This is a genomic window from Candidatus Schekmanbacteria bacterium, from assembly GCA_016219965.1.
Lineage (GTDB): Bacteria > Schekmanbacteria > GWA2-38-11 > GWA2-38-11 > J061 > JACRJM01.
Map to the genome: position 1 here is coordinate 230,687 of JACRJM010000002.1, position 57,671 is coordinate 288,357.

At 37.6% G+C, this 57,671-nt stretch carries 63 protein-coding genes and 1 tRNA gene (2 of these 64 running past the window's edge); 18 read left to right on the top strand and 46 right to left on the bottom strand.

The features are described 5' to 3' along the window. The 3 genes in view from HZA77_01905 to ruvX are tightly spaced (at most 2 nt apart) and all read right to left on the bottom strand, a layout consistent with a single transcriptional unit that may run on beyond the window. Positions 1–474, bottom strand: partial view of a U32 family peptidase gene (locus tag HZA77_01905; protein ID MBI5374157.1) — the 5' end (the start) only. 771 nt of this gene lie to the left of the window's left edge; 474 of the gene's 1,245 nt are visible here — the first part of the coding sequence; its start codon is at positions 472–474; its stop codon lies off the left edge, out of view. Continuing rightward, positions 461–1,480, bottom strand: a complete 1,020-nt coding sequence (mltG, locus tag HZA77_01910) for an endolytic transglycosylase MltG (protein MBI5374158.1) — start codon at positions 1,478–1,480, stop codon at positions 461–463. The genes HZA77_01905 and mltG overlap by 14 nt, the downstream gene beginning before the upstream one ends. A 2-nt stretch (positions 1,481–1,482) precedes the next feature. After that, a complete protein-coding gene (gene ruvX, locus HZA77_01915) occupies positions 1,483–1,908 on the bottom strand; it encodes a Holliday junction resolvase RuvX (GenBank protein MBI5374159.1) in 426 nt (141 codons plus the stop codon). Positions 1,909–2,002: 94 nt separating this feature from the next. Here ruvX and HZA77_01920 point away from each other — a divergent pair, with 94 nt between their 5' ends. After that, positions 2,003–2,491: a metallophosphoesterase gene (locus tag HZA77_01920; GenBank protein ID MBI5374160.1), complete on the top strand. Its 489-nt coding sequence runs from the start codon at positions 2,003–2,005 to the stop codon at positions 2,489–2,491. Positions 2,492–2,502: 11 nt separating this feature from the next. On the opposite strand, the gene HZA77_01925 is transcribed toward HZA77_01920, so the two are convergent. Then, a complete protein-coding gene (locus HZA77_01925) occupies positions 2,503–3,120 on the bottom strand; it encodes a phosphoribosylanthranilate isomerase (GenBank protein ID MBI5374161.1) in 618 nt (205 codons plus the stop codon). A gap of 26 nt (positions 3,121–3,146) precedes the next feature. On the opposite strand from HZA77_01925, the gene thpR reads away from it, so the two are divergent. The 7 genes from thpR to HZA77_01960 all read left to right on the top strand — a co-directional run bounded on the left by thpR (position 3,147) and on the right by HZA77_01960 (position 7,039). Continuing rightward, positions 3,147–3,731: an RNA 2',3'-cyclic phosphodiesterase gene (gene thpR / locus HZA77_01930; protein ID MBI5374162.1), complete on the top strand. Its 585-nt coding sequence runs from the start codon at positions 3,147–3,149 to the stop codon at positions 3,729–3,731. A gap of 95 nt (positions 3,732–3,826) precedes the next feature. Beyond that, positions 3,827–4,075 (top strand): AbrB/MazE/SpoVT family DNA-binding domain-containing protein, encoded by a 249-nt coding sequence (locus HZA77_01935; GenBank protein ID MBI5374163.1) that lies wholly within the window; start codon positions 3,827–3,829, stop codon positions 4,073–4,075. Further along, complete coding sequence (locus HZA77_01940) at positions 4,069–4,392, top strand: type II toxin-antitoxin system PemK/MazF family toxin (GenBank protein MBI5374164.1); 324 nt, start codon at positions 4,069–4,071, stop codon at positions 4,390–4,392. The genes HZA77_01935 and HZA77_01940 overlap by 7 nt, the downstream gene beginning before the upstream one ends. Positions 4,393–4,435: 43 nt before the next feature. Further along, on the top strand, positions 4,436–4,657 hold the full coding sequence (locus HZA77_01945; protein ID MBI5374165.1) for a hypothetical protein: 222 nt from the start codon (positions 4,436–4,438) through the stop codon (positions 4,655–4,657). A 244-nt stretch (positions 4,658–4,901) separates the two neighbouring features. Further along, complete coding sequence (locus tag HZA77_01950) at positions 4,902–5,642, top strand: HNH endonuclease (GenBank protein MBI5374166.1); 741 nt, start codon at positions 4,902–4,904, stop codon at positions 5,640–5,642. Positions 5,643–5,664: 22 nt separating this feature from the next. Then, on the top strand, positions 5,665–6,015 hold the full coding sequence (locus HZA77_01955; protein MBI5374167.1) for a zinc ribbon domain-containing protein: 351 nt from the start codon (positions 5,665–5,667) through the stop codon (positions 6,013–6,015). 121 nt (positions 6,016–6,136) lie between these two features. Next, complete coding sequence (locus HZA77_01960) at positions 6,137–7,039, top strand: hypothetical protein (GenBank protein MBI5374168.1); 903 nt, start codon at positions 6,137–6,139, stop codon at positions 7,037–7,039. Positions 7,040–7,265: 226 nt separating this feature from the next. On the opposite strand, the gene HZA77_01965 is transcribed toward HZA77_01960, so the two are convergent. The 6 genes from HZA77_01965 to HZA77_01990 form a co-directional block, all read right to left on the bottom strand. Next, the gene (locus HZA77_01965) at positions 7,266–7,604 is read right to left on the bottom strand and encodes a type II toxin-antitoxin system PemK/MazF family toxin (protein ID MBI5374169.1); all 339 of its coding nucleotides are present in this window, start codon (positions 7,602–7,604) and stop codon (positions 7,266–7,268) included. After that, positions 7,589–7,831, bottom strand: a complete 243-nt coding sequence (locus HZA77_01970; GenBank protein MBI5374170.1) for a ribbon-helix-helix protein, CopG family — start codon at positions 7,829–7,831, stop codon at positions 7,589–7,591. The genes HZA77_01965 and HZA77_01970 overlap by 16 nt, the downstream gene beginning before the upstream one ends. Before the next feature lie 62 nt (positions 7,832–7,893). Beyond that, the gene (locus HZA77_01975; GenBank protein ID MBI5374171.1) at positions 7,894–9,054 is read right to left on the bottom strand and encodes an ABC transporter permease; all 1,161 of its coding nucleotides are present in this window, start codon (positions 9,052–9,054) and stop codon (positions 7,894–7,896) included. 6 nt (positions 9,055–9,060) lie between these two features. Further along, the gene (locus HZA77_01980) at positions 9,061–10,194 is read right to left on the bottom strand and encodes an ABC transporter permease (protein MBI5374172.1); all 1,134 of its coding nucleotides are present in this window, start codon (positions 10,192–10,194) and stop codon (positions 9,061–9,063) included. Positions 10,195–10,202: 8 nt separating this feature from the next. Beyond that, positions 10,203–11,120, bottom strand: a complete 918-nt coding sequence (locus HZA77_01985) for an ABC transporter ATP-binding protein (GenBank protein MBI5374173.1) — start codon at positions 11,118–11,120, stop codon at positions 10,203–10,205. A 10-nt stretch (positions 11,121–11,130) separates the two neighbouring features. Further along, positions 11,131–12,150, bottom strand: coding sequence for an efflux RND transporter periplasmic adaptor subunit (locus HZA77_01990; GenBank protein MBI5374174.1), 1,020 nt, complete (start codon positions 12,148–12,150; stop codon positions 11,131–11,133). Positions 12,151–12,166: 16 nt separating this feature from the next. On the opposite strand from HZA77_01990, the gene hisC reads away from it, so the two are divergent. Together hisC and HZA77_02000 are read left to right on the top strand one after the other, a co-directional pair. Further along, a complete protein-coding gene (gene hisC, locus HZA77_01995; protein MBI5374175.1) occupies positions 12,167–13,237 on the top strand; it encodes a histidinol-phosphate transaminase in 1,071 nt (356 codons plus the stop codon). Beyond that, positions 13,234–13,938 (top strand): hypothetical protein, encoded by a 705-nt coding sequence (locus HZA77_02000; protein MBI5374176.1) that lies wholly within the window; start codon positions 13,234–13,236, stop codon positions 13,936–13,938. Before hisC ends, HZA77_02000 begins: the two co-directional genes overlap by 4 nt. Before the next feature lie 15 nt (positions 13,939–13,953). Here HZA77_02000 and HZA77_02005 read toward each other — a convergent pair whose 3' ends face one another. From HZA77_02005 to HZA77_02080, 16 genes are all read right to left on the bottom strand, one after another. Then, positions 13,954–14,409: a pyridoxamine 5'-phosphate oxidase family protein gene (locus tag HZA77_02005; protein ID MBI5374177.1), complete on the bottom strand. Its 456-nt coding sequence runs from the start codon at positions 14,407–14,409 to the stop codon at positions 13,954–13,956. A 15-nt stretch (positions 14,410–14,424) separates the two neighbouring features. Beyond that, positions 14,425–15,324, bottom strand: a complete 900-nt coding sequence (locus HZA77_02010) for an MBL fold metallo-hydrolase (protein ID MBI5374178.1) — start codon at positions 15,322–15,324, stop codon at positions 14,425–14,427. 188 nt (positions 15,325–15,512) lie between these two features. Further along, a complete protein-coding gene (locus HZA77_02015) occupies positions 15,513–15,947 on the bottom strand; it encodes a prepilin-type N-terminal cleavage/methylation domain-containing protein (protein ID MBI5374179.1) in 435 nt (144 codons plus the stop codon). A 241-nt stretch (positions 15,948–16,188) separates the two neighbouring features. Further along, complete coding sequence (locus HZA77_02020; protein ID MBI5374180.1) at positions 16,189–18,009, bottom strand: KUP/HAK/KT family potassium transporter; 1,821 nt, start codon at positions 18,007–18,009, stop codon at positions 16,189–16,191. A gap of 166 nt (positions 18,010–18,175) precedes the next feature. Beyond that, a tRNA-Arg gene (locus HZA77_02025) sits at positions 18,176–18,249 on the bottom strand. A 12-nt stretch (positions 18,250–18,261) separates the two neighbouring features. After that, positions 18,262–19,311: a site-specific integrase gene (locus tag HZA77_02030; protein ID MBI5374181.1), complete on the bottom strand. Its 1,050-nt coding sequence runs from the start codon at positions 19,309–19,311 to the stop codon at positions 18,262–18,264. A gap of 21 nt (positions 19,312–19,332) precedes the next feature. After that, on the bottom strand, positions 19,333–20,256 hold the full coding sequence (locus HZA77_02035) for a hypothetical protein (GenBank protein MBI5374182.1): 924 nt from the start codon (positions 20,254–20,256) through the stop codon (positions 19,333–19,335). Between the two features lie 96 nt (positions 20,257–20,352). Beyond that, positions 20,353–21,099 (bottom strand): hypothetical protein, encoded by a 747-nt coding sequence (locus tag HZA77_02040; GenBank protein MBI5374183.1) that lies wholly within the window; start codon positions 21,097–21,099, stop codon positions 20,353–20,355. Positions 21,100–21,108: 9 nt separating this feature from the next. Continuing rightward, positions 21,109–24,447, bottom strand: coding sequence for an excisionase family DNA-binding protein (locus HZA77_02045; protein MBI5374184.1), 3,339 nt, complete (start codon positions 24,445–24,447; stop codon positions 21,109–21,111). A 12-nt stretch (positions 24,448–24,459) separates the two neighbouring features. Further along, positions 24,460–24,861: a hypothetical protein gene (locus tag HZA77_02050; protein MBI5374185.1), complete on the bottom strand. Its 402-nt coding sequence runs from the start codon at positions 24,859–24,861 to the stop codon at positions 24,460–24,462. Positions 24,862–25,254: 393 nt separating this feature from the next. Next, on the bottom strand, positions 25,255–26,850 hold the full coding sequence (locus tag HZA77_02055) for a hypothetical protein (GenBank protein MBI5374186.1): 1,596 nt from the start codon (positions 26,848–26,850) through the stop codon (positions 25,255–25,257). 76 nt (positions 26,851–26,926) lie between these two features. Then, the gene (locus tag HZA77_02060; protein ID MBI5374187.1) at positions 26,927–27,115 is read right to left on the bottom strand and encodes a hypothetical protein; all 189 of its coding nucleotides are present in this window, start codon (positions 27,113–27,115) and stop codon (positions 26,927–26,929) included. Between the two features lie 430 nt (positions 27,116–27,545). Then, a complete protein-coding gene (locus HZA77_02065; protein ID MBI5374188.1) occupies positions 27,546–28,043 on the bottom strand; it encodes a crossover junction endodeoxyribonuclease RuvC in 498 nt (165 codons plus the stop codon). A gap of 49 nt (positions 28,044–28,092) precedes the next feature. After that, positions 28,093–28,587, bottom strand: a complete 495-nt coding sequence (locus HZA77_02070) for a crossover junction endodeoxyribonuclease RuvC (GenBank protein ID MBI5374189.1) — start codon at positions 28,585–28,587, stop codon at positions 28,093–28,095. Next, on the bottom strand, positions 28,568–29,275 hold the full coding sequence (locus tag HZA77_02075; protein MBI5374190.1) for a helix-turn-helix domain-containing protein: 708 nt from the start codon (positions 29,273–29,275) through the stop codon (positions 28,568–28,570). Before HZA77_02075 ends, HZA77_02070 begins: the two co-directional genes overlap by 20 nt. Next, positions 29,272–29,550: a helix-turn-helix transcriptional regulator gene (locus HZA77_02080; GenBank protein ID MBI5374191.1), complete on the bottom strand. Its 279-nt coding sequence runs from the start codon at positions 29,548–29,550 to the stop codon at positions 29,272–29,274. Before HZA77_02080 ends, HZA77_02075 begins: the two co-directional genes overlap by 4 nt. A gap of 284 nt (positions 29,551–29,834) precedes the next feature. Between HZA77_02080 and HZA77_02085 the strand changes: the two genes are divergently transcribed. After that, on the top strand, positions 29,835–31,025 hold the full coding sequence (locus HZA77_02085) for an MBL fold metallo-hydrolase (protein MBI5374192.1): 1,191 nt from the start codon (positions 29,835–29,837) through the stop codon (positions 31,023–31,025). A 355-nt stretch (positions 31,026–31,380) separates the two neighbouring features. On the opposite strand, the gene HZA77_02090 is transcribed toward HZA77_02085, so the two are convergent. From HZA77_02090 to HZA77_02100, 3 genes are all read right to left on the bottom strand, one after another. Further along, the gene (locus HZA77_02090) at positions 31,381–31,890 is read right to left on the bottom strand and encodes a DUF3368 domain-containing protein (GenBank protein MBI5374193.1); all 510 of its coding nucleotides are present in this window, start codon (positions 31,888–31,890) and stop codon (positions 31,381–31,383) included. Continuing rightward, positions 31,887–32,177 carry a UPF0175 family protein gene (locus tag HZA77_02095; GenBank protein MBI5374194.1) on the bottom strand — a complete coding sequence of 97 codons (291 nt, stop codon included), beginning with the start codon at positions 32,175–32,177 and terminating at the stop codon, positions 31,887–31,889. Before HZA77_02095 ends, HZA77_02090 begins: the two co-directional genes overlap by 4 nt. Positions 32,178–32,386: 209 nt before the next feature. Next, positions 32,387–32,635 (bottom strand): type II toxin-antitoxin system HicB family antitoxin, encoded by a 249-nt coding sequence (locus HZA77_02100; GenBank protein MBI5374195.1) that lies wholly within the window; start codon positions 32,633–32,635, stop codon positions 32,387–32,389. A 280-nt stretch (positions 32,636–32,915) separates the two neighbouring features. On the opposite strand from HZA77_02100, the gene HZA77_02105 reads away from it, so the two are divergent. After that, positions 32,916–33,074, top strand: a complete 159-nt coding sequence (locus HZA77_02105; GenBank protein MBI5374196.1) for a hypothetical protein — start codon at positions 32,916–32,918, stop codon at positions 33,072–33,074. A 21-nt stretch (positions 33,075–33,095) separates the two neighbouring features. Further along, complete coding sequence (locus HZA77_02110) at positions 33,096–34,673, top strand: recombinase family protein (GenBank protein MBI5374197.1); 1,578 nt, start codon at positions 33,096–33,098, stop codon at positions 34,671–34,673. Positions 34,674–34,795: 122 nt separating this feature from the next. On the opposite strand, the gene HZA77_02115 is transcribed toward HZA77_02110, so the two are convergent. The 5 genes from HZA77_02115 to HZA77_02135 form a co-directional block, all read right to left on the bottom strand. Then, the gene (locus HZA77_02115; GenBank protein MBI5374198.1) at positions 34,796–37,801 is read right to left on the bottom strand and encodes a P-loop ATPase; all 3,006 of its coding nucleotides are present in this window, start codon (positions 37,799–37,801) and stop codon (positions 34,796–34,798) included. Then, positions 37,802–37,999, bottom strand: coding sequence for a hypothetical protein (locus HZA77_02120; protein MBI5374199.1), 198 nt, complete (start codon positions 37,997–37,999; stop codon positions 37,802–37,804). It lies immediately after the preceding gene. Positions 38,000–38,014: 15 nt separating this feature from the next. Continuing rightward, entirely contained in the window at positions 38,015–38,566 is a 552-nt protein-coding gene (locus tag HZA77_02125; protein ID MBI5374200.1) for a hypothetical protein, read from the bottom strand. Between the two features lie 300 nt (positions 38,567–38,866). Further along, the gene (locus tag HZA77_02130; protein MBI5374201.1) at positions 38,867–41,302 is read right to left on the bottom strand and encodes an AAA family ATPase; all 2,436 of its coding nucleotides are present in this window, start codon (positions 41,300–41,302) and stop codon (positions 38,867–38,869) included. Continuing rightward, a complete protein-coding gene (locus HZA77_02135) occupies positions 41,274–41,672 on the bottom strand; it encodes a hypothetical protein (protein ID MBI5374202.1) in 399 nt (132 codons plus the stop codon). Before HZA77_02135 ends, HZA77_02130 begins: the two co-directional genes overlap by 29 nt. A 211-nt stretch (positions 41,673–41,883) precedes the next feature. Here HZA77_02135 and HZA77_02140 point away from each other — a divergent pair, with 211 nt between their 5' ends. After that, positions 41,884–42,600 (top strand): hypothetical protein, encoded by a 717-nt coding sequence (locus tag HZA77_02140; GenBank protein MBI5374203.1) that lies wholly within the window; start codon positions 41,884–41,886, stop codon positions 42,598–42,600. A gap of 98 nt (positions 42,601–42,698) precedes the next feature. Here the strand turns inward: HZA77_02140 and HZA77_02145 are convergent, their stop codons facing one another. The 4 genes from HZA77_02145 to HZA77_02160 are packed head-to-tail and all read right to left on the bottom strand — an operon-like array spanning position 42,699 to position 47,070. Then, positions 42,699–43,541: a radical SAM protein gene (locus HZA77_02145; protein ID MBI5374204.1), complete on the bottom strand. Its 843-nt coding sequence runs from the start codon at positions 43,539–43,541 to the stop codon at positions 42,699–42,701. A gap of 30 nt (positions 43,542–43,571) precedes the next feature. Continuing rightward, positions 43,572–44,672 (bottom strand): three-Cys-motif partner protein TcmP, encoded by a 1,101-nt coding sequence (gene tcmP / locus HZA77_02150; GenBank protein MBI5374205.1) that lies wholly within the window; start codon positions 44,670–44,672, stop codon positions 43,572–43,574. A gap of 22 nt (positions 44,673–44,694) precedes the next feature. Continuing rightward, positions 44,695–45,546 (bottom strand): SEC-C domain-containing protein, encoded by an 852-nt coding sequence (locus HZA77_02155; GenBank protein ID MBI5374206.1) that lies wholly within the window; start codon positions 45,544–45,546, stop codon positions 44,695–44,697. A gap of 18 nt (positions 45,547–45,564) precedes the next feature. Continuing rightward, positions 45,565–47,070, bottom strand: a complete 1,506-nt coding sequence (locus HZA77_02160) for a hypothetical protein (protein ID MBI5374207.1) — start codon at positions 47,068–47,070, stop codon at positions 45,565–45,567. 193 nt (positions 47,071–47,263) lie between these two features. On the opposite strand from HZA77_02160, the gene HZA77_02165 reads away from it, so the two are divergent. Both HZA77_02165 and HZA77_02170 read left to right on the top strand, forming a co-directional pair. Next, positions 47,264–47,440: a helix-turn-helix domain-containing protein gene (locus HZA77_02165; GenBank protein MBI5374208.1), complete on the top strand. Its 177-nt coding sequence runs from the start codon at positions 47,264–47,266 to the stop codon at positions 47,438–47,440. 36 nt (positions 47,441–47,476) lie between these two features. Continuing rightward, a complete protein-coding gene (locus tag HZA77_02170; GenBank protein MBI5374209.1) occupies positions 47,477–48,157 on the top strand; it encodes a hypothetical protein in 681 nt (226 codons plus the stop codon). Positions 48,158–48,187: 30 nt separating this feature from the next. Here the strand turns inward: HZA77_02170 and HZA77_02175 are convergent, their stop codons facing one another. Both HZA77_02175 and HZA77_02180 read right to left on the bottom strand, forming a co-directional pair. Then, entirely contained in the window at positions 48,188–48,766 is a 579-nt protein-coding gene (locus HZA77_02175) for a hypothetical protein (protein ID MBI5374210.1), read from the bottom strand. Continuing rightward, complete coding sequence (locus tag HZA77_02180; GenBank protein ID MBI5374211.1) at positions 48,763–49,884, bottom strand: type III PLP-dependent enzyme; 1,122 nt, start codon at positions 49,882–49,884, stop codon at positions 48,763–48,765. The genes HZA77_02175 and HZA77_02180 overlap by 4 nt, the downstream gene beginning before the upstream one ends. Positions 49,885–50,059: 175 nt before the next feature. On the opposite strand from HZA77_02180, the gene HZA77_02185 reads away from it, so the two are divergent. Then, the gene (locus HZA77_02185) at positions 50,060–50,959 is read left to right on the top strand and encodes a tyrosine-type recombinase/integrase (GenBank protein ID MBI5374212.1); all 900 of its coding nucleotides are present in this window, start codon (positions 50,060–50,062) and stop codon (positions 50,957–50,959) included. A gap of 150 nt (positions 50,960–51,109) precedes the next feature. Here HZA77_02185 and HZA77_02190 read toward each other — a convergent pair whose 3' ends face one another. The 5 genes from HZA77_02190 to HZA77_02210 form a co-directional block, all read right to left on the bottom strand. Next, on the bottom strand, positions 51,110–52,519 hold the full coding sequence (locus HZA77_02190) for a hypothetical protein (protein MBI5374213.1): 1,410 nt from the start codon (positions 52,517–52,519) through the stop codon (positions 51,110–51,112). A gap of 39 nt (positions 52,520–52,558) precedes the next feature. Beyond that, positions 52,559–54,034: a hypothetical protein gene (locus HZA77_02195; GenBank protein ID MBI5374214.1), complete on the bottom strand. Its 1,476-nt coding sequence runs from the start codon at positions 54,032–54,034 to the stop codon at positions 52,559–52,561. 187 nt (positions 54,035–54,221) lie between these two features. Next, positions 54,222–54,998: a PD-(D/E)XK nuclease family protein gene (locus tag HZA77_02200; protein MBI5374215.1), complete on the bottom strand. Its 777-nt coding sequence runs from the start codon at positions 54,996–54,998 to the stop codon at positions 54,222–54,224. Next, positions 54,992–55,363 carry a hypothetical protein gene (locus HZA77_02205; protein MBI5374216.1) on the bottom strand — a complete coding sequence of 124 codons (372 nt, stop codon included), beginning with the start codon at positions 55,361–55,363 and terminating at the stop codon, positions 54,992–54,994. The genes HZA77_02200 and HZA77_02205 overlap by 7 nt, the downstream gene beginning before the upstream one ends. Before the next feature lie 17 nt (positions 55,364–55,380). Then, positions 55,381–55,791, bottom strand: coding sequence for a JAB domain-containing protein (locus HZA77_02210; protein ID MBI5374217.1), 411 nt, complete (start codon positions 55,789–55,791; stop codon positions 55,381–55,383). 144 nt (positions 55,792–55,935) lie between these two features. Here HZA77_02210 and HZA77_02215 point away from each other — a divergent pair, with 144 nt between their 5' ends. Further along, positions 55,936–57,267: a type IV secretion system DNA-binding domain-containing protein gene (locus HZA77_02215; GenBank protein MBI5374218.1), complete on the top strand. Its 1,332-nt coding sequence runs from the start codon at positions 55,936–55,938 to the stop codon at positions 57,265–57,267. Positions 57,268–57,530: 263 nt separating this feature from the next. On the opposite strand, the gene HZA77_02220 is transcribed toward HZA77_02215, so the two are convergent. Then, positions 57,531–57,671, bottom strand: partial view of a hypothetical protein gene (locus HZA77_02220; protein MBI5374219.1) — the 3' end only. 1,767 nt of this gene lie beyond the right edge of the window; only the last 141 of its 1,908 coding nucleotides appear in the window; its start codon lies off the right edge, out of view; the stop codon is at positions 57,531–57,533.

Below are 57,671 nucleotides of genomic sequence, written 5' to 3' on the forward strand. Positions count from 1 at the left end.
CTCTACAGAGGCTCTTATCTCTTTAATCTGCAAAAGTGATAATTCGCGTGCAAGACCTGTCCTGCTTAACCCTCTTCCTTTCCAGAATCTCACTGATGAGGCATTGGTAGTGTTGGCCTGCGTGCTCAGGTGGATCGGGATTTTTATCCCTGCCACGGAAATGGCATCTATTATTCCCGGATCTGAGACAATGAGTGCATCCGGTCCTATTGCATTTATTTCCGGAAGGATTTCGTTTAAATGTTTTATGTCATCATCAAAGGCAAAGATATTTATGGCAAGATACAATTTCTTCTTTTTGCTTTGCACGTATTTTACCGCTTGCTTCAAATCTTCTATGCTGAATTCTGATATGCTCCTTAAGCTTGCGCCTGAAAGCCCGGCATAAACTGCATCAGCTCCGAAACGTATGGCTGTCTCAAGTTTCTCGATATTTCCGGCAGGGGCTAAAAGTTCAGGTTTAGTTAGTTGCATTCTCGCTTGCCTTTTTCATCATCCTGTAATTGTTCACCGCAACAAGATGCTCTGCGTATGTGTTTGAGAATTTGTGAGCGCCGTTGCCGGAAACTACAAAAAAGAGATAACCGACCTTTGCAGGGCTCAATGCAGCCTTGATGCAATCCTCTCCGGGGTTGCCTATCGGCCCCGGAGGAAGCCCGGTGTATTTGTATGTATTATAAGGTGAGTTATAATTCAGGTCTGCTCTTGTAATGGAAGGTGAAGATTTTTTTAGCGCATACATCACGGTAGGGTCGCATTGTAAAAGCATCCCTTTATGGAGACGGTTATGAAAAACTGCGGATACCATTTCCCTTTCCTGTTTTAAATGAGCCTCCTCTTCAATCATTGAGGCAAGGGTCAGTGTTTGATGAAGTGTGAAATTATTTTCCTTAATCATAGTTTGGAGCGCGGGAGTTATGACTTTCTTGAGCCTGCCTGTCATTGTTGTTAAAATAAATCTTTCGCCGCTCCGTTTGGTAAAGGCATAAGTGTCGGGGAATAGATAACCTTCAAGTGACGGTGCATCAAAGCCAAGCGATTTAATGAATTTTCTGTCCCTTGTGAGAGTCAGGAACACTTTCCTGTTTATGAGCCCCTTGCTTTCAAGGCGGTCAGCAACATCATCGTTTGTGATCCCTTCAGGGAAAGTTATGTAATACCTGCGGGCTTCTCCTTTTACGAGAAGTTCCATTATCTCGTAGGGTGAAAGGTTGTAGCGTATCTCATATTCCCCTGCTTTCAGTATGGTTGCCTTTTTTTCAATAGTTACCATTACCTTGAAAAGGAATGCATTTGATATTACTCCTTGGGTTTTTAATATTGCTGCGATCTTCCGGCACGAAGTTCCCTCAGGAACCTCTATTATCGCAGTTTTGGGGTTTGATGAAATGGGGGTTTTTGTGAAGATGTCGTATATCCGGTATGACCATAAAACAGCGGCAATAATAAGTATGAGAAAAACAAGGAAAACCTTTTTCATTCCTATTCCCTGTCTGCAGGCCCCAGCGAATCAAGATATCCCTGAAGTATGAGTATGGCTGAGACCTTGTCCTTAAGCATTTTTCTTTTTTCTCTTCTTATGTTTGCATCAATGAGGCTTCTCTCTGCCTCCTGCGTTGAGAATCTTTCATCCCACTGGACAAAGGGGATGTCAGTATTTTTTTTGATTGAGTCTACAAATGCGAGGGTCTTTTCAGCCTGCGGGCCTGCATTTCCGTGGAAGTCGGAGGGCAAACCGAATACAACCCTTTTTACCTCGAATTTTTCCATTACCGCGAGAAGTTCTTTTTCTTCTCTCCTGTCCATGTTCCTTTGAATCGTATCGAGTCCGCGCGCAATAAGCATCCCCTCGTCGCTTACGGCAACGCCGATGCGTCTGTCCCCTATGTCAAGTCCGAGTATTCTCATAAATATCCTATTGTAAATAATTTTATTATTTTGATATTCTACATAGTTATAAATATTAATAATATCAAATTTTTAACAAATAAATATTGTTATTATGAAATTAGGAGTTATTTCAGATTCTCACGACAACCTCGATGCCATAGCGCTGGCACTAAAAGTGTTTGAAAAGGAGGATGTCGAAGCCATCCTTCATGCCGGAGATATCACGTCTCCTTTTACAGCAAGGGCTTTGGGAAATGGAGGCAAAAAGGTTTACGCAGTTTTCGGAAACTGCGATGGAGAAAAGCTCGGGTTGAAACAGGCTTTTTCAGAGATTGGCGGTGAGATCTGCGAAGACCTTATAGATTACGAATTTGATGGCAGAAGCGTTTTCATGACCCATAAGGACAGCATCGCCATCCCTGTTTCTGCTTCAGGGCACTTTGATATTGTAATCTACGGGCACACGCACAGGCATGTCGTAAAAAAAACAAAAGGTAAGCTCCTCTTAAATCCCGGCGAGCTTAGCGGATGGGTAACACATCAGAAGACACTTGCTATTTTGGATTTGGATAAACTGGACGCAAAGATAGTGAAGCTCTGATTGCCGCTTTTTTATCCCCCGGCTTTTCTCGCTTCTTCAATGAACTGTTTTACAAGTTCCCTGTTTTTTATTCCCGGTGCTGTTTCAAGGGAGCTTGATGCATCTACAGCATAAGGCTTAACCTTCAGGATCGCCTCTTTTATATTTCCCGGATTGAGCCCGCCGGATAATATTATCTTGCCGTATTGTTTTGCCTCTTCAACCAAAGCCCAGTTGAAGGTAACTCCTGTTCCTCCCTGAACACCCTTAACATAGGAATCAAGGAGGAATGCAGAAACTTTAAAGTCTTTTATGGACTTAATGCTGTTTGCATCTTTTACTCTTATTGCCTTTATGACCTTCTGGGTTGCGAACGACTGGACATATTCAGGAGTTTCATCGCCGTGGAACTGAAGGACATTGAGATGGCATGTGTTATGAATATTCAATATGGTGCTTCGCTCTTCATCAACAAATACGCCGACCGAGCTTATAAATGGCGGTATACGGCTGATTATTTGCGCCGCCGCTTCAGGCTCAATGAACCTTTTACTTTTCCTGTAAAAAATAAAGCCCAGCGCATCTGCTCCGTTCTCAACGCAAAAAAGCGCATCTTCGATAGTTGTTATTCCGCAAATCTTGATTTTCATAGTGCATTAATTATAGAATTCTTATTATGAAAGAGCAATCACTTCGTCTTTTTATTGCCATAGACATCGGCGAAGACATCCGCAAGCAAATGTCTTCTTTAACTGCTGAACTTAAGAACATCGTTCCTGGAGTGAAGCCAGTAAACCCTGATATCATGCATCTTACAATAAAATTCCTTGGAGGCACGGATGAAAAGCTTGTCCCGCAGATCATTGATGAAATGAAAGCCTCTGTCTCCGGTATAAGTCCTTTCACTCTAAGGATTGCGGGTGCCGGTGCTTTTCCCAATCCGGAAAGAGCTCGTGTAGTATGGGTTGGCATTCACACTGACGGCAACAATGCGCTTACTCTTATAAAAGAAGAGCTCGACAAAAGGCTTTCCAGATTAGGTTTTGAGATTGAGGAACGGGACTTTAAACCCCATCTCACTCTTGCAAGAATTAAATTTCCCCAGAAGGGAGATAAAATCCAAAACTTCGTAAACAAATACACATCTCAGGAATTTGGCACTGTGAATGTCGCCAACATCAACCTCATGCAAAGCACACTCCTCCCCTCCGGCGCAAAATATGAATGTATTGGGGAGGCGAGGCTAAAAAACAAATCATAGCATATTGGAGAAAGGCATTTTGTGTGAACGACCATTGGTTGCTCTTGACATGCTTATTGTAATTACAATATAATTACATTGGAGGTGATGGAAAAGTGAAAGTAAATATCGTGCCAATCGGGAATTCCAAAGGGGTCAGAATTCCTAAAATATTTTTAGAGCAGTGCCGGATAAAGAATGAAGTTCTTCTGGAAATGGATGGAGAGAATATTGTCATTAAGCCTTTAAAGAAGATAGCAAGAAAGGGATGGGATGAGCATTTTAAGAAGATGAGAGATAACAAAGAAGATAAGATGCTTATTGATGATAATATGGATCTTAGCATGGAAGGATGGGAATGGTAGTTAAGCAATATGATGTTTTTCTGATTTCTCTTGATCCTGCAACAGGACATGAAATAAAAAAAGTCCGCCCCTGCATTATTATTTCCCCCGATGAAATGAACCGCAATATTTCTACGGTTATAATTGCCCCCATGACAACTCAATCACATTTATATCCTACGCGTGTTCCGGTTAATTTTAAACGGAAAAAAGGCTGGGTCGTATTGGATCAAATACGAACTGTTGATAAAAAAAGACTGATTACAAAACTAGGCGCTGTTGACGTCAATACCATTAAGTCTATAAAATTAGTTATAAAAGAGATGCTCGTAGATTAAGTCCGGAAAATAAAAATCAAAAGATATTTATGAGGATAAAACTATGAAAAAACATTTCATGATATGCGTAAATAATCGCGGTTATGAAGCGTCGCTGGAAATCAGAAAACTATATGAAGTATTGACAGATAGGGTAGCCGAGACTCATCACCAAAGAAGAGTTATTGATGAATCAGGAGAAGAGTATCTATACCCGGAAGGATACTTTGCACCTATACGGTTGCCTCATATCACAAAAGAAAAATTAGAATTGGCGACAGCATAACATTTCACTTCTGTAAACGTCTTTTACTGTTCCGCTGATTTATTCTGTTTCTTTTTTTGCCATCTTATTTTCTTATTTTGTTATCCCTTTGAAAAAGGGGATCCAGAAATAATGAGTAAAAGTGGCTTTTGAATCATGTACGAAATGACAATCTTGACATCGCCTTTAATAACCCCATATACTTTTATTAAGTATCTAATAAGTATAAAAAAGAATATTGGACCAATAATAGGAGGAGTGACTCATTACTAAGAATATTCACGGATTAGGGCGAGATATTCCAGAATACATTCGTCGGCGAGTTCGCCAGGAATGTGGATTTGGGTGCGTCATTTGTGGTCTAGCTATCGCGCAGTACGAACATATTGATCCGCCATTTTCCGATGCCACTGTTCACGATCCAGAGAACATAGCACTCCTGTGCGGTACGTGTCATGATCATGTAACTAGAGGTATCTGGTCAAAAGAAAAGATTCTGGAAGCGCGCAAAACCCCAAAGACGTTTGTTCAGGGCTATGCCAGGGATGCTTTTGATTTCAAAGCACCTTTCGATCTGTTCGTTGGAGATAATTGTTTTGCAGATGTCCATTGTGTTATACGAAAAAGCACTGGGGATGAATGGTTTTCGATTGAAGCGCCGGAGGATGCAGAGGCACCTCCTCTTTTAAGTGCTAAATTTTTTGCCCTAAATGGTCAACCAGAGCTTGAGATTTATCAGAACGAGTGGAGGTGCTCAACTGGTATTTGGGACCTGCAAGTATCTGGTCAGACAATTGAGGTCCGCACTGAATCTCGTAAGGTTATGCTTAGGCTGAAAGCCAGACCTCCACATGGATTAGAAATACAGTATCTTAAAATGGTATTTCAGAATACGGGCATTTCGATAGACAATGATGGAACTGTGCTTCTGTCGGTGGATGGCACTCAGATTCAAATGAAGGGTTCAAAAGTGGCTAGCGCGGATGCAGTGTTCAATTTACCGTGAATGCCTCAAGCGAGAGGACGAGATGCCAGTCTACGAATATATGTGTTTCGATTGCGGTGCGATTACTGAAGTTTTGCGGTCAATCATATTGCGGGATGATGTAACAAGTTGCGGTAGATGCGGGGCCTCAACAGAACGGATCATAAGTAGGTTCAATACGGTTGGGCCTGTTGCTCCACAAACCTTTAATCCAGATTGCCCAGGCAAATCACGAAGCACTGCCGTACGCCTGGCAGGAGGAAGTGTAAAATTTAAGAATTGTAGCTTTCGGAACTTTCAAACGGGCATAAGTGTTGCCAAAGGATCAAAACTAAGCATGGACGGCAGCAAATTTGAAAATATTGACAAGCCCATTGAAGTTACCAATGAATAGAACAATAATGGGTTTGATATTTACTTTCGTGACAACATTGACATCAGCCTCATGTAATCTCGCTGAGTAAAGAAGCACAAATAAATTATAGGGCTCTGTAGCAATATAGGGGTGAAACAGTATGAAATCGTTCCGTAGCGTTGTCGGTAGTGAAGTGCGCTTTTCAGTTTCGCCTCATTTCCCGTGCCCTTGCGGTAGCAGGAAATCCACTTCTCAATGTTGTTTGACAGCAACAGGTTTAAATAAGATTCCAGCTTCGACTTTACCTCCGGCTCCGAAGACAGGAGAATCTCTCAAATCGTGTTACGCTAATTGTTTGGCTGATTGTGATCGTGAGCTGTCGCGCGAACATTATTTTTCCAACTCGCTACTTCACTACTTGAATCGAGATAATGATCTCAGAGTAGGCGGCTTACCATGGACAAAAGGCAAGGAACAGGTTTTGCCCCCAAATGCTTTCGCCTCAAAAGTACTTTGTAAACGTCACAACTCAGCACTGTCGAACTTAGATGCAATTGCCGTCCATCTATTTCAAGTCTTTGACGAAAAAGGTGCAGCTGGTAGTGGTCAGCAGTTGATCCATTTATTCAGCGGACATGATCTCGAACGTTGGTTGCTCAAGATTCTTTGTGGAATAGCATATTCAAATAATCTATCGTTTGAGTTTGACACTGATCTTTCAATCCCGGACTATTGGTTACGTATTTTGTTTGGCGAGGCAGAGTTTCCTAATGAACAAGGACTCTATGTGTGTAAGTCTCGTGGTTATTTATTTAAAGGACCACGTGGATTGCAACTACGGGCAATAATAGGAAGGGGCCGGTTAACCGGAATGGGATTGTGGATTTGTGGTTACGAGCTGATTCTTTCGATGTCGGGTTTTCCATCTCGCGTATTCGATGCGCGAGAGGTTGCGTATCGTCCATTAGAGCTCTACACTACTGGTTGTGACTTCGAGAAAAGTATTTTACTGAGTTGGAACGGCACTGCAGATCGAGGGACAATCTTTGTTACTATTGACTGAGCTTGCGTTGCAGTGAGTGGGCGATGCCATACGACAGCCTTTATTCCATTAGAATACAACTAAGGATAATCATGTTACATTTCGTAGAAATGTGAGTAAAATTATGAGTAAACTTCTTGACTGGGCGATTTTTATTATGGGAGTTGCCTAAGATCTGTTTTCCCTCGATATCAAGCCATAGCAGACGCTTAAAATGTGGCGGGGAAAATATTGCATGTACGTTTCATCATGCTCCTAAAATCTCGTTTAGTCCGTCGACAACCTGTGCAATGATTTCAGGCGAGATATGACCAATCCTTTTTCCTATTCTTTCTACGGAGAGAGTCCTGATTTGACTTATTTTTATCCATGATTCTTTTGGTAACAAATCAGTTTTAAGGTGTAAGGTAAGTGGGAATCCTGCACGCTGTTGCTGGCTGGTAATGGCAACTGCGATTACTGTCCCTGACCGTTCGTTGAAAATATCCTGACTTAGAATTAATACAGGACGGTAGCCTGCCTGCTCATGACCTCGCACAGGGTTGAGGTCGGCCCAACGTATTTCACCTCTTAATATTCGGGCCATTCAGATAGATCCTCTGACAAGCCTTCTTCTGCCAGGGCCTTTTCAAAGCGTGGATCAAGCTTGGCACATTCCTGCGCAAGACGGCTTTTTTCGAGCCTTCCTATTTTTTCTTCAACAGCTTCCTGGATTGCCTGACTGCGGTTGTGAAATATATGTTTCCTCACAAGTCTGTCCACTTTATCTAAAATAGTTTCATCAAGTGTTATTGCTATTTTTGCCTTGCTCATAGATTTACCTCTTGGTATTACCATATATCATACTTTTATATTCTGTCAATTTTTTTAATTATCTACCTCATCTTTCGTTTGAACATCATTAGTGACGTGAGGAAGATTGTCATTCCCAATAGTGCAAGGCAGATAATCTGGAAAGAGAGGTCTGCTGCGCCTGCCCCTTTTAACATTATGCCGCGCAGTATCTCCATGAAATAGCGGGCAGGGATTATATAAGTTGCAAGCTGAATGATTTTTGGCATGTTGCTTATGGGAAATATCATCCCTGAGAGTATGACTGACGGCATCATTATAACAAAGGCTGTCATCATCGCCTGATGCTGTGTGCGCGAAAAAACTGATATGAGAATCCCAAGCCCCAGAGTGTTGAAAAGAAAAAGAAGCATAAGGAGAAACATGAGAAAGACGCTCCCCACTAATGGCACACCAAACCAGAAAAGGGCAATTAATATTACAGTTGATGCCATGATGAGCCCTATTATTGTGAAAGGGATGAGCTTTCCTATTATCAGCTCAAATGCGGAAAGGGGTGTTGCTATCAACTGTTCAAGTGTCTGAAGCTCTTTTTCGCGCACTATGGCGACGGAAGTGGATATCATTGTTATTACAAGGAGCACCATGACTATAATGCCCGGCACCATGAAGTTTTTGCTTTCAAGCTCCGGGTTGTAAAGAACCTGCTCCTTCAAATCTATTATGTTTCCACCCGTCTTGTTAAACGAGTAATAAAGCCTGTTCCCTGAATTATAAAATTCTGTCCCGTAACGGCTCTTTAAAATCTCTGCCGAATAGCTGTTACCTATGCGCCCTGCATAGCCTTCCGCTACCCTTGCATAATTTGAATCAACGCCGTCGACGAGTAACTGGATCTTTGTGCTATCGCCGCGGGCTATATGACGTGAAAAGCCTTTTGATATGACGAGCCCGACTTTTGTTGTTCCTGTTTCAAGGGCAAAGTCAAGTTCACGCCTTCCTCCGCTTTCACCGCGCGGAGTAAAATACCCTGATGAGTAGAACTTCCTCAGAAAATCCCTGGACTGCGCTGACTTGTCGTAATCAATATAGGCGGCAGGGACATTTTTTATATCCAGAGTCGCCGCATAGCCAAAGACCATAAGCTGTATTATGGGAGTCATAAGCATGATGCGTAAAAGGCGCGGGTCCCTGCGTATCTGTATTAACTCCTTTAATGCAACGCTCAATATCCTGTTTAACATTTGAATTTACTCAATGACCTTTTTAAATTTTATAAGGCTCACTATGAAGCAGAGAACCGCCAGAACAAAAAGCGGAATGACATTGCCAAGAAGGTTTGTGATATCCGTACCTTTTAAGATTATCCCTCTTATTACAGGGAGGAAATATCTTGCCGGCACTAACATTGTTATATATTGCATCCACCGAGGCATTAACTCGATGGGGAAGATGTAACCTGAAAGCAGGAATGAAGGAAGCATCGTGCCAAGAAGACTTAACAGCCACGCCACCTGCTGGGAGCGGGTTATAGACGAAATAAGTATTCCCAATGAGAGCGCAAGTAAAAGAAAGAGAAAGCATACAATGGCAAACTCAACTGCATTTCCTCTAAAGGGCATATCAAAGACAATGAAAGCTACGGCAACGACAGTTAAAAGATTTGCAATTGCAATGCCGCAGTAAGGGATGATTTTCCCTATCAGTATCTCGTACCTTTTTAATGGCGATGCAAGCAGGCTTTCAATGGTGCCCACTTCATGCTCTTTTACGATTGTAAGCGAAGTGAGCATTGTGGTTACTACGAGTATGATGATGGCAAGAAGGCCGGGCACGAAAAAATGGCGGCTGTCGAGATTTTCGTTATAGTAGAAGCGCGAGGCTATCTCAACAGGGCGCGTGTCCTTCGGGGCTTGCATTGCCGCACTGATAAAATATTTCCTCAGAGCTTTTTGCGAATATGCCTCTATTATTGAATTTGCATAACCTCTTACCTGATTTGCACTGTTGTTATCAGCGCCGTCAACGATTAACCCCACTTCAGGAGATTCACCGCGGATAAGCTTTTCCCTGAAGCCTTCTTTTATTACAAGCACCATGCTGAGCTTTCCCCTGCGGAGCATTTCTTCCGATTCGATTATGCTTTTTACATCTTTGTGCTTTACGAAGAATCCGGAGTTCTCAAAGGCTGTGACAAGCCGCCTTGAGTCGTATGTCCTGTCAAAGTCGCATACTCCGAAGCTGATGTTATCTATGTCGAACTTGAGTGCAAATCCAAAAAGGATAAGCACAAAGGCAGGGTAGGCAAGCGCTATGTAGAGCACCCTGACATCGCGCAGGATGTGTATCAGCTCTTTTTGTGCGACTGCTAATATGTTTTTCATCTTCCCATTTATTTAGAAAGATAAACGAAGATGTCTTCGATTGAAGGGGCTATCTCATCTATCCCTTCAAGCTCTATCCCTGAAGATTTAAGCTCTGCCCCTATAGCAGGCAATACTTTCTCAGGTGAGCCTGTCACTATGTGTATACTGTCGCCATAAATGTTGGAATCTTCGATGTCTGCGATATGCTTTAAAACTTCGAATGCACGGCTTAGTGATTTTGTTTTTACTGCGAATATTTTATAGGGAAGGGTTCCTGCTTTTAGTTTATCTGGGGAATCGCAGGCAAGAAGCTTTCCGTTGTTTATAAATCCTATACGCGTGCATCGTTCTGCTTCTTCCATATAATGGGTTGTTACAAAAAGGGTTGTCCCTATGCTGTTAAGTTTGTAAAGATAATCCCACATGGTGCGTCTTGATACAGGGTCAACTCCTGCCGTAGGCTCATCAAGGAAAAGAAGCTTCGGTCTATGAACGATTGAACAGCATAGAGCAAGGCGCTGTTTCCATCCCCCCGAGAGTTTTTCAGCCTTTGTGCTGCGGTATTGCTCAAAGCCGAATTTTTCCATTACAAAGCTGACATTGTCCTTTGCCTCATTGCGCGATGTAGAATAGATGTTGGCGTAGAAGCGCATGTTCTCATAAACGGTGAGGTCATTATAGAGCCCGAACTTCTGCGACATGTAGCCGATTTTTTCTTTTATTTTTTCCCTCTCCCGGGAAAGCGAAAAGCCCATCACATCGCCATCGCCTGATGTGGGGTTAATGATTCCGCAGAGCATTTTTATTGCTGTGCTTTTACCTGCGCCATTGGGACCAAGAAGTCCGAATATCTCACCTTCATTTATTGAAAGGTTGAGGGTGTCGACAGCTACGATGTTTTTCTCGTAGATCTTGGTAAGAGAAGATGTATTGATTATTGGCATTGCCCTTTTGTTACTTCGTCTCTACGTATGCGTCGGCGATCATTCCGGGTTTGAATGATCCGTCTTTATTATCGAGCCTTACTTTTACTTCGTATACAAGCTTCACCCTGTCCGCCTGTGTCTGGACATTTTTTGGGGTGAACTCTGCATCTTTCGAGATGTAGATTATCTTTCCGGAAAAACGTTTCCCCGGGAAAGAGTCAATCTCGACTGACGCTTCTTGACCGAGCTTTATCCTGCCATAGTCAGTTTCAGGTATGTAGATTGTAAGCCATATATCCTGAAGGTCTGTGATAAGGGCAACAGGTGAGCCTTCCCTTATGAATTCCCCTTTTTCTGCAAGTTTTTCTGTCACTGTCCCGTCGATAGGAGCAGTGATCTTTGCATCTCGAATATATTTCTCTATCATACCAAGGGCAGAACGTTCGGCATTGGTGGAAGCAAGAGCGGAATTGATGTCTTCCTTCCTGTATCCGTCTTTGAGAATAGAAAGCTGGGCTTGCGCTTCTTTTATCCTTTTATCCCAGACATTCATGTCGGTTTCAGCTTTATCGAAATCGCGTTTTGATGCCACGGCTTTTTCGTAAAGTTCTTTTATCCTTTTGTATTCGCGCTCTGCTTCATCAAAGCTGTTTTTATACTCGCTTACGATTGCTGCCTGCGATTCTATTTCAGCCTTGCGGTATCCGTTGCGCAAAAGGTCATACTTTTTTTCTTGAGCTTGAGCTCGCTGCTTTTGCGTTTCAAGGTTAATCTGCTGCTCTTCAATGTCCAATGAGCAAAGAAGGTCGCCTTTTTTGACCTGTGTCCCTTCGTCAAAGAGACGCTGCTCTATTGTACCTGCCACCTTTGAGCGAACTTCAACCTCTGTTGCTTCGATGGTCCCTGTTGCTTTGATGATTGAGCTTGCAGATTCTTTATTTTCGCAGGCTGATAGTGTGATAAGAGAAAAAAGAATAACAGATATAATACGAAATAATCTCATGATATTTTTATAACATAAAATCCTGTTAATGGTAACAGTTTTCATATATAAACATTCTCTTATGATCAAAGAAATTGTAAGAAAACAGATATTGAAGCTTAAGCCCTATGCGCCTGAAGAGAGAGGCTTTCCGGTGATGCTTGATGCCAATGAAAGTCCCTTTCAGCTCCCGGCGGGGATAAAAGCCGGGATAATGAAAAAAGCCGGGGAGCTTGCATTCAACCGCTATCCTGACCCGCTGGGCAATGATCTTAAAAAAGCCATATCGCGTACACTCTCTGTGACTTCTGACAAGATTGTGCTTGGCAATGGTTCTGATGAGCTGATACTTTATTTAATCGCAGCCTTCGGACGCCGCGGATATAATGTGCTCTATCCGGTTCCGACATTTTCCATGTACGGCATAATTGCAAATTGTCTTGGAAGCAATGGAACAGGAATACCGCTTACAGAAAAATTCGAACTTGACCGGAGCGCATTCATTAAGATGTTAAAGGAGAGGAAAATCTCCATAGTCTTTTTCAGCTATCCAAACAACCCCACAGGGAACTGCTTTTCACGGGAGACGATCCTTGAAACGATAAAAACATTTAAAGGGATTGTCGTAGTTGATGAGGCATACGGGGATTTTTCTGGCAAAACATTTCTGCCTTTAATTAATAAATACAGGAACCTTGTAATTTTAAAAACTTTTTCCAAGATAGGCTTAAGCAGTCTGAGGCTTGGTTATCTTATAAGCAACACTGAAGTGACAGGTATAGTAGAAAAGGTGAGGCTTCCTTTTAATGTTAATTCCTTTTCACAGGCTTGCGGCGAAGTATTTGCAAGTAAGAAAAAAACCATGCAGAAGCATATTGATGAAATAATCAAGGGGCGTGAATATCTTTTCAAAGAACTCAGGAAACTGCCGGGAATATTGCCTTTCAACAGCGAAGCAAACTTTATTCTGTTCAGGGCAGAGGGTAAAAGCAGCTTTTTACATCACGAGCTTAAAAAACGGGGAATACTGATACGAAATCTTAATCAAAAAGGACTTTTAAACGACTGCCTTCGCGTAACAGTAGGCACGGTTTCAGAAAACCGCATTTTTATTAAAGCGATGACGGAGCTTTGTAAAAGGAGTGAGAAATGACAACAGGTACAAATTTCATTGAATCAGCAAAGAAAAGTCTTCAGTCTTTGGGACTGAAACCGGTCGCGATAGAGCCGGGGTTAAAGAGGATAGAAGTTCCCGGAGGAACGATTGACCTTGAAGTGTTTGATGGTGAAAAAATCGAAAAAGTTGTTTTCTCGTCAATCAAAGTCCACGAAATGTCAGTTGCAGAAGAATCTGTCATCATCTGGCCTGCTGATTACTATGATATTCCGGTACTTTGGTGCAATCTTACTGCAATGCCCGGAATGAATGTCTCAATCCTTGATTTCATCCCGCTCATGGATATTGTAGTTTGGCCGGATTATGCGGAGCGTTATCTGAATCTTCTTCCTGAAATCAAAGAAGAGACGTTAGAGATTTTAAAAGAGACTATAACTGAAAAAGATTTCCCTCTTTCCTCGATAGTCGGTTGGACGATGTCGCCATACAGGACATTGCTCAAGCTTACTGATGAGGGTATCCCGAAAATTCCGGCAGTTCTATCGCTTTATTGTAATGCCTATACTGAATTGCTGAGGAAAGCTGTTCCTTCAACCTATGCTGAAGACAGGAAGTTTTCGAAACGGAAGAAGGAAGGAGTACGAAAACTCATGAAGGAAAACGATCCTGGCTATCCAATAATGCTTAGCATTTTCGGTGAAGAAAATACCGGAAAGGTATTTGATATAGTGTTCTGAAAATAGTTGTTCCTGTTAAGAGCCTATCAATGTATGCATTTTCATTCCGGTCATATTTTCAGTTTCTATCCTGAATATCTTAACACCTTTAGGGTTATCTATGTTCTTTTCATAATAAGCCATTCTCTTCTGGAGATGTGCTTCGTCAAGCCCGACCTTCTTCATGTTTGCCAGGACAACTTTTTCAATTACCTTGAGGTCTTTTACCTGTACCATTTCCCCGTCAATGACTACCGAGTACCACTCGCTGTGATCATCCTTCCAGCAGAAAACATTGAAACAGACCTTGTTATTTTTTTTATACATCTCCCATTTTTTCCCCATGGGAAACATTGAAAGATAAACCCTCCCTTCAATATAAACGAACCCGAAAGGGATACAGTAAGGCACATTGTTTTCTGCCAGCGCAAGGACACCATCTCCGACGGTTGTCATAAGTTTTTCAATTTCTTCATTATCCATATTTTTCATGATAATCCCCTTTTATTAAATCATTCCTTCTTCTCTTAATAATATTATTACCATTGTCTGTGCAGAGCCCTCAAAGAAAATATCGGGCAGGCTTGCCACATTTCCTTTCTTGTATTCAGGTTCCAGGAGCTTTACAACTTCGCCTATCTCCTTTTTGTTTTCATAGGCTTTCAGCACGAAGTCCCTGAATGCTGCGGCGTCAGACTTTGCTTTTCTGAAAAAATCTTTTGCATCTGCTCCCTCAATGACAGCGAAATGCCCGAGACATATGGTATCAACATCATATTTTGAGAGATTTTCAAGGGATGAGATAAGTTTTTTGTAGCTGTAGAAAATCATAGGCATCATCTGTGTTCCTGAAAGAATAAGCCCTGCCGAGTCGCTTATGAACATTGTCTGTTTATCCCGAATATAGACGCAGGTACTGCAAGGGGAATGGCCGGGGGTTTTAATGACCTCAATCTTTATCCCATTCCCTAAGTCAAGCGGTTTGTCTTCTTCAAGGATGACATCCACATTTATCTTCTCACTTCTTGATGCTTCGTGGTCAGGCGGAAATTTGAGGTTCAATATTTTTTCAAAATTCTCATCCATCCTTTTCATGGAATCATTGTAAACTTCTGCTGCAAGTGCTTGTGCAATTTCTTTTGTGCCTGCTATATGAAGGTTAGGGTTTTCTTTTTTCATGAGCCTTGCCATACCTACGTGGTCGAGGTGGGAGTGGGCGAAGAGGAGATGGCTTATGTCCTGTGTTTCCACGTTAAGATTTGACAACTGACGTTTTACGATATGCCACATCATGGAAAGTCCGCCTTCAATGATGGCATAATCTTTTCCTTTTATAAGATAGACAGGGATAAAAGGAGTTCCCAGAACATGCACCGCGCCGCCTATGATACTTTTTATTTTTTTCATCTTAACTTTTCTTATATGGTTGCGGGTAAGTTAGTCAAGATTAAGGAGATCTTGACTAAAAAATATAAATTATTAATGGCATCTATCCGGGATTATATAGGGATAATTTCATAGTCAATACCGGTTCTAAATAATATGATTACTGACTAATGAGGTTGGCGTATAAGTAAAATGGTGAAAGGTAAGAATTAATTATTTGTTACGTCGTCGGTAACATTGACCAGGGACATCTTGTCGTTCATTGTCCATATGTCATATGTGTTATCTGAATCTATGTTGCCGGTTGCTCCAATGGTAAAACTTTTTGTGGCTACCGCTACGTCGGCAGGCATAGTAAGTCCGCTTACCGAGCCCGCTGTTTCGGTAGCTGAAAGGAAATATTCATACCTTGTAATTCCACCTGAAACCCAACCGGTCTGAGCAAAAGTAGTGCAGAAAGCATCATGTTCTCCAAAATATGATACCTCTGCCAGGTAAATAGCTGAAAGATTGTTTTTTGCCTCAGACTGCTTTGCCTTAGCCTGATAGGTTAAGAAATTTGGGATGGCAATTGCAGCAAGAATTCCTATGATAGCTACAACAATCATGAGCTCGATCAGAGTAAAACCTTTTGTAGCTCTTATTTTGTTGGTCATATCAGCACCTTCTTTTTCTTTTTACAAATTAAAATCTAGTAACGCAAATGTCGTGCCATAAAAGTAAAAGATATTGATAAGATAATTTTCATGTTAAATATAAGTGAGTTATCTGATTGGAGCAACATTGGACAGGGAAAAATATCGCATCTGAACATTAATATAAAGACAGAAAAAGTCCGTGAAAGTGACTTTTTTTGTCATGTTTGTGGTGTTCTTAAACAGAAGGTTACATTTCCACTCTTGTCACAACTCCCTGAAGCTTGGCAGAGGGCAGCTTGTTGAACTGTACGAAATTGGGGGTCTGGCGCTTAATGATAGAGAAGAGTTTCCAGGCAATATTACTGGTTTCAATATCTTCGATACCGTAGAAAATGACTTTTTCCGTAATGCCGTTGCTCTTGAGAATTCCCTCTATATCCAATATTTCCATGTAGCCTGCTCTGATTTCGATTTCATCCAGACCAGGAGCCAGCCCGATGTTAAGGTTGGTTTCCAGTCCATAAGATTCATCTGTGCGGACAATGGAGATCAATACATTGCGCTCGTAAATAATGTTCGAGCGGATAATGCAATGAACCAGGTAGGGGGGAATAACGCTCCACTCTCTGACGAAGAACAAGCCGGTTCCGGGGATATTTTTTTCTTTGGCATAGATCTGGCTGTAGGCTATCTTGAAGGTGTCGAAGTCAAGCGGCCTCAATGCCAGGTAAAGAGCCTGCTGCCCTTTGGTCCAAATCAGGATAGTGATGAAAGGAATGGATGCCAGAATGATCGACCAGTAGCCGCCGTGGGAAAATTTATTCAGATTGGCGATCAGAAATGCCAGATCTGCCACAGTTACCAGCAGCGCTATCGGCACCTTCCATTTTTTGTTGGTGTGCGCGAAGATCATGGTCATCATGATTCCGGTGATGGTCATTGTACCGGTTACCGCCAATCCGTAAGCCGCCGCCAGATTTTCTGATTTTTTAAAAATCAGCATGATCATGATCACCGCTGCCATCAAGGCCCAGTTTATGGAATTGATATAGATTTGTGATTTCATGTAAGTAGAAGTGTAGCTAACCCTCAACAGCGGCAGAATACGCGTATTAATTCCCTGGTAAACTATGGAAAATACCCCGCTGATCAACGCCTGCGAGGCGATGATTGTAGCTATGATTGTCAGGATCAGAAACGGGATGTAGAGTATGGCAACTTCGTATTGAACCATGCCGAAAAGGATATTGGTAGCGTTCGGGTTATTAATGATGAAAGCGCCTTGCCCCAGGTAGTTTACAACCAGTGCTACAAATACGAAGTACCATGCCCGGATAATTGGTTTCCGACCCAGGTGTCCCATGTCAGCATACAGTGCCTCACCGCCGGTGGCGCAGAGAATTACCTCGGAGAGTACGAAGAAACCTGCCAGGCCGTTATCATACATAAACCGGACGGCATACCAGGGGTTAAGTGCCTTGAGAACAATGGGATGCTCAATGATTGAGAATATACCGGATAGTGTCAGTGCAAAGAACCAGACCAACATCAACGGGCCGAAGGCCCGGGCTACCTTGTCGGTTCCCTTTCCTTGAATTATGAAGAGTCCGACGGCTATGATAGCGGCGATAAAGATCAGGATATTTTGCGAGGTATCTTCCAGCCCCGGTATCAGAGTAATACCCTCTACAGCCGAGAGGATGGAGATGGCAGGAGTAATGACTCCGTCGCCTAGCAGCAGGCATATACCTACGTAGGAAAGAAAGGTGACAAAGGCAAGCGTGCGTCCCGGTTTGATCAATCTGACGAGGATCTCTCGCAAAACAATAGTCCCACCTTCACCCTTGCGGCTCAGGCTCATGGCCAGCCAGGCATATTCAACCATGACCAGAATTACCAGCGTCCAGACGATCAGGGAGATGATGCCGTAGATACTTTCCTGTGATGGTTTGGTGAGGATGACAATGACGGTGAGTGTGTATATCGGGCTGGTTCCGATGTCTCCAAAAACCAATCCCAGAGCTTTGATGATGCCGCCCCAGTAGGATTCTTCTTCGTGCTGCTTCATTAAACTACCTCAAAAAACCTATCGTCATATGTCCGCTATTGCGCTCTTCCATGTGTTTAAGAGGTTAATTAACTAATGAGAAAAGCATGGAAGGCTTAAATGGACTGAGAAATAAAAAAATATTCTTTTTCCTCTATTAAACTAAATCTAATTAAACTAAATTAAATGGGCCCGGGGTGATTCGAACACCCGACCTACGGATTAGGAATCCGCCGCTCTATCCTACTGAGCTACGGGCCCACACATTATAAATCAATGAGTTGTTCTTGGTTTTAGATTTTCAGATTTTGTCTGGTGTCCAAATAGTGTCCATACAGAATCCAAACGGCTGATGGCATCCTGTACATATTCAGGCGATAAATGCGAATATCTCATAGTCATTTTAATATCCTTATGTCCCATTATCTGCTGAACCGTTCTCAAATCCACTCCGCTCATAACCATATGCGAACCGAACGTATGCCTTAAATCATGGAACCTGAAATCTTCTATTTTTGCGCGTCTTAATGCCGCCGCAAATCCCTTTTTAATATCACCGAATGGAGTTCCAAATTCGTCTGAAAAAACAAACTGGCTCTTAACATTCTTTGAAAGAATATGCAATTCCTTAGATAGCGTTTCATTAATAGGAATTACACGTACCTCATTGTTTTTAGTCTTAATAACAGAAAGCTTCCTATTCTTAAGATCAACCTGAGACCATTTAAGATTTAAAATCTCAGACTTACGCATCCCGGTATTAAGTGCCATAACTACTATGGGCTTAAGATGATTCGAACACGCCTTAAGCAAGATCTCGACATCCTGCGCACTTAAATATCTCAACCGACCCGGAGGTTCTTTAAAAAGCTTTACCCCCTTCAATGGACTTGCTGTTACGACCTTCCACTCGACTGCTTTTGTGTACATATGTTTTAAGCAGGAAAGTTCTCTGTTTACTGTAGCTGGAGAGACACTTTTAAGTCTCTCTGCCTTATATTTTTCAATCATCTGTGGAGTGATCTCAAAAAGGAAATGCCCTTCAAATGTTTTTTTCATCGTTGATATACTTAGACAATCGCGTTTATATGACGAGGGTTCTTTGTTTGCTCGTGAGTAGTCGAGGTATTCTTTTGTAAAATCTTCAAATACTATTTTTCGATCTGAATAGACACCGAGATATTCCTCTTTGGCAATCTTTACATGAACATCCATTAAAACCTGCTCAGCAAGCTTTTTAGAAGAGCTAACTTTTTTCCGTTTGCGTTTACCCTTAACGTAGTAATCAATGTACCAGTTGTCGCCTTTTTTAAAGATAGCCATAGGATTTTAAAAATATCAATATTATTGAAAAATCTCTTTTGGTGTTATAACTTTAAATTCATATCCTGCTAGAAATAATTCTTTTTCATATTTAGGTAGATTTCTTTTAATAGGATTAACTATGCTCTTATAATCCATAGTTAAAAAATAATCTATATGATGGATTAAACAATGGAAAATATGTCGTGCATCTCTTTCTCTTTGACTATGATCCCAATCTAAAGATTTAAGCCCTATTTTTATTAATTCATCTATTTCTTTTTTATCTAATCGCAATTTATTTTTTAATTGGAACCACAAAGATACAACTATGTTAAGTTTTAAAAAAAGATTTCGCACCGCTTTATTCTTAATGTCAGTTGGCAAACCACTTTTGCATAATATTGATGAAAGCGTATCCCAGTGTGCATTATAATCTAATGGGATTTTGTAACCCCATTTAGATGGATAATATGTCGCATAGCATTCAACAAGAAGTTTCAAACACTCAGAAATAATAATTTCCTGATCTTGAATTAAAGGTAATTTTTTTAAGGATTTTCCTTTTGGCAATAATTTGTTTTTTATTAACTTCAGAGTTCCATATTTATCATCACTTGCACCTGCAGGACCTTCGCCAGCACCATAATCACCTGCACGTGGATGGAGCATTAGTTTAAGATGTTTTATTTCCTTATATATTCCCAAAATCTTTTGTATTTTATCAATTGATGCATTATCAACTTGTGACCATTTTCTAAACTCTTTAAGTTCATTTTCAATCTGACTAAAATTTCTAATAACACAACCCTGACTTTTCAATCCCAGATAAATTTCTAATCGAGTATCTGCGCCACTTGTTACTAAATTAATTTGACTATTTTGGAAATAATCCCATAAACTTTGAAGAACAGCGCAATCTTCTTTCTGATTTTCTCTATCAGAGGGCTTAATAATAAATTGCAAAATGTTAAAATCTACATAAATGGATTTTCCAATGTATGGTGACTTAACTTTTTTTTCTATATTATTAATTGTTAATCCTTCTGTTTAATAGAAGACTTATTTGACGGTTATATCAAGCCATATAATAAAACGATTTGTATATAAAGAGTAAAGGTGCAAAACATCTTTTTTTAAATTTTCCGTAATATCAGGACCTCCTATTTTACATTCCCAGAACATTTTTTGAAATTCATCCGGTTTCAACCCATTATTTAGAAACTCCTTCTGATGAACGCTTTTATTACTTGCGATTGTGAATAATACTTCAGAGGAGTGAAAAAATCTTTCTTCTATTTGTTCCGTCTCTTTCATAATTATGTGATAAAACGTTGCTTTAAGTGGTGGATAACATGATGTCAAACAAGCCAATAATAAGTATGGTGGGATACGCTTAGTTTCATTAATATCTCTAAATGAGTTTAGCGGTAACAAGCCATAAATTTTCGCTTCAAGTTCAATTAATTTTTGTAATTGAAACCTGTTAAAATGTATTCTTCCGCCAGAACCAACTTTCTTTGACTGGACAAAAACAATTTTCTTATTTTTGAGTTCAAAAACCAGATCAGCGCCTGTGATATGTTCTCCTTTTCTTGCATGAATAAAGGCGACTTTCAACACATAATTGTTCCGCTTAAACGTTTTTAACCAAGGTTCATCGCCTTTTTGTTCAAGCCATCCTTTTTCTTGAATTTTTTCGCACTCCTTTTCAATAAATTCCTTTACATATACAGTTTCGTGTTCCAATTTTTGCAAAAGAATCATGGATATGTTGCTTAGTGATTCTATTTCTTCAAAGAATGTCATTTCCCCTCCCTAATCTATATAGTCCTTTCTATTTATCTCATGACTATTATTTTCCAGCCACTCCTCCAAAGCCACTTTTTTAAACTTGGTGAGCCTGCCAACCTTTATAAATGGCACCTTCCTCTGGATTACCCACTCATAAAGAGTATTTTTGCTTATACCAAGAAACTCTGCCGCTTCTTCAGTGCCCATCAATTGTTTCTGTTTGGGAATTTTCTCAGAAACAATCTTTGTTTCTATATTTACTCCCATTGATCCCGCAGAGGAAAGGAGATTTTTAACCTGTGAGGGCAAGACGAACCTGATCCTTTCCCTTTCCCGTGCATTGAAATGCTTTCTTGAGCTGGACTTAATCTTTACCAGCTTTTCCTCATCCTCTGCTATGCAAAAGATATAGTCATATCCTGCTTCAAGGCATTTCCTGATATTTTGAACCTCCTGCTCAGGCTTGGTTGTAGATGAAATCTCAACCGCTATCTTTATATCATCCTTTATTAGTCCCACATCTACGGTTTCAATGGAGCCTTTTATCTTTTCCTCAATCTTTGCCTTCCAGCCAAAAACTTCTGCCTGTTCTTTGACTGCTGACTGAAGATATTTGTGGTAATCTCCGCCTTTTCCGGCAAGAGGTGAGCTTTCAATAGACCTTGTGCCTTTCTCAGTTATATTTAAAACCTTAGCCAGCCTTCCGCCTTTACCATCTCTAGTCTCCTCCTGAACGATTAAACCCTTCTCGATGAGGTTTTCTTTGAACTTGTCACCCTTGTAACCACTTAAATTTAATATCTGATAAGCTTTAGTTACAAAGATGCCGGGGTTTTCGGAGAGAAATTTTAATAATGACAACTCTTCGTTTGAAATAATGTCCGCTAAGGCTAATGATACGACTGGTTTAACTCTTATCTCTTTAGCTTCACTATATACGGGCTGAGGAGATTTCGTATCCTGCGCTCTTGAGTTTTCAATTAGAATTTTTTCAATCTCCTCTCTTCTTTTTGCATACTTCTCCCGCGAGAGTGCTATGAGCTTTGTCTTTCGTTCTTCTGCCTTACTGTCATCTATCTCATGAGCAGGGAAGGTTTTAAGGTTAAAGTCAAACTCTGCCCTTTCAATTCTGACTATCGCCTCTCCTACACTTAGGTTCTGCAAATCCTTCTCATCAAAGGATGAAAAACCATTAGAAAGCTTCTGTGCATCAAAGTCTCCAAGCCTAAAACATATCCTTGTCCCTGGATTTGAAATGACGGAATTTGCCAGTTCAGTGTCACGGTTCCAAAGCTGCCTTAACTCCTGGTGAGCGAGAATCAAACCCAAGTGATACTTCCGGGCACCGGAAAGTATCGAAGCCATTGACGGTGTGATAAAGTTCTGGAATTCATCTATGTAAAGAAAAAAATTATCACGGTCTTTCTCACTTCTTGCCTGCCTACTCATCGCTATCTGATGGAGCTTTGAAACTATGAGTGTACCCAAGAGATAACTATTTTCTTCACCAATAAGTCCTTGAGCCAGTTTACAAAGGAAGATCTTTTTACTATTTAAGATGTTTTCAAAATTAAGACCATCTTTCTGAGCAACCATGTTGCGAATAAGCTTGGGTCTAAGGAAGGTATCAAGTCTCGTTAGGACTGATGCCTGAGGCTTGCCGGAAAGAAGCGGAAACTCATTTTGCCAATAATATACCACTTCGGGATCTGCTATGGTTTTAAGAAAAGATTCTCTGAAACTTTTTTCAACCAAGAATCTTCTTAAATCTACGAGTGTCCCTCCATCTCTGCTTTCAAGTATGGCTAAAATTGCGTTACCCAGCACTGAGGTCATCTGGTCTCCCCAGCTTGTGGAGAGTCTTTTAAACACTGCCGCAAGATCAGATGAGAGGACATTCTTTTCAAGTTCCGAATGGGCCGAAAGAATGTTTAAACCTATGGGATAGTCTGAATCTGCCGGATCAAGAAGTATTACATCTTCAAACCTCTCTTCAGGGATGTATCCTAAAACCTTATCAATTAAGTCGCCATGAGGATCAAGGACTGCAAGCCCAAGACCATTTTTAATATCCTGAGCTATGAGGTTTAATAGCAGGGTTGATTTGCCGCTTCCCGTGGCTCCTATGAGATAAGTATGCCTTATCCTCTGCTCTGTGTTTAGCGAGACCTTTGTTTCTTTTCCTTGATGGGTGTTGATGCCAAGAACTAGATTGTGTCCTGTAGCAATCGAAGGAACAGGTTTTGTTTTCTTAAGCTCACGCACAAGCTTTGGAGATTTAATGGATGTAGAAGGTGGATGCATTATGGAAAGAAGTTCATCGCTGTTTAAAATCATTCCGCTGCGACAGGTTCTTCGAAACAGCAAGTCATCTTGATGGTATAAGTCGTCGTAGCCATCATTGTTTAATGGTATGAGCTCATTGCTCTTGGGATTTGAGAACACGGTTAAACCGCTTGATACAGCTCTTACAATTTCAAGGGCGCGGTTATGATATGAGGCTTGTGAGGCAACCCTTATGACACAGGCAAATAAAGGTTTACTTATTTTCTCTGCTGCCAAATGAATCATCTCCGGGGCATCTTGAAAAAACGATTTTCCCTCGCCATCAGTTACCGCCCTTGCGATACTTTGAGACCAGGGGTTGCGTACCGCCTGAAACAATATTTGGATGAGACCAATTTCACCGGCTCTTAGATTTTCGAGCGCTCCGATGATTCCAATTAAGGGATCCGGATCAAGACTTCTGAATATTTTTAACGGACGCATGAACTCTTGGGAGAGTCCAAAATCAACAAACAAGACATCTTTGTCCTTGTTCCATAGGTTAATCAAAAAATCTTTTTCTTCATTAAATACAGCCCCCGGAAAATGCGCTTGAAGCTGCTGTTTTAACTGAAAGAGGTCAGTGGTGCGACAAGTCATTTGTACTATAATCGAATCTGCCGAACCGATGATTTCAAAACTTAACGGCAAGGTACAGTGAGTTAAATTCAAGAGGAAGTGTTCAACAATGTCTGTTGAGACTTTCTGATCCGGCGGCAATGAAATAGTTATTTCTGCTATCTCTGAGGTGTCGGTAAATATATATGGCTCGGGGTGATTAAACTCCTCTTCATGGTACGAGTTTTCTGTTTTTGTCAGGGCTTGGGAATTTGAGCCGGTTAGTTTATCAGCGATAGAGCTAAGGAGAGTTGGTTTTTTTGCGTCGTCTATGACCGGCTCGGGATTATAGTAGTGGAAATAAAAGGGCTCGAAAGCTGGTTCAATTTCTACGGGGCATTCCCATACCTGCCAACCTCTGCCTCTTACTTCCCAATAATAAAAATGTGCAGTGAGCTGTTGGGTGAGCGTTGGGCTCATTGCAAGCTATGATTAATTTTTAAAGAGGCTTGAAAGGATAGGCTTTCTGTCATTCTCGGTCAAACTTCTTAAGCCCTTGGCTTTGGTGATTTCGTCAATTACTTCGAGAACAGACTGGCGGACTGATTCCTGGAACATTAAAGCTGTATCACGTTTATAATATGTGTCTGGCTTAAAGAAACGCATCGTTAATTGACCAACAAAAGGTATTGCCAATAAAATAGCTTTTATAATACTTACTCTTTCTCCAAGCCACCAGGAAACGAAGAAACTGTTTCCAAATGGAGCGCCGCAGATATCAAATACATATTCTTTACGGCGGATTCTTAAATATTCGCGTGATGATGAAAATATTCCACCTTCGCGATAATTTACGCGCGAATAATTGCAATCTGGTATTTCGCGCTTTTTCATGGCTTGCTCAACTAATGAATAGAATTGCTGAGGAGATTCCTGGAGTCCTTCGATTAAATAAAACCAATGTGATAATACAAGCGATGGATTGTCAGGCATTGTATAGTTTGGGTAAATTTTTTATATAATTATATTTAATAATAGATGATTGAGTCAACTATAATAGTATTATTTTATAAACTTTTCTACACTGCTGTCCGGGAAAAGTTAAAAAGGCATGGCTTAACAGATGAATAGCGTCAACAGAAATATCCGTTATGGCTGTTGGTATAATAAACTAAACTACTAAACAAGTTAATGGAAATTATTAATCAGATGACACTGAAGAGGTGAAATTAACAGGCTAGTTTTGATCTATGGATAGAAGAGAGAAGAAATAAAATTAGTGTTCTTTTATCTAGTTACGTGCCTATATTCTTTGTCATCTGCAATAGAAAGCACTTTAATTTTATTGTTATCTATATCATGTAAAAATAATGCACCTGGCAAATGAAATGCTAAAAATGATAAGCTAAACTTATTTGCTGTTGCATCAATAATTACCTCGCCAAATATTTTTCTATTTTTTTGCTCATCCATAGAAAACGTTTTGGCATTAGCAATCTCAATTATCCAAATATATTTTGGCATTGGAAGTTTTATATATTCTTCGACGACAACTTCATTCATCTCTGTTGCTAATAGTTCATTTTTTAAATTTTTCTTATATTCCGTAGAATAAGAAAGATAACTTCGCAGAACAATAGGGTTATTTTTATCAAAAAATAAACTGTTAAGAAAATCTATCATGAGAGGTGCCACTTTCTCTTTTTCTGCTACTTCAACCAATTTAGGAATAAAAAGATTTTTTGGATCAAATAGATTATTGATAATATCATCTAAATGTTCACCCAAAATATATGCTTTTGCTGGAAGTGGTACTAAAATACCATCTATATCATCTACGGTACCGTAGCTCCAATCGGGAGGCGGCAAAAATTCACCAAACCCATTTTTTATTAGTTGGTTTTTATCTTTTTTTGATACAGGGAGTAGCCTATAAGGGCCTAATTGATCATCATGTATTATGAAAGCATCTACCCAGTTATGGCTAGAAACTATATTCAAGTCGTTGGGATCCTGTTTAATTTTAAACTTTCGTTTTGGAGAGAAAGTGTGTCCGATAATAACAAAAGCATGGTCGGGTGATGTTGCGATTACTGGTATGCAAGACTCTATATATTTATAAATTGATTCCACTGGATTCCATTTCCCATCTTCTCCATCATCTTTAGTAAAACATATGGGAGAATATCCCATATTATCTAATGCATTAAACATTGAATAAAACATAAGTCCTTCGGAAGGTAAAGTTCTCTGCAATCTAAAAAACCTTGAAGCCTCTTCATTAATTTCAAAGGGTAAATATTCTTTAAAACCGAATTTCAAATGCATATACCTTGCTGCCATCCATATGGAAGCCTGGGCACACGTCATAACCATGGTGTCCTGCTGAATAAATGGAGAACCACATGTTCTAAAATCTATGCCGAATAAATGGATAGATGTATCGCATTTGCAAAGAGGATAACTTCTATTAATATCTTGAATCCAAGGTTTGATAATTGTTCTTCCAACTTTTCCCACATCAATTGGTCTTACAACTGTGAATCCTAAATAACTTTCTTTATCAATATCTGTTATATTTTTTATATCATTTATTTTGTTTATGTTACTCTCAAAAAAATGCAGTCTTGTGCATGTACTATCAAACTTTTTAAATGTTTTTGAATATAATCCTGAAAACTCACTCCTAAAATCTTTATCAATATATTTTTCCTCAATTAAAACAGTTTTACCTTTTCTTTTATACATTACATAATTCAGTAAATTATCAAAGGCACCTGTTCCTTGAAACTTAGAACCAAATTCTCGCAATAAGTCTTTTTTTGTCTGAGCATTTAAAGGAATTAACTTAAATCCATTGATTTCATCAAGGAGATAACTCATTTTAACCTTTCAAAAAAATAAAAGGGCAACAATGAAATTGATAATCATGTTGCCCTAAGACGTTACTGATTCAAATTTACCTTACTACTTTAGTAAAAGCTTTTACCATTGACTTGGCTTGAAGTCGATCAACTGCTTCTAAGCCGGGTCTAATAGCTTCTCCATATCTGCTGCAAAGGTCATTATAAACTTCAGAATTAGATAAATCACGAGGTGGTTCTGAAATTTTTTTCTTAATCTCTCTTAGTAGTTTTTTTTCACTCACATTTATCCCCTTTTTTTATTTTTCAAAGTACTACAATTTATCTCTTGATCAAAGTCAGTGTTAAAAATTCATAACCATATACGAACTACCTTAATGTTTGTCGGAGGAACTTGAGTGAACTTAAAAATTAGTCTTTTGTATTTCACACAATCCTTTTGAAAAGTAAATTTATTATAGATGGGATTTTATAGTTAAATTATATTATTATAATATACGCTTGGTCAAGTAAAACACCGGTTGACTGATAAGTTCTCACTACATGTTTTGAACAATTTTTAATTTATATATCATATAAAAAAAATGTCAATAATGACCATTATTTTCTAAATTTTTATTCCCTTTATATGTTTTAGAGCTATCTTCATCAAAATAAAGAAATTCCACTCTGTTAATCATTGGCGCTATCCTCAATAGAACTATACGCCTATTCTTACTTCTCTGCAAGACTCACCATACCTACCGCCACGGCATCAAACATATTCTGATGAAATTCATCCTTCCATTTCCTGTCTTGGCTTAGATAGACTTTAAGTTCCGGGAATTTCGAAACAATAACCGTAGCCACCTCTTCTTTGCTTGCTCGGCCATTGCCACAGATAAATTTCTTAACCGTATTTGGCGCGTAGCTTACAACTTTTAATCCTTTTCTTTTTCCAATAATCTTGATCTCATCAGCAAAGACATTTAAAAGCGACGAATTCCGGTTATTGGCAAAGAAGGTTTTTTCAACCGCAAGGATGTTAGGCTTTAAGTCATTTATAAGCCTATGAATTATCTTTCTCCCCTCGTTTAAAGTCTCATGGGGAGATTTCTTTTGCTTTATGACTTTAACTCCATGATAGATGAGCTTGCCGTCTTCCAAGAGAGCTACTCCCATAAACTTTGTCCCCGGATCAATGGCTAAGATTTTTGATTTTGTTTTTGACATGATTTTGTTGATAGGCGGGACAGATGAAATACATACATCCCACCCTTTATTATTTATCTAATTTGTGAAAACAGGCTGAAGCTAGAGCTACCGCTTCAAACATCCTTATCCTGTAAGGGTTCTTATGAACTTTTTCATTTTCAAGCTCTAAATAAAGAATTGGGTGTTCTTCGGCTACCATTTCGGAAAGCTTCTTCTTGTTGATTCTCTTTAGAGGCGAGAACGATCTCTCTAATGCTTTTATACTGAATTGATGAATTTTAAGACCGTTACTTTGGGCAACGGTGATCATCTCATTAACAAGACTATTAAGGCACTTCGAACTTCGTGAAGGATTGATGCTCTTTATTGCAAGCACATTGGGATCATATTGATAAATCAAACTTTGAATAATCTGTTTAATTCTTTCCTTTCTTTCATTAATCCTCCCCGACTGGATATTTTTCACTCCCCAGTCCCGAAGCTCAGAGCCATAGCATACGGCAAAGCCCAGATACCTTGAGCCGGGATTGATTCCTAATATCTTATAAATTTTCTTTGGCATATTGTTTAACTAAGTGGTTAAAAAGCGCACCTCGACCTTTTTTGATTTTATTGTCCGGTATGGCTTTTACTTCGGATAGCAGTTGTCTTAAAACCGATTCAGGATATTTCTTAGCATAGGAAAGATAGAGAAACAGAGAATCATGATCATGTAAGCCCCTAGCCAGATCAAGAGCCAATAGCTCTTCTCTGGTCTTGGGTATAAAACCGTCTGGTGGTGGTCGTTTAAAAGAATTTTTATCATCGTAAACGTTATTGTTATTAATTCTTGTTAACTTATTATTGTTAGTGTCAACCTGTGCTACATCTGAGTTTCTTCCAGTTGACATCTGAGTTTCATCTGTTTTACATCTGGTGTAAGATGATAAATCCTCTTTACACCTAACTTTGAGCAGATAATAGACGCAGTGATACCGGCTCCGTTTCTTTATTTCTATCAGTCTGTTTCGCTCTAAAAGCTTTATGGCTCTGTTTATTGTTGTCCTCGAATATCCCAGAGCTTCGGCAATGTATTTTTGCGATGGGAAACAGCTTTGATTACCGTTCGCCATTGAAGCTAAAAAACTATATACGGCAATACCGGTACTTTTTATTTTCTTTGCATATTCAGAAACGACCGCTTTCTGAATCCAGTACCAGTCGCCGTCTTTGAGGTTTCTTCTTTCTTTTTCTAAAAAGCTCCTATTCATATTCTGCTTTTCACAACATTTGCCTCGCTCTTTCTAATCTCATCTTTCAACTGTCTCACCAGATCTATAAATAGCGCATCGGCCATAGTCCGGTAGACTACGGCAAGCCTGAAGGCGTTTGTGGTATTAGGGAGGCTAATTCCCTTTTCCCATCTGGAAATAAGACTTGTGCTGTGAAGCCTTAACACCCGTGCCACATCTTTTTGAGTGAGACCCCGCGCTCTGCGATATTTCCGCAGGCAGTTTGAAATGAGTTTCGCATTATTTTTTCTCATACCCTCCTTGATTAAGTTTTGTATAGTTTTAGAGTAGCAGAGGGATATATAGGAACAAGGAGGGAAAATTTGCCGGAAGAGGTGAATATGAACTTCTAATCAATTATGACAGCCAGATAATAAAATATGTATTGCTTGCCAGTCTTTTTATTGATTTTGATTAATCTGAACACTATAATTTTTCTGTTAATATTTTTTGCAATTTCATTATTATCTCTTTAAGCTATTAGAAAAACAGTTAGATTAGGCATTGTATTTTAAGTGTTCCAAGTGTTAAAAAAAATATGGTAAGAAAAAGAAATAAAAATGCTTCTTTTGTTGCAATTGGTGTAGGACAAGGAGATGCTTTTTTCCTTGAGAAAGCAGGTAGGAATGTAGTGGTAGATGGTGGGCTGTCTGCCTTTGGTTTTCCAGAACTGTTTAAACAATCGACTAAGAGAAGTAATATAGATATTTTAGTTTGCACTCATAATGATGCTGATCACGCGAATGGGATAATAGGCTTTTTAAAAAGTGGACTTGACTGTAAAGAGGTTTGGTTGCCTGCCTCATGGTCCGATCGTCTTGAAGACCTGCTAACTAAGCCCAATCAATTCATTGAAGAATTAATTTCAGATATTAATAAATTAGATATTAAATCAGAACATCCTATGATGCTTCAAGATATCGAAAACAAGTATGCTGAAAATTTATTCAAAAGCGAAGAAAGATCCAAAGAGATAAGTAGTATCGAGTTTATCACTAACATCATGGACAAACACATTGAATCAGAACAAGGGGATAATGATTATTGGATCAATGGTTATTCCCAATTTTATCCAAGGCGCGTACTTTTACCATCACATATGCTTTTTTTACTCAGCGATGAAAAAAAACACCTCCTTTTTTTAGAAGCCATATCAGCCGCAAGTCGTATTCGAGATATTGCAACTGAAGCTTACCACAGAGGGGCATTGATTAGGTGGTTTGATTTTAATACTACAATTAGAGAAGGAGGCTATTCCGAGTTTTTAGTACCATTAAATTCTAGTGAAGCAATCGAAATGCGCTTTGGAAAATTGAGTGCTATTTGTTATCTTGCCTTAACTAAATCCAATAAACAAAGTTTAGTGTTTATATCACCTGACAATGAATATGGCCCGTCTGTTTTATTTTCAGCAGACTCTGATCTTTCCTTTTCTACACCTATATCATGGACAAATGGAATGATAATAACAGCTCCTCATCATGGTTCCGATAGTAATGCTAAAGCATATGATCGGATTACTAATGAAATGGTTAGCGACTCTGAAATATTTTGGGTAAGAAGCGATGGCTGTTTCAGGAGCAGACCAGGCAAATCTTATATTAATGTCAATGGAAGGCGCTTTTGCACTATATGTCGTGATAGAAAACATCCTAAACAAAATATTAAATTTATTGCTCGTTCCAAACAGTGGAGACCACACCTTGCCAGAAAGTGTAGTTGCATTTAAACTTGTTAACCGACCTAAGTAATATTTACTCAAAAAGACATTTAATTTGTCCGCTGTAGCAAATCTTTATTCCTTTCAATCAATATTCCTTTGCGCTGCCGTAACAGTGTATGGACAAACAAAACTCAGAAATCCCAACTCTCTGAGACCGTTACCCCGTAGTTAAGCGAATAGGAGCTTAAAGAAGCTAAGGAAAACCTCAAGTGCTATTTGGAGGTTGTTTTAAAAATATATAGCCACCTTGAAGCAGAAGAGAATTAGGATAAATTTGCCGGAAGAGGTGAATTACAGATTATTTATACCAAACAAAAAAGCCAACCGTTATTGGTTGGCTTAGATATCTAACTTTATGACTTTAATCTTCCTGTTTTAAGATTTTCTGATAGAGTTTTTCGCTTAAATAATAACCTCTCTCTTTTAATAAGCGGATGCTATCTTTGTATTCCTGCTTTGAAATAAGGCCAGCTTTTTTCCCGAAATCTAAAATACCAATAGTTCCTGAAATTTCGGTGCCGGTATTTTCAAACACAGATATAGCTGCTTTTCTTGCCGACTCGTCGTCAGTAAAAAAGAATTTAGCCTTTAGCTCGCTAGCCAGAACAATTGCCTCGGATTCTCCCGGATGCAGTTTGTATGTTCCTTTTATCTTCTCAACTGCGCCCCTGTGAAAGACTGTGTCAACGTTAATCCAATTTCCCTTAGCGGCTTTTAGTTCCTTTTCACCGGGTTTCCCCTTACCCATAACTACTACATCATCATACACTTGGCGAGGGATGTGAATTTCAGAAAAGAGTTTTTTCAGCAGTTCAAATTTAGATATTTTGGCTAAGAGGATCAGAGGAGTTGAATCAAAAACCGCTTTCATGGCTTACCCGCTGCTTTTCTCTCCTTCAACATAGACTGAACCGCCCGTTTATCTTGTTTCCATTCCGCCTCGGTGTAATGAGTAAACGGTATTCCTTTCTCGTGAAGAAGCTCCATAAAACCCGCTGTGCTAAGTCCCAATAAAGCGGCACCACTTCCTAACGAAAGTTTTTTTTCCTTAAATAAATTTAACACTACCTCCTCTTTTGTGCGGCTCACTATTTCTTTTTCCAGTTGTTTACCGACTGTCGGTGGTATATCCCATTTTAATATTAGCTGCCTGGCCATTATTCCGTCCTCCTTTGTTAAAGCTTATGTTATTTGTTGTTTTTGACCTTTTAATGTTCTGTCAGGCGGTTACGCCATCAAATGAACTAATATTAAAATATCAGTTTATTAAGGAGCTGTCAAAGCACTAAGAAGAATTAATGATATGGAAATAATCATATCAGAGAAAATACTATCAAAAAATATAGGATTAAGTAACTTTTCTATCATTAACCATCCACAGCCACTTGAAGCGTTTCTTTCACCGGCTCAGGAAGATCCACGTCATCTGGAACTGGAAGACCATCTTTAAGTAATCCTTCGCAGTGACACTTGATGGCATCAACCGCCATCTCTCTTGCCTCATCCAGCGTACGCCCATCAGTGCAGATCTCCGGCAACGCAGGAACGACCACCATATAACCACCTTCTCTTTGTGGTTCAAAAAGAACTGTGAATAAATATTCTTTCCCTGCCATAACATTTTCCTCCTTAAATACATCTGATATCAATCTACATCCTGCTATTGAAATTGTAAATGTGTGTATCAGGAAAAGAGATGATAATTTAAGCATAGTTATAATTCCATTAACAGCTTGTAAGCTATCTGAGCGTTGACAGAATATCATTAGAAGGTATTATCATAATAATATAGCGAACAACGAATGGTAAATTCCCCTTCTTTGTAAATTTCCCCTGTCTTTTATCAATATCACGCTCCTTTACTCTGGATGTATAGACATCTAAGGATAAAGGACTATGTTAAGCAAAGAAGCAATAGAGGAATTTAAAGAGATTTACTTAGAAGAATTCAATGAGAAGCTTTCCGATGAAGAAGCATATAATTTAGCAGTTGATCTGCTTCAGCTTGTTGATGCCCTGTTAAACCCGGACTCCCCAGTTGAAAATACGTTTTAAATAAAAGCACTATAAATTAATATGAACAAATATTTTATCTACTGCCGTAAATCTTCTGAGGCCGAGGATAGGCAGGTTCTCTCAATAGAATCTCAAAAAACAGAGTTGCTAAAGGTATTTGCTGAAAAAGAAAATCTTAATATCGTAGAGATACTTGAAGAGTCATACTCTGCTAAAGCTCCGGGCAGGTCTGTCTTTGATTCGATGATCAAACGAATTGAAAAGGGAGAGGCAAATGGGATTATTGCTTGGCACCCTGACAGGCTTGCCAGAAACTCCGTTGACGGCGGGAAGATTATCTATCTTTCAGATATTGGTAAAATAGTTGATTTGAAGTTTTCAACCTACAACTTTGAAAATACCTCTCAGGGGAAATTTATGCTTACGATTATCTTCGGTCAGTCTAAATACTACGTGGATTCATTAAGCGAAAATGTAAAAAGGGGTAATAGGACAAAGCTTGAAAAAGGCTTATGGCCTGGACAGGCTCCCATTGGATATTTAAACGAGAAAGTGGGAAAAACCATCATTAAAGATCCTGAGAGATTCTCTTTGGTAAAAAAAATGTGGGATTTGATGCTTACGGGGAGTTATTCCCCAGCAAAGATTATGGAGATTGCAAATAATGAATGGGGGCTGCGAACAGTAAGGAAAAAACGAATAGGCGGGAAACCTCTTGCTTTAAGTACAGTTTATAGAATTTTAACAAATCCTTTCTATACCGGAATCATGGAACGAAACGGTGAAACTTATAAAGGTAAGCATGAATCAATGATATCTATTGAAGAGTTTGACAGAGTTCAGTTTCTATTAGGCAGGAAAGGAAAGCCAGCTCCTAAAAAACATGTCTTCGCCTTTACCGGAATGATTAGGTGCGCTGATTGTGGTTGTCTTGTAACTGCTGAAGAGAAAATTAATCGTTATGGTTATCATTACACTTACTACCACTGCACCAAGAAAAAAAGAGAGATGAACTGCCGACAATCAAGCATCAGATTAGAGGAACTTGAAAAACAAATATTAAATTATCTTACGGAGATTCATGTTCTCGATACGTATAAAGACTGGGCTGTAAAGTATTTAAAAGAAAAACAAGAAAAAGAAAAGTTGCTAAAGCCGGATATTTCTAATTCTCTTCAAAAAGCTCTTCTTCAAAATCACAGCTATTTGGAGAACCTTAATAAGATGAGATACAGGGAGCTCATCAATGATGATGAGTATATGGCTCAAAAAAATGGACTTTTAAAAGAAGCCGTTTCTCTTAAAGAAAAGCTTGGAGACAGGAACCCTGACAATTGGTTAGAACCTTCTCAAAAGTGCTTTATTTTCGCTAATAGAGCCAAAAATTGGTTTGAGAACGGCAATTTGGAAAATAAACGATTAATCCTTGAAACGGTCGGTTCGAATCTTTTTCTAAAGGACAAGAAACTCAGTATTCAAGCGATAAAACCATTCGATATTTTCGAAAATCAGGACAAATTTCTTTCTTGGCACCCCATCGTAGAAGCCATTAGAACCTTTTTTAAAAATAACACAGAATATATAAATATTCCAATCGTTAAAAGCGACTCACCGGATGAGTATCGCTTAATGCATTGAGTCTATAATATTTATATTAACAATCAGAGTAATCAACAACAAGGTGGGGAGATTTGCTATACTGAGTAATAGATTAATATTTCTTTCAAAATGTGAACAAAGATTTTCTTTGATAATTCCTATCATGCATTAGTTTCGCTTTTATCTTCAAGCATCATTTTGTCAAGTTCATTGTAAACATTAATTACGTCATCCTTATATGATGCATTGTAATTTGCAGTGAATACAACCTTACTTTTTAATTCTAAGTTCAAATTTCTAATGGCGACGCTATTGTTTTTCCAGTATTCAAAAAGTTTTTCTTTATCAAGAACCTTTGTAAATTCATCGATATGCGGAATATACTTACGATCATCTTGTGGAGAGAAAATATTAGCAAAATTTATTAGTAAATAATCTACGAAATGCTCATAATTATTTAAATTTTCTACTGGATTAAAACATTGGTCAAAAAGATAGTTATTTATTTTAGCCTTTATACCATTTTTATCTTGTGCTCCTATCTGATCATAATAACCACAACCTATGCCACTTTTTATCATTGAATTGCCTAATTGATAGGTAATAAAAGATTTCATTCGGGTCTTCAGCTCTGCAACCCTTTTATCTATATCCTTAACTTCGCCTGAAGCAACTTTTGCTTCAACAAATGATATATATTTTCCAGTTAATTCAGGTAATGTTAAACGATCAATTAAATCAAAAATATTTTTATTTGCGTTGATATATTGATTTTCAAAAAGCTGAAATATTTTTTGTGATATTTTTCTTATCTCCACAATTGCAATATTATTTAACAATCCGTCTGTTGGAGCTTTAGGATCACTATGTTTTGAAAGGGCACGTTGCAAATTAAATTCATGCCCACCTCGATCTGCGCTGCAATATAAACGGAATACGAGCAGGTCATAAAGACCCAGAACCCCTCTTTCTTCCATTCCTAATGTTGAAATAACACCCTCGTCCTTATGTCTTTTTTCACCAAAAACCCATTCAGTAATCTCAGATATATATTCTTCAGTATTATTATAATGTTTTCCATTTGAGTCACTCCAGCCAACTTGGTCTAATAATTTTATTAAAAAGAAAACTAAGTCATCTCGCAAACCAACGCCAATATCTTTATTAGAAAAAAAAGAGTGATTCGTTATATTATTTAAAAGATAAATGATTAGATTACTACCAACTTGGCTGTTGAATTCTGATAGACTATTAGTGATGACTCGCCAAAATAGTTCGTGGCTGAGTTCATTGTTAGTGTCAGAAAATTCTTCTCTCTCTAAAATTTCTTTAACAGGCTTTCCTTGGAGAACCTCATTTTTACAATTTAAATAAAACTTATGTTGACTTCGTTTTTGTGGTTTGGATAGTCGAACTATTAAATTTAGATATTCTTCGAGATTTCGATTATCTGTCCATCCTCCATTAAAACAAGCGTATGAGCTTGCAATTTCCTGGGGGGTATTATCTATTTTTATCTGAGATAACCTCTTGGATACATCAAACACTTTATTTAGTAGAAATTGTTGATTCTCTGAAAGGTGTTCTATATATTTTTTATATGCTTCAGAATTTTTATATTCATGTTCTATGGATTTGCCACTCTTAGGGTAATCATCATCGTATGGTAATTGAACCGAGAAAAATCCTCTTTTCCCGTGTGTCTCAGTGTTATATATTTTACGAAAAATATTTGGATAATTAATATAGATCAGTAACAAGTGTATTAAATCCTGCTTATCAAAATCGCTGTTTTCAAAATCGGTCTTTTCAAGCTCAAACAATGACATCGTATTTATTAATCTTTTCAACTTTCTAACATCGCCTACAAAAGGCAAGTATTGATGATAGTCTTTAGATTTATAAATATCTATCAATCCCCCAACTGCTTTAGAAATTAGCACGGGATCAGCCTGTGAATTTCCCGTCAGGACCTTTGCCAAATTTTCTGATACATACTTAATAAGAACTTGGTTATCGAGATAAAGACTTACTTTTACATTTACAAATTTTTCAAGAAATTCAGTAATCTTTTCAGTGCGTATTTGTTCCTTTTCTAGCAAACTAATATTATCCGTATCATAACAAATTGCATAAGAAATATTTGGAAGAGTAAAGCTCTTCTTAATTACAAACAAAATATCTTTAATAGTGTGGAAATCCAATCTATCGAGATCATCAACAACAATAATTACTTTCCTATTAAAAGTTGAGAGGGTTGATTCAAGGTCATCGAACGCATCATCAACAGTATAATTACCTGGCGATATCTCAAAATTTAATCCAAAAAATGGGAATGTGACTTTTTTACTTCCTATAAAACGTGAATATTTAGAAATAATTGGCCGTATTTCTGGGGTAAAAACATTTTTATTTATCACACGAATCAACCCGTCTACAAATTTTTCTAGTAGATTTTCTCTATTCTCATATCTCAATGGATTAAAAGAATAAATAATAATCTCCTTGTTATATTTAGTGTTCCAATACTCTTTGCAGAGATTTATGAATGTCGATTTCCCAATACCCCAAGGGGCATCAATGCCAAATACCATACTGTCAGGCGAGCCTTGATTATAAACCCTTTCAGCAAATCTCTCTGCTCCTTCAGAGAAATCAAGGAGATCATCGTCCTTTGATTTTTGTTCAATATCGCTTAAAAAAAATGGTATCTCGCTATCTTTTTTATAGATTCTTAATATTATCGCCCGGGCAAACAACAGGAAGGCTAATACTATTGGTAACAAAATTAATATTAGAAGCTGTTGAGTAGTTAATGATGCAACGATTTTGGTATATATATTGCTACCGATCCCACTAAACGACGCACTTATAAGAATTCCTGTGAAAAACATGATGGCGACATCTATTCGCTTACTTCTAATTATTTTTGTGATGGTTAAGTAAAAATCTCTGGCAATCAAATATATAATAACTAAAAATAGTAATAGTAGGCTAATAATCAATGCGCTAAATTCATACCCACTAGATGCAACGTATATATTAATCTTTGATGCAATTATCTTTGAAAAATACCAAGACTCTGCAGACAAAACACCAAGTAATCCTACCTTTATCAGCGCTATAGTATTTGCGGTTGTTATTTTTTGATTAATAAAGTTGTTCATTTAAATGATATTTTCACTTATATTTACCACGCTTTTTTCTGAGGCCGGCGCACAAAGAGCTTCAAATAATATAATGATGCTCGTTGCATTTTCGAGAGCATCTTCATCTGAAAGCTCCTCTCCAAATTCCTCTTTATATATTGCTTTAAACTCATCTATGGCTTTTTGAGTTATGGTAACTGGATTATATATATTCATAAAATGATAATTAATTTAAGACTTCAATCTTTTTTTGAAAATATAATAATATGGATTAACCAATTTGCGTTTTAATTTACTTTCTACCTGTAACAATCTTTGCTCATCACAGCGCCATTTAGGATGCATTGCTAATCTTGGTAGTTCCGGTGCAACAGAAAATAAGAATCTAAACCGTTTGTAAACATGTAAGACTTCTCCTAAAAGATAAATTTTAGTTTTACCAAACTGTATTTCAACGTCTCGATTTTTAAAGATTTGTGATCCTACAATTTTCAAATATGAATTAAAAAAATTAATCTCAAGATCTTTATGGGCAATAGCATCTCTAATATCTTTAATTCGATTAACTATATCTTCTTCCTCTGAACTCAATAAATTTTTTTGAGATTTAAGGGGAGACTTTTTGCTAACGAAGAAATATCCTAATTGTCTTAGAGCAAGAAAAAGATGATCTCGATGACAATTAGCTTCTTTGCTTGCTAGCCTTTTTGCTATAATTTCAAATGAATCAAGGGCATCATCTAATAATTGTATAATCAATATTTCTTGTTCAGCTGTACTCATATGGCTAATTATCCTAATTTGAATATACAAGAGTGATAAATATTACACAAGAGGCAAATATCTCCTACAATAAATTGTGCTTTAGGGGTTAGAATCCGGCAGAGGGCAGGCGAAAATGGCGAGTTATCCACAGATTGTGAAACAAAAAATGGCTTATCTAAGCCATTTTCGAGGTGTTCACTTTTGGTACATGTCAGCTCCGGGCGCTGTATGACGTTAAGTAGGAAAATTTGCTTCTAAAGGAATATTGAATAATAAAAAGCCTTATCTTTGTAGTATTTACTGATTAATATATTTTTATTAAAATCCATATTTTTTCATTCTTAACTTAAATGCTTCTTCTCCTCCTTCTGTAACAGTAGTAATTTCTTCTTTAATTTTTTCATTATCAATTGCACCGACACATTTGATCTGCCCCCCTGTTTGATCGCCCGCTTTAATATAATCACAACATATAACTAATTCTGCATCGCCATTGACTACAAAGTTTGCATTGTGACTTGCGAAGATAAGCTGTCTCTTGCTTTTAGATTCCCAAATCTGCTCAACAATACTCTTGATCATCTTACTATCAACATCATCTTCTGGTTGATCAATAATAAGAGGTCCACCATGCTGATTGAGTAAAATACTAAGTAGGGCAGTTGCTTGCTGGCCAGCGGAGGCATCTACAAATTCTATATACTCACTTGTATCTTTATTAGTGTAATAGAAAAAATTAGGATTAAATTCCAGTTCTGTAACTGATAAGTCAAGCCACTTCTTTGGCTCAAAGTTATTAACGATTCTTGTTTTTTCACTTAGAATTAATCCACATTTATCTAAAATCGGTGTTAACGGTAATTGTTCATATCCACTTACATTATGGAAAACTAGACTTTCAAGCTCAGTAAGAATGTTATTCCAATTGAACAACGGGTTCTCTGCGCTCAGCATGTATTGACACAGATCATCAATCTTTTGTTCCTTAATATTCATTCCAGCAAATGCGATCTTGAATTTTTGCTTTAGTACATTAACATCTAGACTCTTAGTTATTTCTGCCTTAATGACTCCATCAGACAATGATGAAAATTGCTGGCATTGTTCATCAATAGTAGTAATCTTTTCGTTGTGTAACATATCCCATCTCTCTCGTAAGTCTTTGTATATTGCCTCCGGATCTCCGAGTGCATTTAATGCATTGCGATTCTCTATTTGCAGCTTTTTTAAAGCAATTACCCTTTTTTCGATATCTTGTATTTGCTTTAATTGTTGTTGATTCACGTTTGCGTTTGCTTTTGCTGCTTCATATTGCTCACCAAAATCGGCTTTCAGATTTTCCCAACTTTTAATTTTTTCACTTATATCTTTAAAAGATGATTCACTAACGAGTTCAAAAAGGATGTCAATTTGATTTTTTATTTCTGTGAATTTATTCAAAAATTCATTTTTAATCTCTTCAATAATTTTTGCATTTTCAAGTTCGACTTTTTCTTCCTTATCTGTCAAACTACCACTAAATTCAGATTTAAGCGATTCTACTAATGCTTGTGCATTCTTAAGCTCGTTTTTTAAGTTTTCTATTATTTGATCTTCTGTATCGTATCTTGCCTTTTGAACGATTATCTTCTGATCATCATCTGAAAGACCTTTGAGGTTAGCGCGCAAACCTTCCAATTGTATTGTCAACGAATTGATTTCGATGTTGTACTTATTTATTTCTACCTCAATTTCTTTTTTACGAATTAAATTACTATAAGTAACTCTGGTTTTTGCGTCCGTATCGCGAATATCAGAACGGATTTTATCAAGTGTCTTCTTTATTGGTAGCTCTACAAAACGTTTTAGTTCTTCAATCCGTACACCAACACTGCTGAGCTGTTTTTGACTATAAGCTTGGAGTGGGAACAAATTTCTAATTTCTTGTTCAGTGGTTTTTATAAAATCAGCATCACTAATTTTTAAAAGTATCTCTTGAGTCTTAGAACTTCTCTTTACTACGTGTTTTATATCATTTAGTAAAAAGTTTACATGAACCTCACCATCATATTTTTGCAAGGTATCATCGATTAGTTTTTTCCTTTTAATTTGAACTGGGGCAATATCTGAATCAATGTTATCAATTGACTGATCACAAAGACCCCATCGGAGATATTCCAATATTGTAGATTTACCTGTTCCGCGACCGCCGATGATAGCGTTATATTGCTGATTTAAATCAATTTCAACCCTACCTAAAAACTTGGAGTTGGAAACACTAACTGATGTGATCCATAGACTTGGCAATGCAGGTTCGTCATGGGACATCCTTGATTCTTTCGCGAGACAAGCCTGTCTTAACGCCTCAGCAGTAGGCTCAGACCACTTAATCCATGTGCATGATTTCCCGAGATCTTCATGTGTTCTTTTCCTATTGTCTGAAGTCTGAACTACTGCAATTGACTTGAAGCCATACTCTTGATTTTTCCCATTGATAATCGACTGATTACCGTTACCTAAACTAGACGCAAAACCATCAATATAGCCACCAACACATGGCATTAATTTATAGTAGTCGTAAAAGCCGCTTCTTAGGAGAGTTTTGTAACCACCATCGCTTACATTCGGAAATACAATAAATCTTCCTTTTATGTAGTCTAGGTTATTAAGCTTTTCATAAAGGTCCTTGAAATTACCAGAAACAGTATTTGGAATTGCTTGCGTATGAGCGTGTTTAGCTTCATCATTACCATTTGGTGTAAGGTGTAATGGCAAGGGTTGTTAAAACGCCGTGAAGTAAATTCTCTGGAAAATTTGTATCTAGTATTAGTAGTGCCTGACATGGTGGTGTTGCGAGGGTAAGTTCAAGTCCAGGGAAAACGATAATTTTTCTTTCTGATTCTATTTTGTTGCCATAAGTATCTTGTTCGGATTCAGCGGCTTTCTTTATGTACGGAAAAAAGACAAAGTCGTGATGATCTGTTATGGCAAGAGCTCCGATGCCTTTTTCTCGGCATGATCGAATAAGTTCTTCTGCGTACACCTTGCGTTCATCTGCCGTAGTAGCATTTTCGCCACTCCAATTTAAATCACGAGGTGTGTGTACCTGAAAGTCACATTTATAAAAGTGTGCACCTTTATCCATAAAATTAGATAATTATTTGTTCCAAATTCTTATAACTTCCTGAAACGATTTTGGTTTATGGTCAAGTTTCTCACAATCTTCCTGCGTAATATAAAGCATTTTAAATTTTCTATCGTTTTGCGTTGTCTGTTAGTTCCATATAAGTTATTTTATTTATTTTACAATAGCATAAATTGCTTGAAAGTATATAGTTTCTCTGCAATAAAAAAGCATGAGCCAGAAAACATATATCTTTTTTGACGAATCATATCCCAAAAGCGTAAATTATAGAATCGTTATACCTGCAATATTAGTTCCTCAGATGGAATATGAGAAATATTTTAGTAAAGCGAAGTTCCCTCAGATGATAAAAAGTGAACGAACAACAGCAATCAATATTTTTCTTGGAAAAATTAACGGACGCGCTTGCCTTAGCTTCGCTGATGTTGATAAAATATTAGTTAGCCCCGGCAAAAAATATTCATTGAAAGATGGTGGAAAAACTTCAAATCCAGATTTGATCTGGTCACCTCTTGTAATGTCAGCAATAACCATTCTTATTGAAGAAGCTATTCATAGTGATAAACTACTAATTCAGGAAATAGCTATTTATCATGATCCTAAAAGTCTCTCCCCAAAGCATCTTGAAACATTTTACAATTTTATCACGAATTGTTTGCCAGAATTAATTAATGATCAAATTATGAAAAAAAATCTAAATATGAAAAAGCCAATTTCCATTAAAAGCATTAAACCTATTGCAAAATGGAATAAAAAAAATGGATCACCATCAAAATTTCAAAGAGGTATTTCTATGGCGGATCAGTTAGGTAATTATGCTAACGACATTATTTCAACTAAGAATCAATTTTCAAGAATCACAATTGAAAATTGTTCAAAAGAAACCAATAAGCTTCTGCATAATGTTAATAAAAAATACAATTCTTAATATCGATTTGATTTTATTAAAAAGATCAGACGAATCCGTTCCTTTCAATGCATGTAATTAATTTCTCTGTCGCAAGTGATATTAATTCAATTTTTAAATCACACTGCGTTGTAACTAAGGAGTGTTTTATAATAGGTTTGTTTATGAGGTAGGGCTTGTTCTTTCAGAAATTCTAAGTCAATAGTTCCCTTTTTAATATGTATATCAATCTTTTTTTTATTACAGAAAGTGATTACCTTATAAGCCATCTCATTATAGAAGGTCTTTTGATCTGCATAATTGCCAATCATATAATTATAATTCCACTTACCAAAAACAATTTTGTCTGCAAAAGATACTGCCTCTAAAATTTTTTCTATATCTTGTTTTATCACATTAGGTGTCGGATAGGGTTCAATACTAACCCAGGTTTTCATGCCACGATTATGCAAGTATTTAAGAGATGCTATCCGTTCTTTAATGGGAGAGGCAAACGGCTCAAATCTGTTTTTGAATTGTTCTGAAAGAGAAACTAAGGTAATTCCATATTCATTTTGTGAGCCGTAATTTTTTTTATCGGTTAAATCCTTCGGATATATCCCTTTGGTTATAGAAACAACTTTTATATTATCTTGATTGAGTCGCTTTATAATTTTTAAACTTATCTCGGTAACTTCAGGAACTTTATACATAAAAGGGTCAGTTGCAAAACTCAAATAAACATATTTTATCTTACTTTTATATTTAGGAATTTCTTTATCTAAAAGTTCTAATGCATTACTAACTATTTTCGGCTTTTTCCAATCAGTATAATCTTTGATCACTCCGCTTCTTTTCTTTATCATCATTGCATAGCATGGATAAGTACAACCATGCGAACAGCCTTCCGCATGATTTAAACTATAGTCGGCATATTCCACACCACTTTTGTAAAGTAGTGTTTTACGTATAATTTCCTCCATAATTTTATTATACTACAATTCTTAAATTGTTTACAGAAATTCGATAACACAGCCTGCAGGGAAGAATCCTTTTTTTCGTGCAGCATCTTTACGAGATACTATTATTGCAGGTGGATTAGTTTTTTCCATAGGTGCAAGAATTTGTCTTTTATAATGAGTTTCTCTGAAAGAGGTTTTGGTGAGCACAAAATTTTCTAATTCTTCAATGCTAATAGTTTTTCCTTTAAAATTGTTTATTATTTCTTTTTTGAGATAAGAAAAGTCAGGCTCTGATTCAAATAACATTGTCTGTCCAGGATTAAACGTTGCATCGGAAAATTGGAATGTACCAATTTTATCAACTTTCCACATTGCTTCTTTCATTTTTTTTAATCCAGTCAGATCATTTGTACCAAAGAAAAGAAAATAATCAGTCTTATTAGATCTATTAATCATTTTAAAAGAACGAACATATTTTATGCCTGCTTTTTGCTCTAATTGTTGTTCATAAATATTATGAAGTAAACTCATCCTTTCCTTTGGATTCTTTTCGAATATTACTTTCTTCCACAAATCAGTTCCGAATGTTTCAATGAATCTTGGCCAAAGCTTTTTATCTTTAATAAAACGATTTATATCTTCATACATAAAGTTAATAAGAACTTCGCATTTTTTGTTACTCATAATTCGCTGTATTAGAGAAAAAGGAATTCCAGAAAAACCAAATGGGTCGATAAATACAAAAGCGGGAGCAATCATCTTTTTTTGATCATCTATATAATCAAGAATTTCAGTTAAGGTTTCATCAAATTTTCCACATATACACTTGGCAGTAAGATTTGATGGTAAAGATAAAGATGATATTTTATTCTCAAGAGACTTGCATCTTTTTGGATCTGCTTCAATAAAGAGCATTGTAATTTCAGCGTCGATTGGTGCCTTATGCTCTGTAACAGCTTTAATAGCAACAATTGGTGATCCATTTTTCCCGTCACTATACTCACCGGGTCCTGCAAAGGCATCAATATATAGAACTCTGCCATTCCATCTTGTGATTATTGGTAGCCATGCATTTAAATATTTTCTTAATATTTCAAGCTTTGCTTCGGTATGAGGTTCTATTTTCCAAGTAGTAGATGTTATTGTTGTCATCAATAATTTTTATAAAATTGTATTATTTAGGACGGTAACACTTCTCACTATAGATGAATCCAGTTTTTCGCTCATCTGGTGAAAATTCAGAACAAAGTTCATCCAATAAAGTATTAGTTAAATCAAATATTTTACTATTTTCATTAAGAGATAGCTTATTTTCTTCTGTAGTTTCCCATAGAAATGGCTCATCTATTTGATCAAAATGCACACGTTCAAATGTTAAATGAATTCCCACTATAACTACAACTAAATGATGTAGCCCAGAAAAAATAATATAATTATCAGGATAACAAGCCCTAGGCAGATAAGATATTGGATGGAGTGGGCCAACATGAGCAAAGTTGGCAGAAAAATGACCATACCATCTAATTATAAAATCAGGCATTACATTTTTTACTCTCGAAATAAGACCATTTGTGGAATACTTATTTTGTATAAAACATTGGTATTGGTTTTTTCTTTCAAAAATATCAATTAATACAAAACAATCTTCCATAACAGAACGTAGGAGGATACCACTTTGAAAATATAATCCTTGAGATAAACAGGAAAATGACCCTAACAATGTATGTAGAATATGAAGTTTAATAGCAGTGACTGGGTTATTCATATCCTTTAGTGGTGACTCTTCAAAGCCGAGGTTGAAATAACGATTAAACACTAGGTCTAAATATAAAGAAATTCTGTATATATAAACATGAGTTTTGTCTATAAATGCTTCTACAATAGGATTTGAATATTTATTTATCCATTCAAAAAAAATCGTTTCATCTTTTATAGGCCCATGTTTTAAATTTAAGAGATTAAAATATATTTTACAACAAGTTTCATATGGTTTTCCACTTCCACATAAACAATGATTGTTATCCATCCTAGAAATTTCCTGAAATTACAATTCTAAATTAGTAACTCTTACTCCAAACCTAAACTTACTTCCTCTCCCTTCACCCTCGCTCTCAGCCCAGATTCTGCCATGATGCAGGTCAACAATCTTCTTTGAGATGTAAAGACCGATGCCAGAACCCTCGGCGGTGCTCTTGGCATGCCCCCCCCCTCGCTCATACTTGGTAAAGAGCTTGTTGAGGTCTTCTTTCCTAATACCCATGCCCGTATCCTCTATGGTGGTTATTACTTCATTACCCTCTCGAATCATTGATACGGTGACACTCCCCTTGTTGGTATATTTGATAGCATTACTCAACAGATTCAATATTACATCCCTTATCTTAAATGGATCAGCCATGACTTTGGACAATGATTGTTGAGGTTTATTGAATGTTAGTTTCAAGCTTTTCTTCCCTGCGAAGGTAGTCATGCCTTTTACGCACTCCGAGATAATATCTTCAAGCTGAACCGGCTGTAAATTAACTTCGAATTTGTTCTGCTCTATTTTATTTAAATCCAAGAAAGTATCAACAAGTATTCTCATGTTCTGGGTCTGAGCGGAAAGGGATTTGAAGGCTTCGGTGGCTTTTTGATTGAATGTGCCGTAACTACCGTCTTGAAGCATTTCAAGCTCACCGGCAAAGGTAGTAATGGGAGCTCTTAGCTCATGGTTGGCAAAGGAGATGAAGTCATTTAATCTTTCATTTAGCTTTTGGATTTCCTCGCGTTGGCGGACTTCGGAGATGACACCTCTTACAAGGAAGAAACTGAATATCACAACAGCGATAAAGAGAACTGCGTTCCCTATAAGCTCTGTCTGGCTCTGAAATGTGAATATCCTGATGAATGAAACAAGCACTATAAGCGCTGAAAATAACTCTGCTGCAATTACCTTTATGTTGAAGAGATGATGCTTAAGGATGGCGTAGGTTGTAAATACGACAAAGAAGACTATGCCGAATGGGCCAAAACGACTTACCTGATAATTTTCAGTGATGAACGGAATAATCGAGTTTGCAAGAGTTCCTATCGCAAGGCTTATTGCAAGCCCGGTGATGAAATATTTAAGCTGAATCCGCTCAATATCTTTCGAGGCTTTGAATTTTCTAATCAGTATGACTGAAGCGATTAAAAAATAGATCACAAAGTAGACGGGATAGAGGAAATACAACCTGCCAGTTATTACATTTATACCCCATGAGAATTTTTCAATCCCTGAAACTAATAAATCCGTGAAAAATAACAGTGTAGTCAAAATCAATGCCGGCAGGAATATTAAGGCTTTGCTGGTAATTGATGAATCCGTCTTCTCATCAGGAAATATTCTAGCCAGATAAAGCAAAACCGGAGCGATCAGGGTTGAGGCAAGATAAGTGATTCGTGTCCAGAGGAGATTGTTTGTTTCTGCATTGTCGGCTAAGAAGTTGCCTACCATCCATGCAGTAATACATAAGGTCAGGATTAGAAACCACGTATTCTGCTTTTTCCTCTCATTTTGAAAATATACCAAAAGCCCCAAGACAAGGTTGGTAAAAGAGATTGCTGATAATAGGATAAGCTCAATGGGCATGGGATTAAAGATTAATTAAATTTTACCATATTTCCTGACAGGAACAAAATGCTGGTTGCTTTTCAGTTGTATTTACTTAAACTACTTAAAAACGGAGTTAATGATAAAGGTCTTGATATTGAGAGGGTGAGAAATGAAACTCCTAACGATTGATGAAGTAGCAAAGCTTTTGAAACTGAACAAGCATACAATTTACAGGTATGCAAAGGACGGTAAAATCCCGGCTGTTAGAATTGGAGGGAGCTGGAGAATTGCAGAAGAGGTGTTGAGTAGGTGGCTTGTTGATGGATCTTCAAATAACAAAAGATAGCTATTAAAATATGAAAGGTTTTCATAAACTGGGCATATGGATAGCAATACTGTGTTTTCAGGAATAGTCGCATTATCAACTGTAGTTTATGCAATATTAACATTCTTCCTCGTCAAAGAAACTAGAAAATTACGAGAAGCACAAACAGAACCAAGAGTTGACGTAACATATCGAATGCTTGAGATTGGTCTTTCTTTTATCGATATTGTTGTAAGAAACACAGGCAACGGCCCTGCGTATGATATTAAATTTGAAATTATTCCCGAAACAAATAGTTTATCCACGCGTAGTTTGATTGAAGAGCTTAATGACAAAAGCTTTATACGCAACGGAATAAAATATCTCTCCATAGGTCAAGAATTGCGCTCTTACTTTACAAATCTTCGCGATGATTTTGAGGGCAAGACTTCAGCAATTATCAGGATTAAAGTGACATTCAAAAGTAAAACCAACCAAACTTACAGAGAAGAATATTTAATTGATTTTTCAGAAATGAAAGGAATGGAAAGATTGGGAGAGCCACCATTAAATAAAATAGCTTATCAAATAGAAAAAATACAAAATAATATTGATAAGATATGCACAGGTTTTTCTAAACTGCATATTAATATTTATACAAATGAAGACCGTAATCGAGAAAAAAAGGAAAGAGAACAGTTTCGAAAGGAAATGTTAGATCAAACAAAGTCGGATACTTCATCTGACAAAGAAAAATAACTTGTGTAATCTATACAATAATTAGAACTTTCATAAATCACTTCCACCGACAAAAAACTCATAAATCCTCAGCTTATTCATTTTCAAATATTCCATTCCCTCTTCCAAGTTTAAAACACAAGGATAAGACCAGCCGTTCCAGTAGTGTTTTCCTTCATTGAGCTTTTCAAATTTAAACCCGTAAAAGTGATAGAGGTTATATATCTCCCTCTCAAGTATGGCATACATATTCGTTGAAGGATTTCTTGCTTTAAGCGTCTGGTGCATTCCCTTGAATAGACTCAAAAGGATTGTTGTCTTTCCACGGTACCTTTTATCAATCACAGTTAAAGCAATCTCTACAGGGAAAGCTTCATTTGAATGTATATCAACCTCCGGGAAAGCATCCGACTTTGTGATAGGCAGCCCTTTGGGTGAATCAAAAACGATCTTTAAGACTCCGGCTATTTCATTTCCGTTTAGAGCGATGAGGTCAATCTCTGATTCTTTATATCCTTCAATCACCTTTTCCGCAGGCCAATCTTTTTCATTGATGCAGACCTCATAGAGAAGTTTTTTCATCTGCAATCGCTCATCTTCATTTTGAGGTTGTCTCACAACGATCTTCATTTGGCACCTGTAACAACTACCTCCGGATAATTAAACCCGTTGTAGTTCTGGTAAGAGTTGGTATAGGCACCGGCGTTTAGAATATATACCCTGTCACCTACCGCTAAATCAGGAAGCAGGACATCTTCTATAATTTTATCCAAACTGTCACAGGTAGGACCAGAGAGATTAAATCTCTTCTTATCTACACTTAAGTCATTATCCTTTTCGGTCTTAATCTCGAATTTGAATTTCTCGTAAGCTTCCATGAGACCGTGAAAAACACCAGCGTCAAGGTAAAGCCAGTTCTTGCCGTTGCGATTTGCCCTGCCAATTACTGAGGTTATAAGGACTGAGGCATTAGCGGCTATGGAGCGACCGGGTTCAATAAGCAATCGAAGTTTCTGATTGGGAAAATATTCATCGAGACTTTGCCTTCCAACTTCACCTATCTCTTCAATCGAAGGTACGTTCTTTATATACCTTACAGGGATACCGCCTCCAAGGTTTAGCATTGAAAGGTCAATCTTCTCTCCACTTGCCTTAAAAGCCACGTCAGCACACACCTTGATGGCTTTCTGCCAATTCTCTACCCTTAGACACTGTGAGCCCACATGGAAGGTAAGCCCATAAGGTATGAGAGAGTGATACTTAGCTTTTATCAATAGCGGCACTGCCTCAGCTATTGAAGCCCCGTATTTGTCATTTAAAGGCCATTCACTGCCGTGGTTATCAACATGAAGCCTAAGATAGATATTGGATTTGGGCGCAAGCCTTGAGAGCTTCTGTATTTCTTCCTCTGAGTCAAAGGCAAATAGCCTTACTCCAAGTTCATAGGCTTTCTTAATGTGATCCGGAACCTTTACGGGGCTTGAGAAGGCAATCTTTGAAGATGGTACCAAGTCTTTTACTTTTTCAATCTCACCCCATGAGGCAACATCGAAGGAAGAGCCTATAGATGCAAGTGTTCTTAACACTTCAGTATGGTCATTGGTTTTTACGGAATAGAAGATTTCAATGTCGCGGTTAAAGTTTCTTTTTATCCTCTCGTAGTTTTTCCTGACAACGTCCCTGTCGATGATGAAAAAAGGCGTAGGAGTGGCTTTGAATCTCTCTATAATCTCAGCCGTAAGAATCATCTTTTCTATTCAATAAAAGTGAGTGTGAGTTTCTAAAATTCCTGTGATTTATGACCTAAGTTTTTGAAATTTTTAACTATATCTTTATGCTTAATTTTAGTTTATTTTCTATAAAATAATTCTTTTATTGCATATTCGCTTGACTTTCAAACTCCACTGGAGTTAATTGAAGAGCATGAAGGATGCAATTGAAAGATACCTGTCACACCTTAAGGTGAGCAATTTCTCCGATGGCACGGTCATCATTTACCGGAGCGATCTTGAGAAATTCCGTGAGTTCTTAAAAGCAGAGCTTGGTGAGAGTGTCGCTCTATCAGATTTTGACGATCTTGAGATAAGAGCCTATCTTAAATATCTAACGGAAGCGGGAAACTCTCCCATCACCCGTGCAAGAAAGCTTGCCGCTATTAAATCTTTCTACAACTACCTCTGCCGGGTTGAAAAATTTCCTAAGAACCACGCTCACAACATAGAGATGCCAAAGGTTGATAAGAACCGCCATCTGGCATTCAGCTACCTTGCGGAAGAGGAATACAAGGAGTTTCTAAAGACCGTAAAGAGAGAAGCAACAACCTTCTTTTTTGAGCGAGATATAGCGATTGTTTCAACCTTGCTTGGCACTGGCATCAGGGTAAGCGAGCTTGTGGCATTAAACCTTGATGACCTTGATTTTGAGAATAAGGAGATGAAGGTTTTAAGGAAAGGCAAGAAAACTACGGTTGAGGTAGTAAACGACGGAGTGCTATTAAACATCAGACGGTGGTTAAGAAAACGAGAAGCGCTTCCTTTAAACGGAGAAAAAGGAATCTTTGTTTCAAAGCAGAAAAAGAGGATGGATAAAAGCTCGGTTCAATATATGATTAAAAACTATGGCAGGAAATCCGGCATCGGAAAGAAAATTACCTGTCACACATTAAGACACAGCTTCGGCACTAACACCTTAAAGAAGGGCAACGATATCGAAACGGTAAGGGAATTGATGGGGCATGAGTCCATTTTAACCACCCAGAAGTACATGCACTCAAACCGGGAAGATAAGCGAAAAGCAGTAAATTCCATGGATGTTTTGGTCTAATCTTATTTATAAGAATTATTTTGTGGGAAATGAGGGAAGGAAAATAGGCACGCTTTTTTGCTTTGCTAAGATAAAAATCAGATAATGCTTTTTTCTTTCCATTGCTTCTAAAAGTTTTGTAGAAAAAGCTTTATCATTTTCTTTCATCTTTCAGCACCCGTGATTATATATTTTTGAATCATCTAAACTCCCGCTTATTATTTTTAAATGTAAACATATTGGATCATCACTTGAAAACCTTAATTTTTCGGTAATTATATTATTTCTTTCGGACCAATACCATTCAAAGTACTTATTCAATATTATTTTACCTTTTTCTTTATTATTGTTAGTAGTGGCTTCTTTAAGATCTTTTTCATCATCTTCGGTCGTAATAAATGGAATGCCTCTTTTATTTTTTTCAAAATAATCAATTAATTGCTTAAGAACAATAATTATTTCTTGCTCCGTTAGTGAGTTATTTTTGATATTAATTTCAATTGAAACATCTATTTTAGTGTTTATAATATCGACATAAACGGAAGGCCATGTTTTGAATTTAGTTATTGTTTGATAAGAAAGACCCTCTGGGCGCATAAATTCTTGGATTTCATCACACAATACTAACAAAAAAGCCAATGGAAACATCGTAAATTGAAATGGAAAAAACTGCCCGTAATCTTTCTTTTTGAAATTATGAAGTGCTATATCAAGTGCGGCTCTTGCAATATCTTGTGTTAAAATAAAATCGTAATAACTTGGGAATTCATTTAAGTCTAATTTATACCTATCACTTCGATGGAAAAATGTATCTTCTATATTTTTAAATAAACTTATTGACGCCAAAACACCATGATCAGATTTTTCATATGCTTCACATAATGCTTTATAAAAATATGGATTTAATTGACCATCTTGTTCATAAATACCATCTTTAGGTTTTACTCCATTAGAAAATATCCTTGCTATATTTTTAAAATATTTTTGAATATTTAATTCTAAAGAAGTATCTTTTTTTAGATTATAATCTGTTATTTTAAAGCCAAAATGTTTTAAGTATTTGTTTAATCCATTTATAATTTCTTGAAAATGCTGGATAGGTATTGCTACATCATGAAAATTAGTTATTAGAGTCCAGATAAAAAACATTCGTTTTTCAGCTGAATAAGGTGTGAATTTATTAGGAATAGTCCCCGGTTCAGGTTGTACTTTTAATAAGTTTTCAAGTGTTGGAGTGTCGCACTTAGCTATAATTTTTGAAAGAAGCTGACCCCCGAAAATGAAATTATTAAACATATGAATATAGTGATCTCTGTATCTTCCACTTCCCTCACGCAAAAGACCATATAATGCAAATTCAACCTTCGGAAAATTTTTAAGAACAGTTGCCAGATGATCATTTGAATAATCGCGCCAAAATGCCTCAAAACATTCACTTACGTGTTCTACTTGCTTTGAAAGTTCATCTTGTCCCAATATAGAAATTAAAGCCTTCTTTATGAGTTCCTTTTTTGTACCTTCATGGAACCAGTCATTGTATAAATCGCTTAATATTGCTTCTGCTTGTTCATTCGCATCCACGGTTATTTTTTTCTTCTCTCGTTGATATTTTAAAATCTATTATATGCTTGTTTGTTTTATTTTCAGTAATAGACCGTCTGTAAGATTTCTATTACTTGGCGTAATTTCATTAATACCAAGCTTCTTAGCCACGCAAAGCGCAATTGCGTTACATACTATTGCACCATCCATCCATTTCGGATTAGAAGGATCTGGTGCCAAAGCATATAATTGATTATTTGTCATTTTCCGAATCTTATCCGAGAATTGTTCAAAATCTATAATGCGAGCAAGTTTAGGATGAGCAGGTGATAAACTAACATCAATAAGATTACATCCAGCGCTTTTTACATAGTCAAGTTCTCCTCCTGTATGCAAAAAAATAGTTTTATTATGAATTGATAAATTATTTATTTTTGCAATTGCAGATTCAATGAAAGATACCATTTCATTGTGTTCTTGATCTGTCGGAGAATCTGATTTAAGAAAATTGTTTCGCAAAGATCTAACTCCAAGTTCATTGAAATGATATTTTTGTTGGATGTTATCTTTCGTACCAATTATAAGTTCTGTAGTACTGCCACCAATATTGAGCACAGCGAAGGTTAAATCATCTGAAAAAAAATCATAAATAGTTCCTTTGTATAATATTTCTGCTTCATCATTTTCAGTAATTATTTCCAAGTTTAAGCCAATCTCTTTTTTTACTATATCAATTAAAAGATTTTTATTTTTCGCGTTTCTAGCTGCACCAGTAGTTATAATTTTTGTTATTTCGACATTAAAATTTTTGTTTGCAATAAGCCATTGTTTAATTACTTCTATATTTTTGAAAATTGTATCTGATTGTAAGTTTCCTGATTTATGAACATCATCTCCAAGGGGAGCTCCAGAAAATTTCTTCTCGTAAAGAGGTTTTACTAAGCCACCGCAAACATCAGCTACAGTTAGCTTAACAGAACTAGAACCAAAATCAATAATGGCGTAACGGTGAGTTTTTTGAGAAGCAGAGTATGTTACCATTAATTCTAAGGCTGATTTCGAATAATTTTTTAAATATTCTTTGTCGTCCCCATGTTGTATCATTTCAGAAACACCAACCTTTATTTTTTCTATTAAATCTATTTCGTCTTTATAAATTAAAATAACCGTGGGAACGAGTTGAGGTAATCCATAAATAAAAATGCTTGGGTCATCATTATCTTTTAGTAATATAATAAGTTTTTTTTGTAACATTACCCCTGTCGCAATTTCCATATGCACCGCTCTACTACTTTGAGGTATTGCAACTATCCAATCACTTTCTCTAACTTCATTAATACATATATCTGCTATTTCGCACGGATCAATATAATTAGCTCCCCAATGCCCCTTGTCCCTATGAGGCAATGAAACCTTAAAGTTAAAGGATTCTAGAACCTTTTCAATTTTTTCTAATTTCTGAATAAATATAGGGTTGGAAATTTTGCCATAAAGACGCCCAGGTAATTGATCTGTCAAACTAGTAAATGGCGCGGCCAAATAAATTTTATTCATTTTTTTATTCCTCTTTATATATGTCTTTATCTATGTGGGACGAACCATGTCCTTAAAGCATATTTTAAATGTAAACATGGTTGCAAGTCAAGGTGAGATAACTTTACAATATATGATATTCATTTGTTGTTAGTAGTTATAAAAAAGGAAGCAGTTTTTCTGCTTCCTTCATCTTAACCCCCGTTCTTTATTTGGTCAAGCTTTCTCCTTGTCCTCTACACTCCACTCCATACTCACAATCTTTACACATAAAGCTCTGCCTCGGCATGAAAATCTCTGCCCTAATCCCCTTCAATACATCCCTTGCCATAGAGAATAGCTTCTCATAATCCTCTTTCCCTCTTGTCGTCTCAAGCTCTACCATCTTGGGTGTTCTGGTTTTAATGAAGTTGATAATCTTTAAGCTCTTTGGCCTTTTTCTGAAAAGCATCTCATAGGCATAGGAGTATGCGGTAAGCTGAAGCTGGTCTTTAAGAGTCTGTGCGTCAATCTTTCTTGCCGAGGTTTTAAACTCAACGATTGTGTCATCATCTTCAACAAGGTCAATTATGCCTTCAAGTGGGACTTCGAGTTTATCTCCATTATTTCCAAGCGGCAGATTGTGAAAAAATATCTCTGCTCCTTTGACCTTCCTCAAGGGCAAGTTGTAATAGAGAGTTAAAAACTCTTTCCCGAGGACAGAAAGCCTCATCTCATCTTCGCCTTCTTTAAATCTTATCTCCACATCCGCCTTCTGAGCGTACCAGTCAACCTCAAATATTTTGTAGAGAGCTTCAAGCGGAATCTCTTTTCCCTTCATCATCTCTTTATGAAACCACTCTAAGCTTGAGTGCATGACGCTTCCGAAGGCAAGTCCTGATGACTTAAACGTCTTTGGCAGTTCATCTATGTACTGAAACCTGTATTTGAGACTGCACATGAGATAGAGGTTAATCTGACTTACGCTCAAGTGATCTATTACCATGGCATGTCACCTCCCTTTTCGGCTCTGACAGGTGTTTCGGGGCGCTGGTTTCTCTGTATCTCCAGTATCGCTTCGATTGCTTGGCTTGCCTCAAACTTTGTGGCCTTCTTTAAGGTGGTGACATTGAATCTCTTCTTTAATGCTTCATGCGCTTCTTTTTCTTCAAGACCTTGTTCTGAAAGTAGCCGAAAGAGATACCGTTTCTGAGCGTCGGTCATGAACTCCTCTTTCTTTTGAGACTTGCCGTTACCATTGTCTGTACTTTCCTGCTTTGGTTCCTCTGCCATATTCTCAACTATGCTGATGCTGAAAATGGTTTTTCCGTCCGCTGTCTTTACTTCAATTAACTTTTCTTTCCTGTCCATGCTTCTATCCTCCTTCTTTATAGTTGGTTTTCTTTGGTTGAAAAATAATTCCCGGAAGGCGTGATGATGATGTTGTCAATAACATCGATACCTATAAGCTCTCCTGCTTCATCAAGACGCTTCCAAAGCTCTTTGTCCTCAAATGACGGCTTTGTCTGTCCTCCGGGGTGGTTGTGGACGGTGATGATGCTAGAAGTGTCTTGAATGATGGCTTTCTTAAATATCTCTCTTGGCTCGGCAACGGTTCTTGTGAGAGTGCCTATGGATATAAGTTCTTTTTCAATTATCCTGTTGCCTCTGTTTAGATGGAGTACCCACAGATATTCCCTATCCGCTCTGCCTTCTTCTGCCATGACATTAGCCACGGCTCTAGGAGAAGCAACGATCTCCCCCGAAGCTTCCCTTACTTCCAAGATTTTAAGCTTCATATGATTTTCCTCCCCGTTGGTTGTTAAAGAACCTTTGAGTTCATTTTGTCTTTGAAGAAAGAGCACAACAAGCCAGGGAGATTTGCTTAATGAGGCAAAGGCTACAGCCTTTTTTATGATTTATAAGCGGGTAAGATTAAAGTCATGAGCTATATCCACCATGATGATTCCAATCAGGTCACCCCCTTTGCCGTAACTAACTTCAGAGACAAGAGGGTGGTTTTTGGTATTAAGAAAGGAAACAGACGTGGGCACATGTATGTCATAGGAAAAACAGGTACGGGCAAAAGCACCATGCTGTTAAACATGATCCACGCTGATATGAAGACGGGAAATGGCATTGCCCTAATAGACCCGCATGGAGATCTGGCGGAGAGTGTTTTAGATTTAGTGCCGGAAAGCAGAATCGAAGACGTAATATATTTCAACCCGGCTGATACGGAATATCCGATTGCTTTTAATCCCTTGGCAAATGTAAAGCAGGAATACCATCATCTTGTATCTTCCGGGCTTATCTCGGTGTTTAAGAAGGTCTGGCCGGAGTTCTGGGGACCTCGCTTAGAGCATATCTTCAGATATTCCATAATGACTCTACTTCAGTATCCGCAAAGTACACTTCTTGATGTGACAAGGATCTTAACTGACAAAGAATTCAGAGCAAGAATATTAAGAAGGGTTAATAACCCACAGATTCAAAACTTCTGGTCTCTTGAGTTTGATAAATATTCTGCATGGTTAAAGTCTGAGGCAATATCTCCAATTTTAAACAAAGTCGGACAATTTTTGATAAGCCCGCCGCTATCTAATATCCTTGGACAAAAAGAAAACACCTTCAAGCTTAGGAAGGTGATGGATGATGGAAAAATTTTAATTGTTAATCTTGCCAAAGGGAAGATCGGGGAAGATAGTTCCGCGCTTTTAGGCTCAATGATGGTGACGATGATACAGCTTGCAGCGCAGACAAGGGCAGGTATGCCGGAAAATAGACGAAAGCACTTCTATCTTTACGTGGATGAGTTTCATAATTTTATAACCATGTCCTTTGCAGATATTTTATCTGAAGCTCGAAAATACGGTCTTAACCTCATCCTTGCCCATCAGTATATTGAACAGCTTGATGAGAAGATAAGGTCGGCGGTATTTGGCAATGTAGGGACTATTGTATCATTCAGGGTAGGCGCGGAAGATGCCAAGTATCTTGCGAGGGAATTTTATCCGGTGTTCAGCGAAGATGATTTTGTAAATCTACCGAATTATTATATCTATCTAAAACTTATGATTGATGGAGTGACTTCTAAAGCGTTTAGCGCGGTGACGCTGGAGCCGGTTGAGGGTGGAAAATTATATAGGGAGAAGATTGTTGAAGTTTCAAGACAAACATATGGCGAACCAAAAGTAGAAATAGCGTGTGAAGTTTTATCTCATAGGAAAGTTGAATCGAGAAATACAACTAAGCAGAGGAGGTTGTTTCAATAATCTGCAACGAGAAAAACCAGCCATTTAATGGTTGGTTTGAGGGTATTTGCCTACCTCTATGAGAAATTTTTAATAGAAAGCATCTTTGATTCTAAAGCCTGTTTTCCTCAACTCATCACCTATAAGTCTTATTTTTTAATGGAACCCATAATTTCAGCTTCCTGAAGAACTCTAAGACTTCAGAAACAAACAATACTTTTTTTGCAGAGTGGTCATCGATCAAAGGTAGCACTTCTTATTTTAAAGCAAAAACAATTCGGTATTCAGTTAAATTCTACCGTTGCTTTATATTTTCCATAATTTCGTTCCACGATTTTCCTTATATTAAGTTCAACAAAATTTGGTCTATCTTCTTTTTTTACTGATTGTACAATATAATCTGCTGATGATTCTAATCCCCCGCG

Bases quoted from the DNA above. Each gene is read 5' to 3' on its own strand.
- HZA77_02115 (MBI5374198.1), bottom strand. From the start codon at position 37,801: ATGAACAACTTTATTAATCAAAAAATAACAACCGCAAATACTATAGCG.
- HZA77_02165 (MBI5374208.1), top strand. From the start codon at position 47,264: ATGAAACTCCTAACGATTGATGAAGTAGCAAAGCTTTTGAAACTGAAC.
- HZA77_02185 (MBI5374212.1), top strand. From the start codon at position 50,060: ATGAAGGATGCAATTGAAAGATACCTGTCACACCTTAAGGTGAGCAAT.
- HZA77_01925 (MBI5374161.1), bottom strand. From the start codon at position 3,120: ATGAAAATCAAGATTTGCGGAATAACAACTATCGAAGATGCGCTTTTT.
- tcmP (MBI5374205.1), bottom strand. From the start codon at position 44,672: ATGACAACAATAACATCTACTACTTGGAAAATAGAACCTCATACCGAA.
- HZA77_02175 (MBI5374210.1), bottom strand. From the start codon at position 48,766: ATGAAGATCGTTGTGAGACAACCTCAAAATGAAGATGAGCGATTGCAG.
- HZA77_02125 (MBI5374200.1), bottom strand. From the start codon at position 38,566: ATGAGTACAGCTGAACAAGAAATATTGATTATACAATTATTAGATGAT.
- HZA77_02105 (MBI5374196.1), top strand. From the start codon at position 32,916: ATGTTAAGCAAAGAAGCAATAGAGGAATTTAAAGAGATTTACTTAGAA.
- HZA77_02170 (MBI5374209.1), top strand. From the start codon at position 47,477: ATGGATAGCAATACTGTGTTTTCAGGAATAGTCGCATTATCAACTGTA.
- HZA77_02050 (MBI5374185.1), bottom strand. From the start codon at position 24,861: ATGAAAAAGCGCGAAATACCAGATTGCAATTATTCGCGCGTAAATTAT.
- HZA77_02100 (MBI5374195.1), bottom strand. From the start codon at position 32,635: ATGGCAGGGAAAGAATATTTATTCACAGTTCTTTTTGAACCACAAAGA.
- HZA77_01955 (MBI5374167.1), top strand. From the start codon at position 5,665: ATGCCAGTCTACGAATATATGTGTTTCGATTGCGGTGCGATTACTGAA.
- HZA77_02140 (MBI5374203.1), top strand. From the start codon at position 41,884: ATGAGCCAGAAAACATATATCTTTTTTGACGAATCATATCCCAAAAGC.
- HZA77_02000 (MBI5374176.1), top strand. From the start codon at position 13,234: ATGACAACAGGTACAAATTTCATTGAATCAGCAAAGAAAAGTCTTCAG.
- HZA77_02085 (MBI5374192.1), top strand. From the start codon at position 29,835: ATGGTAAGAAAAAGAAATAAAAATGCTTCTTTTGTTGCAATTGGTGTA.
- HZA77_02205 (MBI5374216.1), bottom strand. From the start codon at position 55,363: ATGGACAGGAAAGAAAAGTTAATTGAAGTAAAGACAGCGGACGGAAAA.
- HZA77_01965 (MBI5374169.1), bottom strand. From the start codon at position 7,604: ATGGCCCGAATATTAAGAGGTGAAATACGTTGGGCCGACCTCAACCCT.
- HZA77_01985 (MBI5374173.1), bottom strand. From the start codon at position 11,120: ATGCCAATAATCAATACATCTTCTCTTACCAAGATCTACGAGAAAAAC.
- HZA77_02215 (MBI5374218.1), top strand. From the start codon at position 55,936: ATGAGCTATATCCACCATGATGATTCCAATCAGGTCACCCCCTTTGCC.
- HZA77_02200 (MBI5374215.1), bottom strand. From the start codon at position 54,998: ATGGTAATAGATCACTTGAGCGTAAGTCAGATTAACCTCTATCTCATG.
- HZA77_01945 (MBI5374165.1), top strand. From the start codon at position 4,436: ATGAAAAAACATTTCATGATATGCGTAAATAATCGCGGTTATGAAGCG.
- HZA77_01990 (MBI5374174.1), bottom strand. From the start codon at position 12,150: ATGAAAACTGTTACCATTAACAGGATTTTATGTTATAAAAATATCATG.
- HZA77_02020 (MBI5374180.1), bottom strand. From the start codon at position 18,009: ATGAAGCAGCACGAAGAAGAATCCTACTGGGGCGGCATCATCAAAGCT.
- HZA77_02095 (MBI5374194.1), bottom strand. From the start codon at position 32,177: ATGGCCAGGCAGCTAATATTAAAATGGGATATACCACCGACAGTCGGT.
- HZA77_02045 (MBI5374184.1), bottom strand. From the start codon at position 24,447: ATGAGCCCAACGCTCACCCAACAGCTCACTGCACATTTTTATTATTGG.
- HZA77_02090 (MBI5374193.1), bottom strand. From the start codon at position 31,890: ATGAAAGCGGTTTTTGATTCAACTCCTCTGATCCTCTTAGCCAAAATA.
- HZA77_02030 (MBI5374181.1), bottom strand. From the start codon at position 19,311: ATGGCTATCTTTAAAAAAGGCGACAACTGGTACATTGATTACTACGTT.
- HZA77_02075 (MBI5374190.1), bottom strand. From the start codon at position 29,275: ATGAATAGGAGCTTTTTAGAAAAAGAAAGAAGAAACCTCAAAGACGGC.
- HZA77_01940 (MBI5374164.1), top strand. From the start codon at position 4,069: ATGGTAGTTAAGCAATATGATGTTTTTCTGATTTCTCTTGATCCTGCA.
- HZA77_01960 (MBI5374168.1), top strand. From the start codon at position 6,137: ATGAAATCGTTCCGTAGCGTTGTCGGTAGTGAAGTGCGCTTTTCAGTT.
- HZA77_02155 (MBI5374206.1), bottom strand. From the start codon at position 45,546: ATGGATAACAATCATTGTTTATGTGGAAGTGGAAAACCATATGAAACT.
- HZA77_02080 (MBI5374191.1), bottom strand. From the start codon at position 29,550: ATGAGAAAAAATAATGCGAAACTCATTTCAAACTGCCTGCGGAAATAT.
- HZA77_02180 (MBI5374211.1), bottom strand. From the start codon at position 49,884: ATGATTCTTACGGCTGAGATTATAGAGAGATTCAAAGCCACTCCTACG.
- HZA77_02005 (MBI5374177.1), bottom strand. From the start codon at position 14,409: ATGAAAAATATGGATAATGAAGAAATTGAAAAACTTATGACAACCGTC.
- HZA77_01920 (MBI5374160.1), top strand. From the start codon at position 2,003: ATGAAATTAGGAGTTATTTCAGATTCTCACGACAACCTCGATGCCATA.
- HZA77_02120 (MBI5374199.1), bottom strand. From the start codon at position 37,999: ATGAATATATATAATCCAGTTACCATAACTCAAAAAGCCATAGATGAG.
- mltG (MBI5374158.1), bottom strand. From the start codon at position 1,480: ATGAAAAAGGTTTTCCTTGTTTTTCTCATACTTATTATTGCCGCTGTT.
- HZA77_02040 (MBI5374183.1), bottom strand. From the start codon at position 21,099: ATGACATTCTTTGAAGAAATAGAATCACTAAGCAACATATCCATGATT.
- HZA77_02135 (MBI5374202.1), bottom strand. From the start codon at position 41,672: ATGGATAAAGGTGCACACTTTTATAAATGTGACTTTCAGGTACACACA.
- HZA77_02010 (MBI5374178.1), bottom strand. From the start codon at position 15,324: ATGAAAAAAATAAAAAGTATCATAGGCGGCGCGGTGCATGTTCTGGGA.
- ruvX (MBI5374159.1), bottom strand. From the start codon at position 1,908: ATGAGAATACTCGGACTTGACATAGGGGACAGACGCATCGGCGTTGCC.
- HZA77_01970 (MBI5374170.1), bottom strand. From the start codon at position 7,831: ATGAGCAAGGCAAAAATAGCAATAACACTTGATGAAACTATTTTAGAT.
- HZA77_02065 (MBI5374188.1), bottom strand. From the start codon at position 28,043: ATGTCAAAAACAAAATCAAAAATCTTAGCCATTGATCCGGGGACAAAG.
- HZA77_02110 (MBI5374197.1), top strand. From the start codon at position 33,096: ATGAACAAATATTTTATCTACTGCCGTAAATCTTCTGAGGCCGAGGAT.
- thpR (MBI5374162.1), top strand. From the start codon at position 3,147: ATGAAAGAGCAATCACTTCGTCTTTTTATTGCCATAGACATCGGCGAA.
- HZA77_02070 (MBI5374189.1), bottom strand. From the start codon at position 28,587: ATGCCAAAGAAAATTTATAAGATATTAGGAATCAATCCCGGCTCAAGG.
- HZA77_02210 (MBI5374217.1), bottom strand. From the start codon at position 55,791: ATGAAGCTTAAAATCTTGGAAGTAAGGGAAGCTTCGGGGGAGATCGTT.
- HZA77_02145 (MBI5374204.1), bottom strand. From the start codon at position 43,541: ATGGAGGAAATTATACGTAAAACACTACTTTACAAAAGTGGTGTGGAA.
- HZA77_02055 (MBI5374186.1), bottom strand. From the start codon at position 26,850: ATGAGTTATCTCCTTGATGAAATCAATGGATTTAAGTTAATTCCTTTA.
- HZA77_02195 (MBI5374214.1), bottom strand. From the start codon at position 54,034: ATGAATAAAATTTATTTGGCCGCGCCATTTACTAGTTTGACAGATCAA.
- HZA77_01980 (MBI5374172.1), bottom strand. From the start codon at position 10,194: ATGAAAAACATATTAGCAGTCGCACAAAAAGAGCTGATACACATCCTG.
- HZA77_01975 (MBI5374171.1), bottom strand. From the start codon at position 9,054: ATGTTAAACAGGATATTGAGCGTTGCATTAAAGGAGTTAATACAGATA.
- hisC (MBI5374175.1), top strand. From the start codon at position 12,167: ATGATCAAAGAAATTGTAAGAAAACAGATATTGAAGCTTAAGCCCTAT.